A 55525-nucleotide genomic window follows, 5' to 3' on the forward strand; every position below is an offset into this window, starting at 1 on the left:
TCGGCCGAGGAATCGCTGGTCGAAACCTCGCAGCTCATGGCCAGCCTGGTCGAGCAGGACGTGATCGCCGGCGCCATCAACACCGCGCGGCTGGAGCCGCTCTTTCGCAGCGTCTACACGCGCGAGTTCTCGGCCCAGATCTACAACCTGCACAAGAGCCGGGTCGAGCTGCGCGTGTACGTCACCGACCGCACCGGCCGCGTGATGTTCGATTCGCTCGGCCGCCACCTGGGGAACGACTACTCGCAGTGGAGCGACGTGAAGCGCACGCTCGGCGGCCTGTACGGCGCGCGCACTTCGCGCGACGTCGACGGCGACCCGCGCACTTCCGTGATGTACGTCGGCGCACCCATCCGCTGGAACGACGAGATCGTCGGCGTGGTCAGCGTCGGCAAGCCGGTGCAGAGCTTCGGCCAGTTCGTCGAGGACGCGCGCGTGCGCACCATCTGGGTCGGCGTGGGTTCGGCGCTGGCGCTGCTGCTGCTCACGGTGATCGTCTCGGTCTGGCTGGTGCGGCCCTTCGGCCTGATTCGTGACTACTGGACCTGGGTGCGCGCGCAGCGCAGCCTGAGCCTGTCGCGCATGGCGCGGCGCGCGGTCGATGCCGTGCGCACCGGCTTCGGCGAAATGCGCGATGCGCTCACCGGGCGCAACTACGTGGCCGACTACGTGCAGACCTTCACGCACGAAGTGAAGAGCCCGCTGTCGGCGATCCGCGGCGCGGCCGAGCTGCTGCAGGAACCGCAGATGCCGCACGACCAACGCGAGCGTTTCCTGAAGAACATCGAACGCGAAACCCAGCGCATCCAGGAAATCGTCGACCGCATGATGGAGCTCACCGCGCTCGAGACGCGGCGCACGCTCGACCGCACCGAACCGGTGGCGCTGGGGCCGTTGATCGAAGACATCGCCGCCAGCGCGCAACCCGCTGCGTCGCGACGCAACATCCGCCTGATCGTGAACATCCGCGAGCCTGCGCGTGTCGAGGGCGATCCGTTTTTGCTGCGCCGCGCGATCAGCAATCTGCTCGACAACGCGCTCGACTTTTCACCGCCCGACAGCGAGGTGCTGCTGACGCTGGAAACCACCTCGCGGCTGGCGCGCATCAACGTGCGCGACCACGGCCCGGGCATTCCGGACTACGCGCAGGAAAAAGTCTTCGAGAAGTTCTATTCGCTCGCCCGGCCGCACAGCCAGAAGAAGAGCACGGGGCTGGGCCTGGCGTTCGTGAAGGAAATCGCGACCCTGCACCGGGGCCGCATCGACCTGGGCAACGCGACGCGTGGCGGCGCCGTGGCGACGCTCACGCTGCCGCTGCTGTCAACGCATCACTGACCCACGAGCGCGCGGTAGGCCTCGCGCGTCTCGGGACTCACGGCGTCGAGCAACTGCTCGTACGAAGTCTGGTGCCGCGCCAGCATGCGTGCCGAGGCCACGGCCTTCGATTTGCAGAACCAGTGGCAGGTGTGCTGCATCAGGAACAGCTCGGCCGACATCGTGAAGGCCTTCGATTTCGGTGAGCGGCCCGCCGCATTTTTCGCCACGCCCGCGATGCCGCGCGCATGAATGCGCAATGCCTCGCGCAGGTCGAAGCTGGCGGAAGGGAACAGCGTGGTGGCGAACGGCAGGGCCACGGGCAGCCGGCTCACGCGCGTGTCGGCTTCGGGTTCACGCGCCAGCTCGGCGGCGAAGGTTTCGAACTGGCCCGCGAGCTTTTCCTCGGTGGCGTCGAGCAGGTGCCAGATCTGCTGGCGGCGCTCGGCGTCGTCTTCGCCGAGGCAGCGCAGGTAGCCCTGGGTCAGGCTCTCCATCAGCTTCTCGATCTGGTAGCGGCCCAGATGGCGACCGAGCAGCGCGATGCGCTGGCGCTGTTCCTTGGACTTGAGGATGTAGAAGCCGGCGGCGATCAGGGCCACCAGGGTGAGGATTTCCATGGATGCGAGAAAAGGGGAGAAAAGAGAAGAGACAAAAAAGAAGCGGGGGCCGCGGCACCGAGTGTAGGCACCGCGCGTCCCCCGCGTCTTTGGGTGATCTCGCCGCTGGCTAGCGGAAGAAATCAAGAATGCGGTTGCGTTCCTCGGGCGGCGGCGGCGCACCGACCGGCGCGCCCGTCAGCACTTCCACCGGCTGGATCGGCTGCTCGGCGCTTTCCAGGCCCAGGCTCGCCACGTTGTGGCCCGGCGTGAAGTCGTCGAAGTACCACTCGCCGTCGATGCTCACCACGCCGGGCGGTTCGGCCGGCAGGGTCACGGGCACGCCGCGCAGCGCCGACTGCATGTAGCCGATCCAGATCGGCAGGCTCAGGCTGCCGCCGGTCTCGCCGCGCACGCCGAGTTGGCGCGGCGTGTCGTAGCCGACCCAGGCGATGCCCACGCGCGTGGGCTGGAAGCCCGCGAACCAGGTGTCGAAGGAGTCGTTGGTGGTGCCGGTCTTGCCGTACAGGTCGTCGCGCTTGAGCGCCTGGTAGGCCTTGAAGCCGGAGCCACCCTTGACCACGCTCTGCAGCAGCGATTCCATGATGAAGGCGTTGCGCGCGGGAATGGCGCGGCGGCTTTCGTCGAGCACCGGGGGCTCGGTTTCCATCAGCACCTTGTCCTTGAGGTCGGTCACGCGGGTCACGAGGTACGGGTTCACGCGGTAGCCGCCGTTGGCGAACACCGAGTAGCCCACCGCCATCTGCATCGGCGTGACCGAGCCGGCGCCCAGGCCCATCGGCAGGTTGGCCGGGTGCTTGTCCTTGTCGAAGCCGAACTTGGTGACCCAGTCTTGCGCGTAGGGCGCGCCGATCGACTGCAGCACGCGCAGCGTGACCAGGTTCTTCGACTTCATGAGCGCGTTGCGCAGCGGCATCGGGCCTTCGAAGCCGCCGTCGAAGTTCTTCGGGTCCCAGGGCTGGCCGCCGTTGGCGGCGGCGTCGAACACCAGCGGCGCGTCGTTCACCACGGTGGCGGGCGTGAAGCCCTTTTCGAGCGCGGCCGAGTAGATGAAGGGCTTGAAGCTCGAGCCCGGCTGGCGCCAGGCCTGCGAGACGTGGTTGAACTTGTTCTTGCCGAAGTCGAAGCCGCCGACCAGCGCCGTGATGGCGCCCGTGCGCGGGTCCATGGCGATGAAGGCGCCCTCCACTTCGGGCAGCTGCGTGATTTCCCAGGTGTTCTTGGGCGTCTTCGCGACGCGGATCACGGCGCCGCGACGGATCTTGATGTTCGGCGGTGCCTTCGCGGCCAGGCCGGACTGCGCGGGCTTCAGGCCCTCGCCCGAGATCTCGAAGGCTTCGCCGTTGGCGCGCACCGCCGTCACTTCTTTCGCGCTGGCTTCCAGCACCACGGCCGAGATCACGTCGCCGTTGTCGGGGTGCTCGGCCAGGGCTTCGTCCACCGCCTCGTCGATCTCCTTCTGGCCGCTGGCCGGCAGATCGACGAACTTCTCGGGGCCGCGGTACACCTGACGGCGCTCGTAATCCATGATGCCCTTGCGCAGCGACTTGTACGCCGCCGCCTGGTCGGCCGCCACGAGCGAGGTGTAGACCTTCATGCCGCTGGTGTAGATGCTGTCGCCGTACTGCGCGTACATCATTTGGCGCACGGTCTCGGCCACGTACTCGGCGTGCAGGCGGTTCGGGTCGGCGGCGTCGCGCAGGTGCAGTTCTTCCTTCTTGGCTTCGGCCGCCTGTTCGGCGGTGATGAAGCCGGTCTCGTGCATGCGGTCGATCACGTAGAGCTGGCGCGCCCGCGCGCGGCGCGGATTGGCCACCGGGTTGTTGGCGCCGGGCGCCTTCGGCAGGCCGGCCAGCATGGCGGCCTCGGCGATGGTCACCTGCTGCAGCGGCTTGCCGAAGTAGGCCTCGGAGGCGGCGGCGAAACCGTAGGCGCGGTTGCCCAGGTAGATCTGGTTCAGGTAGATCTCGAGGATCTGGTCCTTGCTGAGCTGCTGCTCGAGCCGGAAGGCCAGCACGATCTCCGAGGCCTTGCGGCTGAGCGTGCGCTCCGAGCTCAGGTAGACGTTGCGCGCCACCTGCATCGTGATGGTCGAGGCGCCCTGCTTGCGCCCGCCCTTGAAGCTGGCCACGGCCGCGCGCGCGAAGCCCTTGTAGTCCACGCCACCGTGGTCGTAGAAGCGCGCGTCTTCCACGGCCAGCACGGCGTCTTTCATGACCTTCGGAATGTTCGCGAAGGGCGTGAGGTTGCGGCGCTCCTCGCCGAACTCGCCGATCAGCGAACCTTCGGCCGTGTACACGCGCAGCGGCAGCTTGGGCCGGTAGTCGGCCAGCTCGGAAATGTCGGGCAGCTTCGGGTAGATGGCGACCACCCCCACGATGGCGGCGCCCAGCAGCGCGACGGCGCCGGCACCGGCCGCGATGGCGCTCCAGCCGGCGATGCGTTTCCACGGGAGCTGGCGCAGCGCACCGGCGGGTTGGGAAGGGCGAGGTTCTTGGGACATGGGATGGGGGCTAGCGAAGAGGTTGGAGCCGTGGCGCGCGCGGGCGTTCCGTCACCCGGGGATCGAGCGCGCCGCGCCGCACGCCTTCCAGCGCGCAGTGCATGGCATCGAAATACTTGTCGTGGTCGTAGGCGATGAGCAGCAGGTCCACCCCGGCGTCGAGTGCGCCCAGCGTGGCGTTGCAAAGACCTCGGTTGTAGGCCCCGCCCATCGTGAGGTCGTCGGTGACGAGCAGGCCCTGAAAGCCCCATTCGCCTCGAATCACCTGCCGCACGATTTTGCGTGAGAAAGAGACCGGCGCGTCCGCGTCGAGTTCCCGAAGGATGACATGGCCGAGCATGATCGCGGCATCCGAATGTTTCGACACGTCTTGAAACGGCTTCCAGTCGTGCGCGGCCAGCCGGGCCACGGGCGTGCGCAGTTCGGCACCCATGTGGTGCGTGTCCTCGGTCACGCCGGCCAGGCCGGGAAAGTGCTTGAGCGTGCCGCGCACGCCAGCCGATTCAAGGCCTTGCTCGTAAGCGAGCGCCACCTGCGCGGTGACGTCGGGGTCGCTGGAAATGGCGCGTTCCTCGATGCGGGTGTGCAGGTCCCAGCGGCCCGGGGCGCGGCCGGGACGCAGGTCGACCACCGGGCTGAAGTTCAGCGTGATGCCCAGCGCGGCGAGCGCCCCGCCCTGCTGCGCGCCGTAGGCACGGGCACGTTGCAACAGTTCGTGTGCGGGCACGTCGGCGTCCAGCAGACTGGCGAGTGCCGGCTGGCGGGGCACCATCGGCGACAGGCGCGAGACGCCGCCGCCTTCCTGGTCGGTCGCCACCACCAGCGGCGGCAGGCCGGCCGCCAACCGCAGCGCCTGCAGGCTGGCGATTTCCGCGCGCAGCGTGTCGGCGCTGCGGCCTTTCACATTGCGGCCGGTGACGAAGATGCCGCCGATCAGGCCCCGGCGGGCCAGCTCGCGCAGGTCGTTCGCATCGTCATAGCCCACGATGAAGCGCGCGCCGAGCGCCTGCGCCACCGGGCCCGAAGCGGCATTCACTTCCAGCCGGTGCTGGCGCGAGGCCAGCTCGTGGCCCAGTGCCGTCAGCACCGCGCCCACCGTCAGGGCCAGCGCCACCACACGGCGCGCGCCGCGCGCGCTGCGCCAGGCGATCGCGGCGGCGGCGCACAGCGCGGCGAGCAGCAGCGGCAGCTCCTCCTCGCGCAGAAAGCGCAGGTGCGGGTCCTTCAGGTGCCAGGCCCAGGCGCACAGCACGGCCAGCAGCAGCCAGCCGAGCACGCCGGGGATGGCGCGCAGCAGTCTCATGCGTCCACCGTGGCCGCCGGGGCGGGGTCGCTGCGGCGCGACAGCGCATACCAGTCGACCTTGCGCGTCACGAGCATCAGCGTGGCCAGCATGCCGAAGATCAACAGCGCGCCCAGCAGCAGCGCATTGCTTTCCGAGGCCAGCAGGCCGTAGAGCGCGCCGTACAGCAGCGCCACGAAGGCGGCGAACGACAGGCCGCGGCGCCAGCCTTCGAGCACCGCGCTGAAGTACACGGCCAGCAGCGCCACGCTGGCCGCGGCCGCGCCCGCGTAGGCCATCCAGAAGGCGAACCTCTCCGACAGCGCGAGCAGCAGCAAGAAGAACAGCGCGATCGACAGGCCCACCAGCCCGTACTGCACCGGGTGCAGGCGCAGCTTGCGGAACAGCTCGAACATGAAGGCCGCCATCAGCACCAGGCCGATGAAGAGCGCGCCGTACTTGCCGGCCCGCGTGCTCATCGAATACACGTTGACGGGCTGCGCGAGCGACACGTCGAAGGTCTGCAGCGGGCCCGAGGCATGGCGCGACATGGACGCTGAGGGCGCCGTCCGCACGACGGCCGCCGCGGCGTTCTGCGCGGCATCGCCTTCACCGGCCCACAGGCCGGCGCGCACCTGTTCGCGCGCCGTGGTCACGAGCGAGGACACGCGCCAGTGCGCGTCGAAGCCCTGCGGCGTCACCTCGCGCTGCGTGGCCAGGAAGCGACCGCCGAAGCTGGGGTGCGCCCACGGCGAACGCAGGTGCGCGGTGGTTTCCTCGGCGATCGGCACCATCGAGAGCGTGTCCTGGCCCACCAGCGAGAGCTTCATGTCGAAGGCCAGCGGCTTGCCCGTCTGCCAGGCGGCGAGCGCGGCGCCCGTGAGCGGCGCGTGGATGCCGTCGGCGTACGTGGCGTTGTCGGGCAGGCCGGGCACGCGCTGGCGAAAGCGCAGCGCCTCGCCGTTGACGGTGAGCGCGGGCGAGCCGTCGAGGCCGCGCAGGTCGCTCACGTGGAAGGCGACGAACGGCGGGCGGAACTCGATCGACGAGCCGCTTTCGCTGTGCGGCACGGCCTGCGGGTCGAAGCCCGCGAAGCCGCCGCCGAGCGCGGCCGTGAGCGTGTAGAACGGAATGCGGAAGATGCCGCGGTAGCGCTCCTGCGGCGCCATGTCGCCCTCGATGTGCAGCTTGTCGGGGAACACGGCGTGCACCATCTCCTTGCTCTGCGGGGCCTGCCCGATCACCTTGCCCTGCGCGTCGCGCAGCGGCTCCATCCAGCGCTCCACGTACGGCACCAGCAGCAGCGGGCCGACCATGGCCTGCGGCCCGGCATAAGACTCGGCGAGCTCGCGCGCGGCCTCCTGCTGGCTCTCGCCGCGGGCGCGGTTCAGGTCGTCGATGCGCGCCAGCGGAATGCACAGCACCAGCAGCAGGAAGAACAGGCCGGCCACCTTGACCAGCACCGAAGCCTGCAGGGCCTTCAACAGTTGAAGCATGAGTTTCTCCCCTCTTTTCCGGGTTTTTCGTGATGAGGCGCCGATGCTCTCCGGCCGATCCGAAGGCCGTATGAAGCCGCCGCGCGGCGCACTTCACACAGACTTCACACAGCGGCGCCTCCGGTTGTGGCGACTTCAACGCGCCTTCCAACTGCCTTCTCGCACGCTCACGACAGTGAGGGCCGTGCAAGTTCGCACGCAGAAGGACACCCGCCATGGACACCCCCACCACCCCACGCCCCGGCCGTTGGCTCTGGCTCGCCACCGTGAGCCTGGCGACCGTGGGTTTCATCGCCATGGGCGCCCGCCCGGTCCACGCGCAGGAAGCGCCCGCCGGTCCGCGCCTGAAGACCGAGAGCCCGTATTTCTTCGTCAAGAGCGACGACCCCTCGGTCGACCGCCTGCCGCTGAAGGGCACCGAGGTCTCGGTCAAGATTTCGGGCGTGATCGCCGACGTCACGGTCACGCAGACCTACCGCAACGAAGGCCAGCGCGCCATCGAGGCGAAGTACGTGTTCCCCGGTTCCACCAAGGCGGCCGTGAGCGGCCTCAACGTGCGCCTGGCCGACCGCCTGATCACGGCGCAGATCCGCGAGAAGCAGCAGGCGAAGATCGAATACGACACGGCCAAGAAGGAAGGCAAGACCGCCGCGCTGCTCGAGCAGCACCTGCCCAACGTGTTCCAGATGAACGTCGCCAACATCCTGCCGGGCGACGACGTGAAGGTGGAGCTGCGCTACACCGAGCTGCTGGTGCCGCAGTCGGGCAACTACCAGTTCGTGTTCCCGACCGTGGTCGGGCCGCGCTACAACAGCCCGCAGTCGGAGAACGCACAGGCGAAGTGGCCGGCGCAGCCCACACTGCGCGCCGGCGTGGCGCCCAGCACCAGTTTCAAGCTCACGGCAAGCATCGACACGCCGATGGGCCTGAAGGAAATCCGCTCCGCCACGCACACCATCGACGTGAAGAAGCGCGACGAAGACCAGCACGCCGACATCGCGCTCAGCGCCGACGGCCGCCCCGCCGACAACCGCGACTTCGTGCTCGACTACCGCCTGGCGGGTGAAAAGATCGAATCGGGCCTCATGCTCTACAAGGGCCAGGGAGAGAACGCAGAAAACTTCTTCCTCGCCATGGTCGAGCCGCCCAAGGCCGTGACCGCCAGCGCCATCTCGCCGCGCGACTACATCTTCGTGGTCGACATCTCGGGCTCGATGCACGGCTTTCCGCTGGACACCGCCAAGACCGTGCTCGAACGCCTGATCGGCGGCCTGCGCCCCAGCGACACCTTCAACGTGCTGCTGTTCTCGGGCAGCAACAAGATGCTGTCGCCGCAGTCGGTGCCGGCCACGCGCGCCAACATCGAGCAGGCGCTCGCCACGATCAAGAACTACAGCGGCAGCGGCAGCACCGAGCTGATCCCGGCGCTCAAGCGCGTGTACGCCGAGCCCAAGGCCGCGAACGTGTCGCGCACCGTGGTGGTGGTGACCGACGGCTACGTGACGGTCGAGCGCGAAGCCTTCGAGCTGGTGCGCAACAACCTGTCGAAGGCCAACGTGTTCGCCTTCGGCATCGGCTCGTCGGTAAACCGCAGCCTCATGGAAGGCATCGCACGCGCCGGCATGGGCGAGCCCTTCATCATCACCGACCCGGTGCAGGCACCCGAGCAGGCCGCGCGCTTTCGCCGCATGGTGGAGTCGCCCGTGCTGACGAACGTGAAGGCCACCTTCGGCGGCCTGGACGTGTACGACGTGGAGCCGCAGGCGCTGCCCGACGTGCTGGGCGAGCGCCCGGTGATCGTGTTCGGCAAGTGGCGCGGCGAGGCCAAGGGCCGCGTGATCATCGAAGGCCAAGCCGCCACCGGCCCCTACCGCGAGGAAGTGCGCATCACGCCGCAGACGCGCCAGGACACCGCCGCGCTGCGCACGCTGTGGGCACGCCACCGCATCCAGAGCCTGAGCGACCAGGAGGCGCTCGAAGGCAGCGCCGCCTTCAAGGACCGCATCACCGAGCTGGGCCTGAAGTACAGCCTGCTCACGCAATACACCAGCTTCATCGCGGTGGACAAGGTGGTGCGCAACGTCGCGCCGCAGAACAGCGTGGACGTGAACCAGCCGCTGCCGATGCCGCAGGGCGTGAGCGACCTGGCGCTGGGCGCCGAGGTGCCGAGCACGCCGGAGCCGGAAACGCTGGGCGCGATCGCCGTCGTGCTGTCGATGCTGGCCATGCTGCGCCGCCGCGCGCGCCGCAACGACCCGCGCCGCTTCACGGCTTGAACACAGGACGCACGACCATGTCTCTGGCAACCCTGGCCCACCACCATCCGCGCGTCGTGGACTGGGCCATCCGCATCGACCGCACGCCGGCCTTCGGCTGGCTCGCGCTGCAGTGCGCCGCGCTCGCGCCCACCTGGGCCTGGATGGCGCGACGCCTGCAGGACGGTTCCGACGATCCGCTGGGCCTCGTGGCGCTGGTCGCCCTGGCCGCGCTCGCCTGGCAGTGCCGGCGCGAGCTGCGCGCCTCGCCGCGCCTGGGCTGGCTGGCGCTGGCCGGCGTGGGCACCGTGCTCGCCACGCTGCTGCGCACGGGCGGGGGTGGCCTGCCCGCGCTGCCGCCGCTGGCCTCGGGCCTGGTGGCGGTGCTCTCGCTCGCGGCCGGGCTGCTTGCCTTCCTGCCGCGCGGCGTGGCGGCGCTGCCGGTGGCCGGGCTGTCGGTGCTGGCGCTGCCGCTGCTGTCGTCGCTGCAGTTCTACGCCGGCTACCCGCTGCGCGTGGTGACGGCCGAGGCCAGCCGCTGGCTGCTCGCGCCGGGTTTCGAGGTGGCGCGCGAAGGCGCGACGCTGATGGTCGACGGGCGCCTCGTCATCGTCGACGCGCCCTGCTCGGGCGTGCAGATGGTGTGGCTGGGCTACTTCACGGCCTGCGCGGTCGCGCTGTGGGCGCGGCGCAGCGACCGCGCCTTCCTGCGCCGCCTGCCGGCCGTCGGCCTGCTGGTGCTGGCCGGCAACATCGTGCGCAACAGCGTGCTGATCGCTTTTGAAGGCGCCGGCCATGCGCTCGCGCCGTGGGCACACAACGCGCTGGGGCTGGTGCTGCTGGCCGTGGTGTGCGGCGCCATCGCGCGCCTGATGGTGCCGGCACGCGTCGCGCCGCGCATCGAACTCGACCGCCCGCTGCCGGGCCTGATCACCGCCGAAGGAGGCCGCCGTGTCGATACCGTTCGTTGAGCGCTGGTTTGCCAACCATTTCATCAACCGCGTGGGCCACAAGAGCGCCTTCGCGCTGGCGATGCTGCTGTGCGTGCTCTGGTCGGCCGCGGCGGCGCTGCGCGCGCCGGTGGCCGAAGCCGACGCGGTGGGCGCCCACGAATGGCCCAGCCAGTGGGACGGCGTGCCGCTGCGCCCGCTGGCGCTGAGCGAGGTCGAGCAGCGCTTTGCCGATCGCTTCCCGGGCGCCATCGGCCGCATGACCGACGGCCAGCAGACGCTGGTGATGCGCGCCGTGAACCGGCCCACGCGCATGCTGCATCCGGCCGCCGACTGCTACCGCGCGCTGGGCTACCGCATCGAGCAGGCGCGGCTGGAACGCGACGCGCAGGCGCGGATGTGGCGCTGTTTTGTGGCGCAACGGCACGGTACGGCAAATTTCCGCGTCTGCGAGCGCATCGTCGACGCCCAAGGCACGGCTTTCACCGACACTTCGGCCTGGTACTGGGCGGCGGCCAGCGGCCAGTCGCACGGTCCGTGGCAAGCTGTCACCGTGGCAAGACCGATGTGATGAGAACGTGTTTGTGAAGAAGATCCTGCGATTCGTGCTTTTCGGGCTGCTGGCCCTCGTCCTGACCGCCCTGGTGGCCATCTTCCTGATCGCCAAGATCGCCCTTGCGCCGGCGGCGGGCGAATGGAGCACCACGGTGAAGGCCGGCCCGCTCGACTTCGAGGTCGGCGTGCCGACCGCGGTGCGCCTGGCCACCTCGTCGTGGGTCGCGCCGCGGCTGAACGGCCACGCGCTGGACACCCGCTTCGGCACCGTGCATTTCACCTGGGACGAGAAAAACGGCCAGCAGCAGATGCGCTGCGCGCCGTGCAGCGCCGACGTGCCTGCGCTCGGCACGCAGCCCATCAAGGTCGAGCGGCTGGTGGCCACCGTGCGGCGCGACGGCAACACGCTGGCCGGCACCTTCGAGGCCACGCCCCAGGCGGCCGACAGCAACGCCCTGCTCCAGGGCACCTGGACCGGCCGCCTCGCGCCGAAGAACCTGCAGCTCGACGTTCGCGTGCAGGACGCGCCCATCGCCCGCTGGTACGCCGTGCTCGTGCCGGCGCTGCCTGAGCTGCAGCGCGCCCGCATCGGCGGCACGCTGGCGCTGCAGGCGCAGCTGCTGCTGCCCGACGCCACCTTCGCGGTGCAGCCGGCCATCAGCCAGTTCACGGTCGAAGGGCTGGGCACCGAGGCCATGCTGGGCGCGCGCACCAGCTGCGGCCCGTCGGCCAAGCTGGCCAACGACAGCTGGCTGGCGCGCGCCGTCATCGCGGCGGAAGACCAGCGCTTCTTCAGCCACGCCGGCTACGACCTGACCGAAATCCTCGCCTCGATCGACCACAACCAGAAGCCCGGCCAGACCCGGCGCGGGGGCAGCACGCTCACGCAGCAGCTGGCCAAGCTGCTGGTCACCGGCAGCGACCGCACGGCCGAGCGCAAGCTGCGCGAGCTGCTGTACGCGGTCGAGATGGAGCAGACGCTGGGCAAGGCCCGCATCCTGCAGCTGTACCTCGACAACGCCCCGTGGGGCGGCAACCTCTGCGGCGGCGAGGCCGCGGCGCGGCGCTACTTCAAGCGCAGCGCGCGCACGCTCGAACCGGCGCAGGCCGTCTGGCTCGCGGCCATGCTGCACAAGCCGCAGGCCGTGCTGGAGCAATGGCGGCGCGACGGTCACATCGATGCCGACCGCACCAAGTGGGTGGCCGAGAGCGTGCGCGGCATCAGCCGCAACCAGCGCGAGGCGCTGCTCAAGAGCGTGGCCGCGGCCAAGTACGCGCCGCCGGAGGCCGTGCAATGAGCATTGGCCCTCACGACATCGAGGCCATCGAACGCGCCACCGTGGCGGCGGTGGCCCCCGAGGCCTGCGAGGAACTCGACGGCTGGCTGCTGCCCTTCGACCGCGGCACCGTCAAGCGCGCCCGCTCGGCCGTGCCGCTGCACCGCGACCCGGTCGAGCCCGCCACGCTCGACCGCATCGAAGACCGCTGCGACAGCCGCCAGGTCGCGCCCGCGCTGCGGCTGGCCGACGCCGCCTGCTTCGACACCCTGCGCGCCGAACTCGCGCGCCGGCACTACATGGCCGACAGCCCGACCTGCGTGCAGACCGGCTCGGCGCGGCGCATGCGCGACCTCGTCGCGGCGGACGCGCGGCTGGCCGACGTCGACGCGACGCCCGATCCGGACTGGGCCGCGCTGTTCCTGGGCGAGGGCTTCGACCCGGTCGACGGCGTGCACCGCGTGCGTTCGCTGTCGCGCGCCACGGGCTCGCTTTTTGCCAGCGTGCGCGAAAACGGCGCCACCGTGGCGGCCGGCGCCATGGCCTTCGGCCACGGCTGGGCCAGCGTGCATGGCATGCGCACCGAACAGTCGCAGCGCGGGCGCGGCCTGGCCGGGCGCGTGCTGGCGGGCCTGGCGCAGGCGGCGCTGGCGCGCGGCGTCGAGCGGGTGTTCCTGCAGGTCGACGCGCAGAACCAGCCGGCGCTGGCGCTGTACCGCCGCGCGGGCTTCGAGACGCGCTGGCGGTACTGCTACTGGCAGCGCCAGCAGTGGCCGCGCTGAGCTGAACGGCTCCGGGCGGCGGGCATCCCCACCGGTGGCGCGGTCGGGGCTTTGGTGCCACCATGGGCGGCATGACGAACGTTCATGCCCACCACCACCCCACCGATCCCGTCGCCACCCCGCGCGGCATCGACCACATCGTGGCCGGTGTTTCCACCAGTGACGGCGACGGCGTCAAACTCACCCGCGTGCTGCAGCAGCCGCTGCAGAAGCGGCTCGACCCCTACCTGATGCTCGATGCCTTCGGCAGCGACAACCCGGGCGACTACATCGGCGGCTTTCCGAACCACCCGCACCGGGGCTTCGAGACGGTCACCTACATGATCGCCGGGCGCATGCGCCACCGCGACAGCGCGGGCCACGAAGGCCTGCTCGAGAACGGCGGCGTGCAATGGATGACGGCCGGCCGCGGCCTCGTGCACAGCGAGCTGCCCGAGCAGGAAGAAGGTCTGATGGAAGGCTTTCAACTCTGGCTCAACCTGCCCGCCAGGGACAAGATGCGCGAGCCCTGGTACCGCGACATCCGCAGCAGCGAGATCCCCGAGTTCACCACCGCCAGCGGCGCCCACGTGCGCGTGATCGCCGGCACCAGCCACGGCGTCGTGGGCGCGGAGCAGCGCGCGCACACCCAACCGCTGTACCTGGACATCACGCTGCCGCCCGGCGCCGAGTTCGCGCAGCCGCTGCCGCCCGACCACAACGCGCTGGTCTACGTGTTCCGCGAATCGCTGTGGATCGCGGGCAGCGAGGTGCCGACGCGGCGCATGGCCATCCTGGCGAACGACCCCGGCAGCGACGGCACGGTGCTGCGCGCCGGCGCCAGCAACCACAGCCCGGCGCGCGCGCTGCTCATCGCGGGCCGTCCGCTGAACGAGCCCATCGCGCAGTACGGGCCCTTCGTGATGAACACGCCCGAGCAGATCAAGCAGGCGGTGCACGACTTCCAGAACGGGAAACTCGGCTGAGCCTGTAGTCGCCCGCCTACCGAAAGACGGCGCGACGTTCGGTTCGCGCCGGCCGGTGCGCGGCCTAGATTGCGGTCATGCCTCCCACGATACGCAAGGGACAGGCGCCGCCCATGCTGCAGCGCGCCGAGTTCCACGACCGCTTCATGCAGAGCTTCCACGACCCGGCGTTCCGGGCCGAGACCGAGGCGCTGCGGCGCCTGGAAGACATCGCCTGGCAAGCCTACGACGAAGGCCGCAAGGCGCCCGTGACGCGCCGCGCCGGGCCCGGCTATGCCGACCCCGACTACGAGCTCTCGGTCGACTGGCTCGACGCCCGCGCGCGCATCGACGCGGCGCAGGACGCCTGGGGCCGGCCCGAGACGCGCTCGCGCGTGCTGCTCGTCAACGGCTCGCCGCGCAACGACGGCACCTGCCCCGGCGAAATCTCCAAGACCTGGCGCCTCACGCAGTGCGCGCGCGAGGTGCTCGAAGGCGGCGGCATCGAGGTCGACGTGCTCGACCTGAGCCGGCTCACGTCGGACTACGGCCGCCACATCCACCCGTGCAAGGGCTGCGTCTCCACCGCGATGCCGCTGTGCCACTGGCCCTGCAGCTGCTACCCCAACCACGCGCTGCGCCAGACCGGCGACTGGATGAACGAGATCTACGAACGCTGGGTGGCCGCGCACGGCGTGATCGTGCTCACGCCCACGCACTGGTACCAGGCCGCGAGCCCGCTGAAGCTCATGATCGACCGCCTCGTGTGCGCCGACGGCGGCAACCCCGACCCCACCAGCACGCACGGCAAGAAGCCCGACGAGGCCAAGGCCCTGGAGCTCGAGGGCTGGGGCTACCCCAAGCACCTGGAAGGCCGCGTCTACGGCGTGGTGGTGCACGGCGACGTGGCCGGCCCCGAGGGCCTGCGCCGCAATCTCACGGACTGGCTCGACTGGATGGGCCTGGTCGATGCCGGCGCCCAGGCGCGCTTGGACCGCTACATCGGCTACTACGCGCCCTACGCCACCAGCCACGAGGCGCTGGACGCCGATGCCGACGTGCAGGAAGAGGTGCGCAATGTCGCGCGCGCCGTGGTGCTGGCGGTGGCCGCGCTGCGCGCCGGCAAGCTGCAGGTGCCCGACCGCGGGTTGAAGGCGCCCCGGCCCAAATAAGTCACGCTGCAGGCGGCACGACCGCGCTGCGGTTCATGCTTCTTTACGCAGGCTCACGTTCGGCTCACGGACGCGTTACAGAGGCGCTCCACACTTCGTCTCACCCGCTGCCCTTTGGTGGCGGACTTCTTCGAAAGGAAGCGACTCTCATGATCTCTCTTCGCCAACGCATCGTCTGGGCCAGCCTGCTGGGTTCGGCCGCCCTCGCCTCTTCGGGTGCCTTCGCTCAGGCGCCGGCCGCCACCGCGCCGTCGACCGCTGCACCCACGGCCGCCACGGCCCCCGCCGATGCCACCGCCGCACCCAAGGCGCAGCACAAGCGCATGGACCCGGCCCAGCGCATGGAGCGCATGAAGGAGCACCGTGCCAAGCGCCTGGCCGCGCTGAAGGACAAGCTCAAGCTCACCAGCGCCCAGGAAGGCGCGTGGAGCAGCTTCACCGAGGCCAGCCAGCCGCCGGCCGGTGCTGCCCGCCCGCAGCGCATGGACCGCGCCGAGTTCGCCAAGCTGACCACGCCGCAGCGCCTGGAGCACATGCAGGCCCGCCAGGCCGAGCGCAGCGCCCGGTTCGCCAAGCGCGCCGAAGCGACCAAGACCTTCTACGCCGCGCTGACGCCCGAGCAGCAGAAGACCTTCGATGCCGAGACCGCGAAGTTCGCGGGCCACGGCCATCGCTTCCATCGCGGTGGGCATGAAGGCCACCACGGTGCAGCCCCTGCCAAGAGCTGAGGTTGACCAGGTGGCCGGCTGAAGGGAGCCGGCCTCCAGGAAAGGGCAAGAAAAAGCCCGCGATGCTTCACGCATCGCGGGCTTTTTCGTGGGCGCGCGGTGTTACTGCGGCGTGCCCGTCTTCTCGGTCGGGTTGGTCGGCACCGCCGGACGCTCGCCCGGCTGGCCGAAGCGCGGCTTCACGTGCTGCGTCTCGGCGCGCACCTCCGCGCGCGAGCGCTCGCCGGTGGGCGATGGCATCGCGTTGGGCTGGTGGTTCACGGTGGTGCTGGCTTCGCCCTTGGGTACCACGCTGTTGGCGTTGTTGCGGTTCTGCGCGCGGGCCTCGGCCTTCACGGCTTCGCGCGAGACGGGCATCGAGCTGTCGCCCGCCATCGGTTCGACGGGCGCCGGTTTCTGGGCCTGGGCGAGGCCCGCGCCCAGCAGGGCGGCGAGCAGCGCGGTGGGGATCGTCAGGCGTTGCAGGGTGGTCATCATGGAAAGCTCCTTTGCAGATGAAAAATGGCACAAAGCGCGAGCGCGTTGGCATCGGCTTTGAAACCACCGTAGGAGCCTCGTTTCGGGCGCTGTGTGGGGGTGCGGCAGGCCTGCCTGTAGGAGCCCGCCGCCCTTGCGTGAAAGGCACGCGAAGAAGGTGGCGCGTTCCTACAGTCGGCGCGGGCGCGGGCACGTACAACGGGAACACCGATGTCCTCCCCCATCACTTCCCCGCTGCCCGAGGCCGCTGTCGCCGCCGCACCGGCCTCGCTCAAGGTCATGACCGTGAACACCCACAAGGGCTTCACGGCGCTGAACCGCCGCTTCATCCTTCCGGAGCTGCGCGACGCGGTGCGCACGGTGGGCGCCGACGTGGTGTTCCTGCAGGAGGTGATGGGCACGCACGCGCGCCATTCGCGCACCGTGAACAACTGGCCCGAGGCGCCGCACTACGAATTCCTGGCCGACACCATGTGGCCGCAGTTCGCCTACGGGCGCAACGCGGTGTATCCGAAGGGGCACCACGGCAACGCCGTGTTGTCGAAGTTTCCGATCGTGCATTTCCGCAACCACGACGTGTCGGTGAGCGGCCCCGAGAAGCGCGGCCTGCTGCACTGCGTGCTGCGCCTGCCCGGACGCACGGTCGACGTGCATGCGATCTGCGCGCACCTGGGGCTGGCCGAGGCGCACCGCCAGCAGCAGCTGGAGCTGCTGTGCCACATCGTGCGCGACGAGGTGCCGGCCGACGCGCCGCTGATCGTGGCGGGCGACTTCAACGACTGGCGCGCCCGCGCGCACGACGTGCTGGCCGAAGGCGCGTCGCTGCGCGAGGTGTTCGTGCATGCCCACGGCCGCGCCGCGCGCACCTTTCCGGCGCGCCTGCCGCTGCTGCCGCTGGACCGCATCTACGTGCGCAACGCGGGCGCGCACGCGCCCGTGGTGCTGCCGCGCCGGCCCTGGTCGCATCTGTCGGACCATGCCCCGCTGGTGGCGGACATCGACCTGTGAGCAGCGAGGCCCCCATGCGCGACACCCCCGAGCGTGCCGGCCACTGGACCGGCGGCAACCACATCGACCTGCTGGAGAACGGCGAGGAATTCTTTCCGCGCGTGTTCGAAGCGATTGGCGCGGCGCGGCGCGAAGTGATCATCGAGACCTTCATCCTGTTCGAGGACAAGGTGGGCCTGGCGCTGCACGCGGCCATGCGCGCGGCGGCGCAGCGCGGCGTGAAGGTCGACCTGATGATCGACGGCTTCGGCTCGCCCGACCTCTCGCACGCGTACCTCGAGAGCCTGGCCACGGCCGGCGTCAAGGTGCGCGTGTTCGACCCGGGCCAGCGCTTCCTGGGCCAGCGGCTCAACGTGTTCCGCCGCATGCACCGCAAGATCGTGGTGGTCGACGGCGAGCGCGCCTTCGTGGGCGGCATCAACTACTCCGAGGACCACCTGCTCGACTTCGGTCCCAAGGCCAAGCAGGACTACGCGGTCGAGCTGGCGGGGCCGATCGTGGCCGAGATCCATCAGTTCGTGCTGCGCGCGATTGCAGTCGGCGGCAAGGGCGTGGGCTGGTTCCGGCGAAGGCTGAAGCAGGCACCGCCCGCGTCGCAGCTGCAGGCCGCGGCGGGCGAGGCCGACGCGATCTTCGTCACGCGCGACAACCGCCGCCACACCAACGACATCGAGCGCCACTACCGCGCCGCGATCCGCGCCGCGCGCGAGCGCATCGTGATCGCCAACGCGTACTTCTTTCCGGGCTACCGGCTCATCAAGGAGCTGCGGCGCGCGGCGCGCCGGGGCGTCGATGTGCGCCTCATCCTGCAGGGTGAGCCTGACATGCCCATCGTGAAGACGGCCGCCGGCATGCTGTACCACCACCTGCTGCACGCGGGCGTTCGCATCTACGAGTACTGCGACCGCCCGCTGCACGGCAAGGTCGCGCTCATGGACGACCGCTGGAGCACTGTGGGCTCGAGCAACCTCGACCCGCTGAGCCTCTCGCTCAACCTCGAGGCCAACGTGGTCGTGCGCGACACCGCGTTCAACAAGGTGCTGTGGGAGCGCATGGACCATCTCATGCAGCACAGCTGCAAGCAGATCGGCACGCACGACCTGGCCAGCGAATGGAGCGGCTGGCGGCTGGTGCGCAGCTTCTTCGTCTTTCACTTCTTGCGCTGGTACCCGTCGTGGCTGAACCGCCTGCCGCGCCATGCGCCGCGCCTGACGCCGGCCGAGGCGACCGATCTCATGGCGCAGCAGAAGAAGCGCGGCGACGAGGGCACGGCGCGCACGGAGACGGCATGAGCGCATCCCTCGCCCTCACGCACCGGCCCTGGTGGCCGTGGGCGCGGCGCGTGGCGATCTGGGCCTTCTTCGGCGCCATCGCCTGGCTGCTGTTGAAGCAGGCACGCACCATCGACTGGGCCGAAGTGTTCGCCGCACTGCGCGCATTGCCGGGCACCACGCTGCTCGCGGCCGGCGCGCTGGCCGCCGCCAGCTTCGGGCTCTACAGCACCTACGACCTGCTCGGGCGCCACCTCACGAAGCACCGGCTCGGCGCGGGCACGGTGGTCGGCGTGACCTTCATCAGCTACGCCTTCAACCTCAACTTCGGCTCGCTGGTGGGCGGCGTGGCCTTTCGCTACCGGCTGTACTCGCGCCTGGGGCTGGGCAACGAGACCATCACGCGCGTGCTGGGCTTCAGCATGCTGACCAACTGGCTCGGCTACCTCGTGGTGGCCGGCGCCGCGTTCTGCTTCTGGCCGATGGCGCTGCCGCCCGACTGGAAGATCGACGGCGGCGGCCTGCGCATGCTGGGCGCGGTGCTGCTCATGGTGTCGCTGGCCTACCTGGCGCTGTGCGCGTTCTCCGATGGCCACGTCTGGCGCGTGCGCGGCCATGCGCTGCGCACGCCGAGCTTGCCGATGGCCTTGCTGCAGCTGGCGATGTCGTGCGTCAACTGGTCGCTCATCGGCGGCGTGATCTGGGTGCTGCTGCAGGGCGAGGTCGGGTATCCGCAGGTGCTCGCGGTGCTGCTGGTCGCGGCCGTGGCGGGCGTGGTCACGCACGTGCCGGCGGGGCTCGGCGTGCTGGAGGCCGTGTTCGTGGCGCTGCTGGCGCACGAGGTGCCCAGCACCCGGCTGCTGGGCGCGCTGCTGGCCTACCGCGCGCTGTACTACCTGCTGCCGCTGGCCGTGGCGCTCGTGGCTTACCTCGTTACCGAGGCGCGTGCACGGCGCTTGCGCGCAGATGCCGGCAACAACCACAACAAACGTTAAATATTGCCCGCAGAAAGCAATCGATCGGTGAAATGACGGTCAGAAATTGTTGCACTGCAACAATTTTCACTTTGCAGGCCTATAGTGGCCCTCTGTTCCCCTACGTGCCCTCTTCCCATGTCGTCCTTCAGTACCACCGCCCGCGTGGCCAGCCCGCTGATGCAATGGGTCGACTTGGCCCTCAAGACCCACGAGACCCTGCTGTCGTCCGGCACGGTGATCCGCATGCGCACCGAGCGCATCGCCAAAGCCGGGCTCACGCCCAGCGCCGCCGACCTTGCGGAATTCCAGTTGATGGGCCACGAAAAGCTCGCCGCGGCGAGTGAATCGGGCCTGGCGATGGCCCGGCAGTGGCACAGCAGCCAGGCCTCGCTGGCCCAGCGTGCATGGCAGCAATGGCTGCAGGGCGCCACGGCGCTCTTCTCGCTGGCCGGCAGCTTCACGCCGGCGCAGGCGGCCACGCACGGCGATGCGCTCGTGCAGGCCACGGCGCGCGGCGCCAGCACGATGGGTCAGTTCACGGGCGTGGCGGCGCGCATTGCGCGCGAAGGCCTCAAGCCGATCCACACCGCCGCCACGTCGAACGCACGGCGGTTGCTGGCCGAACTGCAGGCCTGAAGCCGCTGCGTTTCAGGATTGCGCCGGGACCAGCGTCACCAGCGTGATTTCCGACGGCGCGCCGAAACGCTTCGGCGGCCCCCAGTAGCCGGTGCCCCGGCTCACGTAGATCCACATGTCGTGCAGCCGGTGCAGGCCGGCCGTGAACGGCTGCTGCATCGGCACGAACAGGTTCCACGGGAAGAACTGGCCGCCGTGCGTGTGGCCCGACAGCTGCAGCTGGTAGCCGGCCGCGGCCGCCACCGGCGCGCTGCGCGGCTGGTGCGCCAGCAGCACGCGTGTGTGCACCAGCGGCGGCGCGTCGTACAGCGCCAGGTGCGGGTCGCTCGCGTGCGCGGCGTCGAAGTGGCCGGCGGTGAAGTCGGTCACGCCGGCCAGCACCAGCGCGCTTTCGAACAGCTCTTCGTCGGTCTGCGCGCCGCGCACGTTGCGCGTCTGCAGCACCACGTGCTCGTTCAGCAGCACCTTCAGGCCGAGGCGGCGCAGCTCGTCGATCCAGGCGTGCGCGCCCGCGTAGTACTCGTGGTTGCCCGTGACCACGAAGGTGCCGTGGCGCGCGCGCAGCCCCGCCAGCGGCGCGATGTGATCGCGCAGCTCGGGCACGCTGCCGTCGACCAGGTCGCCGGTGATCGCGATGGCGTCGGCGCCGAGCCGGTTCACCGCGTCGACGATGCGCTGGATGTAGCCGTTGCGGATCGTCGGGCCCACGTGGATGTCGCTGAGCTGGGCGATCGTGAAGCCGGCCAGCGCCGCGGGCAGGCCGCGAATGGGCACGTCGACCTGCTTCACGCCGGCCGTGCGGCGAGCGTTGACGAAGCCGACGAGCGACACGCCCGTGGCCAGCGCCAGCACCGCCAGCGCGCTCCAGGGCCCGACCTTGTCCCAGGGCACTTGCAGGCCGCCGAGCGCGCTCGCCAGCCAGGCCAGCAGCAGGCCGAGGTCGCGCACCAGCGTGAGCATGAACAGCGAGGAGAACCAGCCCATGCTGATCAGGCCGATCCAGTGCAGCGTCTCGCCCGCAGGCTTCGCCTTGCGGTCGGCGCGGTGGCTGCGCGACACGAAGGGCAGCGGCATCGTGACCGCCGACACCGCCAGCAGCACGAGCGCCAGCGGCCACGCAGGCGTGAGCGACGCCAGCGCGGGCAGCAGGCGCAGCGCGATGTAGACGTGCAGCAGCGCGGTCAGGACGCTCAGGGGACGGATCGGCATGAGGACTGGGGGGACGCGGGCATCGCCCGGGACACGTCATCTGCAAGGCGCATGCCGCGCATTCAAGGCGTCGAAAGCTGCCTGGGTCGCTATTTTTTCTATAGCGCAGGGCAACCGGATAGCGGGCGTTATGGCGCTACGGGCGCGACGCTTCGGTGTCCGCTGCGGCGCGGTGCCGCCTCGCTTACCGCACCGTGCGCGTGCCGGCCGACGCCATGTCGGTGCCCGCCGGCCATTCGAAGAGCGCCTTGGCCGGCGCACCGGGCGACACCAGCAGCGTCTGCTTGAGCGTCTGGCCGCCGATGCGAGCCTCCACTTCATAGCGACCGGGCTCGAGCCGCGCCACCATGAACGGGCCGCCCGAGACCACGTTGTCGAGCAGCGCGGTGCCGTGGCTGTCGCGCACGGTGACGTGCACGCCGGCCGCGAAATCGGCGCGGCGGCCGTCCTTGATCGCGAATTCGAAGCTCGCGGGCCAGCGCGGCGACACGGTTTCCATCAGCTGCGCCTCGTCCTGGCCGATGCCGCCGCTCATGTACTCGACGCCGTGCGCCATGTGGATCGGCGGGTTCATCGCGGCCTGGGCCGGCTGCGCCGAGAGCGCGCCGCCGAGCAGCACCAGCAAGGTGGCGCCAGCCGCCGCGGCCACGGGCCGGGCGTGCGAGAACAGAAACAGGGGGTTGGTGGTGAGAGACATCGGAGCCTTCCTTTCCGGGCGGTGGTGGCGACACGCCACGCAGGAAGGCACTGTGCCGGGCACGACTTAAGGAAGACTTAACTGCGCGCGGGCCGCAGCGGCCCGCGTCGGGTCAGCGCGCGGCGGTTTGTGCCAGCGCCTGGGGCAGCGGCGGTGCGACCGAGGCCATGTCGAAGTTCGACGGCCAGACGAACGAGGCGCGCGCCGGGATACCGGCGATCACGACCAGTTGCTGCGTGAGCGTGAGCCCGCCCAGCGTCACGTCGACGTCATAGGCGCCCGGTTCGAGCCGCGCGAGCATGTAGGGCGCCTGCGTCTGCACTTCCATCACCGTCTGGCCCGTGTACTTCTGGCGCACCTGGATCGACGCCTTGGCCGGGAAGCCGGCCTGTTGCGCGCCCTTGCCGTCGTTCACGCGCAAGTCGATGGCGGCGGCCCAGCGCGGCGCCACCATTTCCATGAAGGCGGCTTCGCCCTTGGCGGCACCGCCGCACATGTATTCGATGCCCTGCGCGACCTGGATCGGTGGGTTCGAGAACGCATGGGCCGGCGACACGGCCACGAGGAAGGCCGCGGCGACCGATGCGGCGCCCAGAACCAGTGCAGCCACGGGCTGTTGGAAACGCTTGGGGTTCATTGCTCTGTGTGTCCTCGATCTTGCGTGACAGGAAATCCGTCAGGAATTTTGCTTAGCAAGAGTCGGGCTAGATATAGCGTTTACGAGGAAGCTTCTGCGTTGCGCAGGTGAATGCTATTGTTTTCATAGCTGGTGACGCCCGTGTGACGGGCGCCAGTCCCGCTTTTCGGGAGTCTTTCATCGGAAACCCTGAGACGGGGCTCGCGGACGCGCCGAGAACGAGCGCTTTCCGATCCGGCGCCAGCCTCACAGCCTGTGCTGAATTGGCAACACAAGACGGAATTGGTGCGCAATTGACTGGGCATTCCCTAGCTATTGGCGGGCGCGCAAAGAAATTAGGCTCGGCGCTTCCTTTCAAAGCGCGCAAACCAAATGCTTCATTCAAATCGCCGATTCGTTTTTTTGCTGATGGCTTTGGGACTGGCCGCCCAGGCAAGCGCTCAGCAACCCGCGCCGATCCGCATCGGCGTCATCGGCCCTTTCACCGGGCCGTCGGCCGATTTCGGCCTGCCCATGCTCAACGGCGTGAAGATGGCCGTCGACGAAATCAATGCCGTGGGCGGGTATCTGGGCCGCTCGCTCGAACTGGTGATCAAGGACGACCAGGCCAATCCGGACACTGGCCGCTCGCAATCCCAGGCCCTCGTCAATGAAAAAGTGGTCGCCACCATCGGCTTCTGCAATACCGGCGTGGCGATGAATTCATTGGCCGTTTTCAATGACGCGAAATTGCCGTTGATCGTGCCCTGTGCCACCGGCTCGCCATTGACGTCGACCTATCCGCCGGCCACGAGTTATGTATTTCGCACCTCGCCCAAGGACAGCATCCAGGCGCCCTTCGTGGTCGATGACTTGTTGGCGCGCGGCTGGAAACGGGTCGCCGTGTTGCACGACAGCACCGGCTACGGCGAGGCGGGCGCCAAGGATGTCGAGAAGGCGCTGGCGGCCAAGCACCTCAAGCCCGTGTATGTGGGCCGCTTTCCGCTCGGCGTGAAAGACCTGACGAAAGAGTTGTCGGAGGCCAAGGCGGCCGGCGCGGACGTCATCTTCAGCTACACCGTGGGCCCCGAGAACGCCGTCATCGCGCGCAGCCGGCAGGCCATCGGCTGGAAGGTGCCGCAGGTCGGCGCCTGGACGCTGTCCTTCCCATCCTTCATCGAGGGCGCCCGGGAGGCTTCCGAAGGCGCGCTGATGGCGCAGAGCTTCATCGCCGAGCCGAGCAACGAGCGCCGCTCGTCGTTTCTCTCCAACTACGCGCGGAAATTCAACACCAAGCGCATCCCGGTGCCGATGGCCGCCGCCCAGGCCTACGACGCGACCTACCTGCTGGCGCACGCGATGTTCAACGTGCCCAGCGGCAAGCTCGAAGGCCCGTTCATCAAGGCCGCGCTCGAGCAGCCCAAGCGGCCCTACTACGGCGTGGTCACGACCTACGACAAGTCGTTCTCGGAAAACGACAAGGATGCGCTGTCGCCCAACATGCTGGTGATGGGCGTGGTGCGCAACGGGCAGATCAGCTTCGCGTACCCGGAGGATGCGAAGCGCAACCTGTTCGTGCAGCGCAAGCAGTAGGAGGAGGAAAAAAAAGGGGCGCTTGCAGGCGCCCCCTTGGTGAACAGCGCGACACCGCCGGTGCCGCGCCATCGATCGATCAGACGTCGATGTTCGCCGCGCGCAGCGCGTTCTGCTCGATGAACTCGCGGCGCGGTTCCACCTCGTCGCCCATCAGCATCGTGAACACGCGGTCGGCCTCGATCGCGTCGTCGATCTGCACGCGCAGCAGGCGGCGCACGGTCGGATCCATGGTGGTTTCCCACAGCTGTTCGGGGTTCATCTCGCCCAGGCCCTTGTAGCGCTGGCGCGAGGTGGCGCGTTCGGCTTCGCCGATCAGCCACTTCATGGCCTGGCGGAAGTCGTCGACCTTTTCTTCCTTGGCGCGTTCGCCTTCGCCGCGCTTGACCAGCGCGCCTTCGGCGCTCAGCAGGCCGCGGAAGGTGTTGGCGGCCTGCGCCAGCGCGTCGTAGTCGGCGCCGTGCACGAAGTCCTGCGAGATCACGCTGGACTTGATGTTGCCGTGGTGGCGGCGGCTGATGCGCAGCAGCGGCTTGTCGGTGCGAGCGTCGAACTCGCTGCTCACCTCGGCCGGCACGCCGGTCGTGTTGAGTTCGCGCAGCTTGGCCTGCAGCGCCACGGCCGAGGCCTCGGCGGCGGCCGGCGTGTCGAGGTCGAGCGCCACGCCGTCGGCGATGGCGCGCAGGGCTTCGGCGTCCATGAAGTTGCGCAGGCGCGCAATCACGGCCTCGGCCACCTGGTGCTTGCGCGCCAGCTCGGCCAGGGTGTCGCCCGACAGCGTGGTCGAGGCGGCGCCGCCGGTCTCGATGCTCGCGTCTTTCAGTGCGACCTTGAGCAGGAAGGCGTCGAGCGCGGGGCCGTCCTTCAGGTACTGCTCTTCCTTGCCGACCTTCACCTTGTACAGCGGCGGCTGCGCGATGTAGATGTGGCCGCGCTCGACCAGCTCGGGCATCTGCCGGTAGAAGAAGGTGAGCAGTAGCGTGCGAATGTGCGCGCCGTCCACGTCGGCGTCGGTCATGATGATGATGCGGTGGTAGCGCAGCTTGGCGACGTTGAAGTCGTCCGCGCCGCCGCCCGCCGTGGTCGCGCCGGCACGGCCGATGCCGGTACCGAGCGCGGTGATCATCGTCAGGATTTCGTTGCTGGTGAGCAGCTTCTCGTAACGCGCTTTCTCGACGTTCAGGATCTTGCCGCGCAGCGGCAGGATGGCCTGGAACTTCCGGTCGCGGCCCTGCTTGGCGGAGCCGCCGGCGGAGTCACCCTCCACCAGGTAGACCTCGCACAGGGCGGGGTCCTTTTCCTGGCAGTCGGCCAGCTTGCCGGGCAGGCCCATGCCGTCGAGCACGCCCTTGCGGCGCGTCATTTCGCGGGCCTTGCGCGCGGCTTCGCGGGCACGGGCGGCCTCGACGATCTTGCCGCAGATGATCTTGGCGTCGTTCGGGCGCTCCTGCAGGTAGTCGGTGAGCAGGCGTCCGACGATGTCTTCCACCGGCGCGCGCACTTCGCTGGACACCAGCTTGTCCTTGGTCTGGCTGGAGAACTTGGGCTCGGGCACCTTCACGCTCAGCACGCAGCACAGGCCTTCGCGCATGTCGTCGCCGGTGACTTCGACCTTCGCCTTTTTCGCGAATTCGTTTTCTTCGATGTACTTGTTGATGACGCGGGTCATCGCGGCGCGCAGGCCGGTGAGGTGGGTGCCGCCGTCACGCTGCGGGATGTTGTTGGTGAAACAGAGGACCTGCTCGTTGTAGCCGCTGTTCCACTGCATCGCCACTTCGACGCCGATGTGCGTACCGGGGATGCCGCCGTAGGTGTCGGCCGGCTTCTCGCCCGCCGCGTAGAACGAGTTCGGGTGCAGGACGGTCTTGCCCTTGTTGATGAACTCCACGAAGCCGCGCACGCCGCCGGCGCCGGAGAAGTCGTCTTCCTTGCCGGTGCGTTCGTCGAGCAGGCGGATGCGCACGCCGTTGTTCAGGAAGCTCAGCTCGCGCAGGCGCTTGCTCAGGATTTCGTAGTGGAAATCGTTGTTTTCCTTGAAGATTTCCGTGTCGGGCAGGAAGTGCACTTCGGTGCCGCGCTTGTCGGTGTCGCCGATGACCTTCATGGGCGAGACCTCGAAGCCGTTCACGGTCTCGAGCAGGCGGTTCTGCACGAAGCCGCGGCTGAATTCGAGTTCGTGGATCTTGCCTTCGCGGCGCACGATCAGGCGCAGCTTCACGCTCAGCGCGTTCACGCACGAGACGCCCACGCCGTGCAGGCCGCCCGAGACCTTGTAGCTGTTCTGGTTGAACTTGCCGCCGGCGTGCAGTTCGGTGAGCGCGATTTCAGCGGCCGAGCGCTTGGGCTCGTGCTTGTCGTCCATCTTCACGCCGGTGGGAATGCCGCGGCCGTTGTCGGTGACGGAGATCGAATTGTCGGAGTGGATCGTGACGACGATGTCGTCGCAATGGCCCGCGAGCGCTTCGTCGATGGAGTTGTCCACCACTTCGAACACCAGGTGGTGCAGGCCCGTGCCGTCGGAGGTGTCGCCGATGTACATGCCCGGGCGCTTGCGCACGGCTTCCAGACCTTCGAGGATCGTGATCGCACCTTCGCCGTAGCTGGAGTCGGCGGGGACGCCTTCGGGCGCCACGATCTGGATTTCGGGGGTATAGACCGGCTCGGTGTGCGGCACGTCGGGCTTGTTCTCTTCTGCACTCATTCGGATATTCCTCTGTCTCTCACGGGTTTCCCGTGATTTTTCGGGCTCTCAAAAGCTCAATTCGCCGCCTCTTGAAAGCGCAAACCCGCGGGGGGCCGCGGGTCGTGTGCGCAAGGCGCTGTGTTTTCCAGGGTCTAGATGCGCATCGGCATCACGACGTACTTGAAAGATGCGTTCTCGGGGATGGTTAACAAGGCCGAGCTGTTGGAGTCGGCCAGGTCCAGCTTGACCATGTCCTGGTCCATGTTCGACAGCGCGTCGATCAGGTAGGTGACGTTGAAGCCGATCTCGATGCTGTCGCCGCCGTAGTCGATGTCGAGCTCGTCCTGGGCTTCTTCCTGCTCGGCGTTGTTCGACGCGATGCGCAGCGTGCCCGGCTCGATGTTCAGGCGCACGCCCTTGAACTTCTCGCTGGTCAGGATGGCGGTGCGCTGCAGGCTGGCCAGCAGCGGCGCGCGGCCGAGCGTGACGGTGTTCTTGTGGTTCTTCGGAATCACGCGGTTGTAGTCGGGGAACTTGCCCTCGACCAGTTTGGTGACGAACTCCATGCCGCCGAAGCTGAACTTGGCCTGGTTGTTCGCGAACTGCATCTCGATGGCGCCTTCGGCGTCGGACAGCAGGCGCTGCATTTCGAGCACGGTCTTGCGCGGCAGGATCACTTCCTGGCGGGGCACTTCGACGTCGAGCATGGCCGAGGAGAACGCCAGGCGGTGGCCGTCGGTGGCCACCAGGCTCAGCTGCTTGCCTTCGGCCACGAACAGGATGCCGTTCAGGTAGTAGCGGATGTCGTGCACGGCCATCGCGAACGAGACCTGCGAGAGCAGGTCTTTCAGCGTCTTTTGCGGCACGCTGAACACGGGGCCGAAATTGGCGGCTTCCTGCACCAGCGGGAAGTCTTCGGCGGGCAGCGACTGCAGCGTGAAGCGGCTCTTGCCGCCCTTGAGCACGAGCTTGCTGGCGCTCGATTCGAGGCTCACGGTCTGGTCGGCCGGCATGGTGCGCAGGATGTCGATCAGCTTGCGCGCGCCGATGGTGGTCGTGAAGTTGCCTTCGTCGCCACCGAGCTCGGCGGTGGTGCGGATCTGGATCTCGAGGTCGCTGGTGGTCAGCTGCAGCTGGCCGCCGGTCTTGCGGATCAGCACATTGGCCAGGATCGGCAGGGTATGACGCCGCTCCACGATGCCGGCCACCGACTGCAGCGCGGCAAGAACTTTGTCTTGGGTTGCCTTCAAAACGATCATGTCTTCTTCCTCTTCTCTTATCTCTTTGAATCAGCTTTCAGGACGCCATTCTCCGCTGTCGCGAGGGGCGTTCTTGATGACATTCGGCTTCAGCCTTTGAGGGTCTGTTCGAGGACGTGCAGCTGCTGGTTGAGTTCGGTGAGCTGCTGGCGCTCGCCCGAAATCTTTCGCACTGCGTGGAGCACCGTCGTGTGGTCGCGACCGCCGAACAGCTCGCCGATTTCCGGCAGGCTCTTCTGCGTGAGCTCCTTGGCCAGGTACATCGCGATCTGCCGCGGCCGTGCAATGCTGGCCGGGCGTTTCTTGCTGTACATGTCGGCGACCTTGATCTTGTAGTAGTCGGCCACCGTCTTCTGGATATTTTCGACCGAGATCTGCCGATTCTGGATCGACAGCAGGTCGCGCAGCGCCTCGCGCGCCAGGGCGATCGAGATCTCCTTCTGGTTGAAGCGCGAGTACGCCAGGATCTTGCGCAGCGCGCCTTCGAGTTCGCGCACGTTGGAGCGCACGTTCTTGGCCACGAAGAAGGCGACTTCCTCGGGCATTTCGGTGCCTTCGACGCGGGCCTTGTTGATCAGAATGGCCACGCGCATCTCGAGCTCGGGCGGCTCGATCGCCACCGTGAGGCCCGAATCGAAGCGCGACACCAGCCGCTCGTGGATGTCGGCCAGCCCCTTGGGATAGGTGTCGCTGGTCATCACGATGTGCGACTTCTTGGCCAGCAGGGCCTCGAAGGCGTTGAAGAACTCTTCCTGCGTGCGGTCCTTGTTGGCGAAGAACTGCACGTCGTCGATCAGCAGCAGATCGAGCGAGTGGTAGCGTTCCTTGAACTCATCGAAAGTCTTGCGCTGATAGGCCTTGACCACATCCGACACGAACTGCTCGGCGTGGATGTAGAGAACTTTGGAATCGGGCCGGTCGGCCAGGAGCCGGTTACCCACAGCGTGCATCAGGTGGGTCTTGCCCAGGCCGACGCCGCCGTAGATGAAAAGCGGGTTGTACAGGTGGCCCGGCATGCCGGCCACGTGCATGGCCGCGGCGCGCGCCATGCGGTTGGCCGTGCCCTCGACCAGGGTGTCGAAAGTGAGCCCCGAATTGAGACGGTTCTTGAAGCCGGCGGCGGCCGGCTCCTCGCCCGGGCCGGCCACGTCGCGCGGCACATCCGTTTCGGCCATGATGGCCATGGGTGCAACACGGACGGGGGTTTCTCTCGGAGCGAGCGCTAACTCGATGGTGACCGGCTGGCCGTACATCTTCTCGGCCATGGCCGCGATCTTGCCCGCGTACTGGGCACGGATCCAGTCGAGCTTGAAGCGGTTGGCGACGAACACCGTCATGCGCGAAAGGTCGTCGGCGACCTGCGCGGTGAGGGGCTTGATCCAGGTATTGAACTGCTGCTCGGACAGCTCCTGCGCGAGCTGGTCGACGCAGGCCTGCCACAGGCTTTCGCCGATGCCGTCAGTCGACATGGGCGCTTGAAAAAGTGATGGAACCCTCGGGCATTTCTTGTATAGGTATTGTGGATATTCTCTGCTGGAAGGCGCCGGGCATTCTAACTTGTCAAAACCTTATCCACATGCTGCGCTGCACATGGAAAGGCCCGCAAATCCAGTCGAAGATTGTTCCGGCGGCCAATGTTTGCGATAATTGCGGGTTTCCCTGAAAAGCCTTCACAGCGTCTTTCGGGGGCCATCCGAAACTCGCTCCCCCAGCGCTCGCCGGGTTTTTGCATGCCTTCATGCGGAAACCGGCGCAAACAGGGAATCAGGAAACCATCATGAAACGCACTTACCAAGCATCCAAAGTCCGCCGCGCCCGTACCCACGGCTTTCTGGTCCGCATGAAGACCCGTGGCGGCCGCGCCGTGATCAACGCACGCCGCGCCAAGGGCCGCAAGCGCCTGGCCGTCTGACGGCACCCCACCTGCCGTTGTCAGCCGCCGACACGTCCGCGCAGGCTCCTGCAGCCTCTGCGCCTGGCCCCGCCAGCAGCGACGTCCGCGGCCCGGCTTCCTTGCAGCGGCTCAAGACCCGCGCGCAATTCCAGGCCGTCCTCGCAGGTGCCACCGTGGCGCGCACTGCCCATTTCGCATTGCACCGCTGTGCGCTCGATGTTTCCCCATCGGGCGCCGCTTCGCTGTTTCCGTCCGATGAGGTCTGGCTGGGCGCCATGGTGCCCAAGCGCTGGGCACGCCGCGCGGTGACGCGCAACGCCATCAAGCGCCAGATCTACGCCGTGAGCGCCGCGCCCGGCGTCGTGTTGCCGCGTGCCGCGCACGTGGTGCGTCTGCGCGCCGGTTTCGATCGCAAGGCGTTCGTGAGCGCTTCCTCGGACAAGCTCAAGGCCGCCGTGCGCGCCGAGCTCCAGCAACTGCTGGCGCGCGCCGGGCGCCCGCCGGCACCGGCCGCCCCCTCCCCTGCACGCGCTCCCGCATGAAACGCCTGCTGATCGGCCTCGTGAAGGGCTACCGCCTGTTGCTGAGCCCCTGGCTCGGGCAGTCGTGCCGCTTCACGCCGACCTGCTCGGTGTATTCGATCGAGGCGCTGGAAGTGCACGGCGCGCTCAAGGGCAGCTACCTGACGCTGCACCGCATCGCGCGCTGCCAGCCCTGGTGCCAGGGCGGCCACGATCCGGTTCCACCGAAATCACAGCGTCGCACTGACAAGTCAGGATCGCTGTTTTCGTCTCTTCTCTCCTCCGACAAGAAGTCTTCGTCATGAACGATATCCGCCGCACGATCCTGTGGGTGATTTTTGGTTTCTCGCTCGTGCTGCTGTGGGACCAATGGCAGGTCTTCAACGGCAACAAGCCGACCTTCCTGCCGTCGACCAAGCCCGCCGCCACGGCGCCGGCCACGGGCAGCGCTGCCAACAACGGCGTGCCGACCGCGGCTGCCGCAGCCGGCGGCACCGCGGGCGCCGTGCCCACGCAGGCGGCCCCGGCCGCGCCGCGCGAGCAGGTCGTGGTGACCTCCGACCTGTTCAAGGCGACGATCGACAGCGAAGGCGCCACGGTCAACCACCTCGAACTGCTCAAGTACGACGAAGCCGACCGCACCAAGCGCGTCGTGCTGTTCGAAAACGGCTCGCCTGCCACGCGCTACGTGGCGCAGACCGGCCTGCTGAACCCCGTCGCCGGCGACGCTTTCCCCAACCACCTGACGGCCATGACGCCCAAGGCCGGTCCGCGCACGATGGCCGACGGCCAGAACACGCTCGAAGTGAGCTTCGAAAGTGCCCCTGTCGGTGGCCTGAAGTACATCAAGACCTACGTGTTCAAGCGTGACGACTACGTCATCGGCGTGCGCCACGAAGTGGTCAACGTGAGCGACCAGCCGCGCGACGCGCAGCTGTACATGCAGCTGCTGCGCCACGGCACCGTGGCCGCCGGCACCATGTTCGGCACCAACACCTTCACCGGCCCGGCCGCGTACACCAACGAGAAGAAGTTCCACAAGCTCGACTTCAAGGACATCGCCAAGGGCAAGGTCGAGCCGCCGCCGCCGGCCAACGACGGCTGGATCGCGATGGTGCAGCACTACTTCGCGTCGGCCTGGCTGCTCAAGGGCGACCCGGCCAGCGAACAGCTGCGCCGCGAATTCCGCGTGAAGGACCTGGGCGACAACCTCTTCACCGTCGCCATGGTGGCCACGCTGCCGAAGATCGCCCCGGGCGCCACGCAGGTCGTGAACAGCGCGCTGTTCGCCGGCCCCGAAGAAGAAAAGAAGCTCGAAGCCATCGCCCCCGGCCTGGACCTGGTGAAGGACTACGGCATCTTCGCGATCATCTCCAAGCCGCTGTACTGGCTGCTCACGCAGCTGCACGGCATCCTGGGCAACTGGGGCTGGGCGATCGTGGCGCTCGTGGTGCTGCTGAAGGCGGCCTTCTACTGGCTCAACGCCAAGGCCTACGCCAGCATGGCCAAGATGAAGGCCATCAATCCGAAGATCATGGAAATGCGCGAGCGGCTGAAGGACAAGCCGCAAGAAATGCAGCAGGAAATGATGCGGATCTACAAGACCGAAAAGGTCAATCCGATGGGCGGCTGCTTCCCCATCGTGATCCAGATCCCGGTGTTCATCGCGCTGTACTGGGTGTTGCTGTCGTCGGTCGAAATGCGCCACGCACCGTGGATCGGCTGGATCACCGACCTGTCGGCACCCGATCCCTGGTACATCCTGCCGATCGTCATGACGGCCACCTCACTGTTCCAGACCTGGCTCAACCCGACGCCGCCCGATCCGATGCAGGCCAAGCTGATGTGGATCATGCCGCTCGCGTTCAGCGTGATGTTCATCTTCTTCCCGGCCGGCCTGGTGCTGTACTGGATCACGAACAACGTGCTGTCGATCGCGCAGCAGTGGTTCATCAACAAGCGACTGGGCGTGCTCGGCAAGTAAGCCGGCCGGCCTCCGCCACCTGCAAAGGGCCGCATCCGCGGCCCTTTGCTTTTTGCTGAAAGAATCGCGCTGTCATGACCCTCGCCCGCACCACCGATCCCATCGTCGCCATCGCCACCGCCCCGGGGCGCGGGGCGGTCGGCATCGTTCGCGTGTCGGGCGCCCGGCTGGCGCCGCTGGTCCAGGCGCTGTGCGCCCGCGCCCTCAAGCCGCGCGAAGCCACCTACCTGCCCTTTCGCGATGCGCAGGGCGAGCCGGTCGACCACGGCCTGGCGATCCATTTCCCGACGCCGCATTCCTACACCGGCGAAGACGTGCTCGAACTGCAGGCGCACGGCGGCCCGGTCGTGCTGCAGCTCTTGTTGTCGCGCTGCCTGGAAGCCGCGGCCGAAATCGATCTGGCCACCGGCCGCCCGCGCCTGCCGGGCCTGCGCGTGGCCGAGCCGGGCGAGTTCAGCCAGCGCGCCTTTCTCAACGGCAAGATCGACCTGGCGCAGGCCGAGGCCATCGCCGACCTGATCGACGCGAGCACCGAGGCGGCCGCGCGCAGCGCCGGGCGCTCGCTGTCGGGCGCCTTCTCGCGCGAGATCCACACGCTGCGCGACGCGCTGATCCACCTGCGCATGCTGGTCGAGGCCACGCTCGACTTCCCCGAAGAAGAGATCGACTTCCTCCAGAAAGCCGACGCGACCGGCCAGCTGCAACGGCTGCATGCGCAGCTGGCCGCCGTGCAACAGCGCGCCAAGCAAGGAGCGTTGCTGCGCGAAGGCATCAAGGTGGTGATCGCGGGCCAGCCCAACGCGGGCAAGAGTTCGCTGCTCAACGCGCTGGCCGGCGCCGAGCTGGCCATCGTGAGCGCCATCGCGGGCACCACGCGCGACGTGGTCTCGCAGACCATCCAGATCCACGGCGTGCCGTTGCATGTGGCCGACACCGCGGGCCTGCGCGACAGCACCGACGAGGTCGAGCAGATCGGCGTGGCGCGCGCCTGGGGGCAGATCGAAAGCGCCGACGCCGTGCTGTTCCTGCACGACCTGACGCGCGCCGGCCAGCCCGACTACGCCGCCGCCGACGCCGAGATCCTGGCCGGCCTGCGGCGCAAGCTGCCGGCGAGCGTGCCGGTGCTCGATGTGTGGAACAAGCAGGACGCGGCGGCTTCGGCCGCGCCGCCGTCCGAAGGCATTGCGCTGTCGGCCAAGACCGGCGCGGGCATCGAGGCGCTGCGCGACCAGCTGCTGGCGATGGCCGGCTGGCAGGCCGTGCCCGAGGGCGTCTACCTGGCGCGCGCGCGCCACGTGCAGGCGCTGGCCCGGGTCGAGACGCACCTCGCGCTGGCGGCGGCCCACCTGGCGGCGCAGGCCCAGTTGCTCGACCTGCTGGCCGAGGAGCTGCGGCTGGCGCAGAACGCGCTCAACGAGATCACCGGCGAGTTCGGCGCGGACGACCTGCTGGGGGTCATCTTTTCGCGCTTCTGTATCGGGAAATAGCGACACATGCGTGCGCTTCGCCGGGGAAAGCGTAAACAGTTGTAGCCGAACCTCGGGGCCTTCGCGGATACTTCGGATCACTTGCGGGGGTCGAGAAAAACATGTCCATCCAGAACCTGAGCCGCGCCATCGCGGAGAACCTGAGCGCCGACGCGTTCGCGCTGACCTTGAGCGTCGCGCAGTGGGACACGCTCGCGGGTTATCTGCAGCCCATCGAGACCGGTGTCGGCGACGTGCTGATCTCCCAAGGCACGCACGACCGCTCGGTGTTCTTCGTCGAAAGCGGCGCCATCAGCGTGCACCGCGTCAGCAGCAAGGAACAGATGCGCCTGGCCGTGCTGTCGCCGGGCTCGGTGGTGGGCGAAGGCTCGTTCTTCTCGCGCGAGCCGCATGCGGCCAACGTGGTGGTCACCGGCGCGGGGCGCGTGTGGCGCCTCACGGCCGTGCGGTTCTCCGAGATGTCGAACCGCCAGCCCAACATGGCGCTGGACATCGCGATGGCGCTCGGCGCCGTGATTGCCAAGCGCATGGCGCACCGCTCCAAGCGGGTGGCCGTCACCTGAGTTGAGCGGAGCCTTCCCGCTCGCCGCGCGCTGCCAGCCGCCGCACAACAACAAGAACAAGTCTTCGTTTCCGATCCCGAGAATTGCTGGTGAGCCATGGCCTTGATCTGCCCGGTCTGTGACGCGGACAACCGCGAGGGTGCCAATTTCTGCAGGAACTGCGGCGGCCGGCTGTCGGCCGCCGACCGCGTGCCGCCCCCGGCGCCCAGCCCTGCCGACCGCGAATGGGCCACCACCGCACCGGCCCAGCTGCGCGCGCCGACCATTCCCGCGCCGCTGTTCGACCCCGCCGAGTCGAAGCGCGCGTCGTCGCCGGCGTCCAACGGCTGGAGTCCCGAGCCGCCGCCCCCGCCGCCGCCCGCGGATGAAAAAACCGTGATCGTGGCATCGGGGCGTGGGGGCGCCGCATCGTCTTTGCCTCCTTCCCCCCGAGCCGATCGGCCAAAGACGCGGATCAAGGTCAAGCGCATCAAGCCGCCCGAACCGGTGCTGCGCCCGCGTGGCATCGGGTTGTGGCTGGGGCTGCTCGCGGTCGCGCTGCTGCTGGTGGTCGCGGGCTGGCTGGGCTACGGGACCGGCAGCAAGGCGCCCGAGCCGGCCGTGGCACCGCCTCCTGTCGTAGCGCCGGCTCCCGTCGCGACGCCGCCGGCGGTCGAAGCACCACCGGCCGCGACCGAACCTGCGCCGCCCGTGGCCGAAGCGCCACCCGCGGAAGCGGTCGCCGAGCCCGCGGAAGCCGCCCCCAAGTCGACGCCCGTCGCGAAGCCGCGCAAGCCGGCGACACCTCCCCCACCGACGCCCCAGGCCCCGCCCGCCGCGGCGCCCGTGGCAGCTGCACCGGCACCCGCGCCCGCAACACCGGCTCCTCCCGCCGACCCGCAGGCCCAATGCGGCGACCGCAACTTCATCGCCAAGGCGCAATGCATGGCGGCCCAGTGCGTGAAGCCCGAGTACAGGTCGCACGCACAGTGCGAAGCGGTGCGCCGTCAGCAGCGCATCGAAGAAGAAAAGCGCAACCCGTCGCTCTTGAACTGAGCCCGCGCCGGCGGCCTCAGCCCTTTTGCAGCCGCTCGATGGCAATCGCCAGCGCGGCGGGCTTGCCCGACAGCACGAGGGTGTCGCCGTCCGACAGCAGCGTGTCGTCGGCCGGCACGCGCGCCTGGCCGTCCTGGCGGCGCAGGCTGGCCACCCGCACGCCCAGCGTCGGCAGCGCAATCCGTCCGAGCGTCTGGCCGATGGCGCGTGCGCCCGGCGTGAGCGTGAAGCTGTTCAGGCGCTCGTGGTCGATCTCGTCGGCGTTGTCGTCGTCGGCGCCGTGGAAGTAGCCGCGCAGCAGGTTGTAGCGTGCGTCGCGCTGGTCCTGCACCACGCGGATCACGCGCCGCATCGGCACGCCGACCAGCGCCAACGCATGGCTCGCGAGCATCAGCGACCCCTCGATGGCCTCAGGCACCACCTCGGTCGCGCCGGCGGCCTGCAGCTTCTCGAGGTCGTGGTCGTCCTGGGTGCGCACGATCACCGGCACGTGCGGCGCATGGGCGCGGGTGTTGGCCAGCACCTTCATCGCGCCCCCCACGTCGAGGTACGTGACGACCACCGCGCTGGCGCGCGCCAGGCCCGCCGCCATCAGCGCCTGCAGCCGCGCCGCGTCGCCGAACACCACCGAATCGCCGGCCGCTGCGGCCTGCCGCACACGGTCGGGGTCCAGGTCGAGCGCCATGTAGGGAATGCCTTCGCGCTCCAGGATGCGCGCCAGGTTCTGGCCGCAGCGCCCGTAGCCGCAGATGATCACGTGCTGCGCGGTGTTGATGGTCTTGCGCGCGATGGTCGTCATCTGCAGCGACTGCTGCAGCCAGTCGCTGGCCACCAGCTTGCGCACGATGGCGTTGCTGTACATGACGATGAAGGGCGTGGCCAGCATCGACAGCACCATCGACGCCAGCACCGGGTTGGCCAGCCACGGCGGCAACAGGTTGCGGTCCTGCGCGAGCGCCAGCAGCACGAAGCCGAACTCGCCGGCCTGCGCCAGGTACAGGCCGGTGCGCAGCGATACGCCCGAGGTGGCGCCCAGCACCCGCGCCAGCACCGTCACCAGCCCCAGCTTGAACAGCAGCGGCACCAGCAGCAGCACCGCCACCAGCAGCCAGCGCTCGACCACGATGTGCCAGTCGAGCGACATGCCGACGGTGATGAAGAACAGCCCCAGCAGCACGTCGTGGAAGGGGCGGATGTCGGTCTCGACCTGGTGCTTGTATTCGGTTTCCGACACCAGCATGCCGGCGATGAAGGCACCCAGCGCCAGGCTCAGGCCGGCCAGCTCGGTGAGCCAGGCCAGGCCCAGCGTGATCAGCAGCACGTTCAGGATGAACAGCTCCTCGCTGCGCCGACGCGCCACCAGCGTGAGCCACCAGCGCATGATGCGCGGCCCGCCGTACAGCAGCACGCCGATGAGGAAGGTGGCCTTCACCAGCGCGAAGCCCAGCGCCTTGGCCAGCGCCTCGGGCGGCGCGCCCAGCGCGGGAATCAGCACCAGCAGCGGCACCACGGCCAGATCCTGGAACAGCAGCACGCCCATCACGCGCTTGCCGTGTTCGCTCTCCAGCTCGAGCCGCTCGGCCATCAGCTTGACCACGATGGCGGTGCTGCTCATGGTGAGCGCGCTCGACAGCGCCAGCGTGGTCTGCCACCCCAGCTGCCACCCCAGCTGCCAGGCCGGCGGCAGCTGCGTGGCGATCAGCAGCGCGCCGGCCGTGGCCAGCGCCATGGTCAGCAGCACCTGCGCCATGCCCAGCCCGAACACGTGCTTGCGCATGGCGCGCAGCTTGGGCAGGCTGAACTCGAGCCCGATCACGAACATCAGGAACACCACGCCGAACTCGCCCAGGTGGCGGATGCCTTCGGAGTTCTGCGCCAGCGCCAGCGCATGCGGGCCGATGAGCACGCCGGCCGTCAGGTAGCCGAGCATCGGCGGCAGCTTGAGCGACCGGCAGGCCACCACGCCGATCACCGCGGCCAACAGATACAACAGCGTGAGATCGAACGAAGACATAGGCGCCGATGCTAGAGCAATGTCCGTGCCCCGGGCTTCCCCGGGCCATGTGATCGCCGACCGCGCCCGCCTCGTAAAATCCGGCGATGAGCTCCCGCCCCGCCCCGACCCACGTGGTCGACCCCGACGCCATCCTGGCCCGGGCACGCGTCACATTCGACATCGAAGCCGAAGCCGTCCTCGGCCTGAAGGCCCGCGTCGGCCCGAGTTTCGTCGAGGCCGTGCGCAAGATCCTGGAAGTGCGCGGCCGCGTGGTCGTGATGGGCATGGGCAAGAGCGGCCATGTCGGCCGCAAGATCGCCGCCACCCTCGCCTCCACCGGCACGCCCGCGATGTTCGTGCACCCGGCCGAGGCCAGCCACGGCGACCTCGGCATGATCAAGGCGGTCGACCTCGTGCTGGCCATCTCCAACAGCGGCGAGGTCGACGAGCTCACCGTGCTGCTGCCGGTGGTCAAGCGCCAGGGCGTGCCCCTGATCGCGATGACCGGCCGCCCCGATTCCACCCTGGCGCGCCATGCCGACATCGTGATCGACGCCGGCGTCGCCAAGGAAGCCTGTCCGCTGAACCTCGCGCCCACCGCGAGCACCACCGCGCAGATCGCCATGGGCGACGCGCTGGCCGTGGCCCTGCTCGACGCGCGCGGCTTCGGCTCCGAGGATTTCGCGCGCTCGCACCCCGGCGGTGCGCTGGGGCGCAAGCTGCTCACCCACGTGAGCGACGTCATGCGCTCGGGCGACGAAGTGCCGTGTGTGCCGCCGACGGCCACCGTCAGCGAGCTGATGCGCGCGATGAGCATCAAGGGCTTCGGCGCCGCCGCGGTGGTCGAGCCCGACGGCCGGGCGCTGGGCATCTTCACCGACGGCGACCTGCGCCGCCTGATCGAGGCCGGCGCCGACCTGCGCACGCCCAAGGCGGCCGACATCATGCACCGCGACCCGCGCACCATCCGCGTCGACGCGCTGGCGGTGGAGGCGGCCGAACTCATGGAGCAATGCGGTATCACCCGCCTGTTCGTGATCGACGGCGCGGGGGTGATCGTCGGCGCGGTGAACACCAACGACCTGATGCGCGCGAAGGTCATCTGATGCCGCTTGATTTCCAGGCCGAGACCCTGCTGGCCGCGCAAGATGTGCGCATCGTCTTCTTCGACATCGACGGCGTGCTGACCGACGGCGGCGTGTACTTCACCGAGCACGGCGAGACGCTCAAGCGCTTCAGCATCCTCGACGGCTACGGCCTCAAGCTGCTGCGCAAGGCCGGCATCACGCCGGCCGTGATCACCGGGCGCGACTCCAAGCCGCTGCGCGTGCGGCTCGAGGCGCTGGGCATCGAGCACGTGCGCTACGGCACCGAAGACAAGCTGCCCGCCGCCGAAGCCATGCTGAAGCAGCTGGGCTTCACCTGGGCGCAGGCCGCCGCCATCGGCGACGACTGGCCCGACCTGCCCGTGCTGACCCGCGTCGGCTTCGCGGCGGCACCGGCCAACGCGCACGCCGAGGTGCGCGCGGTGGCGCGCTACGTCACCACCGCACGCGGCGGCGAAGGCGCGGCGCGCGAATTCTGCGACCTGCTGTTGACGGCCTGCGGCCAGTACCGCCCGCTGCTCGACGCTGCCCTGGGCCCCCGACCATGAGCCCGCAGCTGCGACGCGCCTGGAACCTGACGCGCGATGTGCTCGACCGCACCACCATCTACCTGCCGATCATCCTGATGGCGGGCGTGGCGCTGGGCACCTACTGGCTGGTGCGCAATGCGCCCAAGCTGCTGGAGCCCACCGTCAAGGCGGCGCCCACGCACGAGCCCGACTACTTCATGCGGGACTTCGTCATCAAGAACTTCCTGCCCAACGGCGACCTGCGCAGCGAGCTGCACGGCACCGAGGGGCGGCACTACCCGGACACCGACACCATCGAGGTCGACCAGGTGCGCATGCGCTCGGTGTCGCCCGAGGGGCTGGTCACGCGCTCGTCGGCGAACCGGGGCCTGTCGAATTCCGACGGCAGCGAGATCCAGCTGTTCGGCAACGCGATCGTGATCCGCGAACCCGCGGTGAGCGCGAGCGGCAAGGCCACGCCGCGGCTGGAGTTTCGCGGCGAGTTCCTGCATGCGTTCCTCGACACCGAGAAGGTGCAGTCGAACAAGCCGGTCACGCTCATCCGCGGCAGCGACCAGTTCACGGGCGATACGCTCGACTACGACAACCTGAGCGGCGTGGCCAACCTCACGGGCCGCGTGCGCGGCGTGCTGGTGCCGTCGGCCGCCGCAGGCAAGCCGCGCTGAGCGGCTGCCACACAAGAACAAGTTCCCGGGAGACGATCCACGCATGACCACCGCCGCACCGCTCGTCTTCATCACCGGCGCCTCCAGCGGCATCGGCCAGGCCCTGGCCGCGTGCTTCTACGACGCGGGCTACCGGTTGGCGCTGGTCGCGCGGCGCACGGGCGAGATCGACACCTGGGCGACGGGCCGCCAGCTGGACGCGGGCCGCTACCAGGTCTACGGCGCCGACGTGGCGGACACCGACAGCATCGTGGCCGCCGGCACCGACTGCATCGCGCGCCAGGGCGTGCCCGACGTGGTGATCGCCAACGCAGGCATCAGCATCGGCATCGACACGGCCGAGCGTTCGGACCTCGACGTGCTGGCGCGCACCTTCGCCGTCAACAACGTGGGGCTGGCCGCCACCTTCCATCCCTTCGTGCAGGCCATGGTGCAGCGCGGCAGCGGGCGGCTCGTGGGCATCGGCAGCGTCGCCGCCATCCGCGGGCTGCCGGGGCACGGCGCCTACTGCGCGAGCAAGGCCGGCGTGGTCGCGTACTGCGAGAGCCTGCGCGGGGAACTGCACAACAGCGGGGTGAAGGTCGTCACGCTCTGCCCGGGCTACATCGACACGCCGCTGACGCAGGGCAACCGCTACGGCATGCCCTTTCTCATGCAGCCCGAGGACTTCGCGGCCCAGGCGCTGCGCGCCATCGAGGCCGGCACGAGCTACCGCGTGATTCCGTGGCAGATGGGCGTGGTCGCCAAGGTCATGCGCCTGCTGCCCAATGCCGTGCTCGACCGCGCGGTGCAGGGCCGGGAGCGCAAGAAGCGCAGCGGCGAAGCCTGAGCTTCATTGCCGATTGCACGGTGGGCACAGCGCGCAGGCAAAGAAAAAGGCTCCCGAGGGAGCCTTTTGTGTTTGTGTGCCGTGAGGCATGCGAAGGAGTGAACGGGGTTCAGTACCCACCGTTGCCGCCGCCGCCGTAGCCGCCACCGCCGCTGCGACCACCGCCGCCGCCACGGGGACCTGCGCCGTAGGGGCTGCGGAAACCGCCATCGCCACCACCGCCGCCGCCACCCGAACGACCACCACCGCCGCCGTAGCCGCCGCCGGAGCGGCCACCGCCGCCACCACCGTAGCCGCCACCACCGCCGCCGCCGCCGTAGCCACCGCCACCACCGCCGCCATAACCACCACCGCCGCCGCCGTAGCCGCCGCCACCGCTGCGGGGGGGACGTGCTTCCATGGGACGTGCTTCGTTGACGACCACGCTGCGGCCGCCCAGGGGTTGGCCGTTCATGCCGTTGATGGCGGCTTGTGCTTCCGCGTCACTGCCCATCTCGACGAAGCCGAAGCCCTTCGAGCGACCCGTGTCGCGCTCCATCATGACCTTGGCGCTGGTCACTGCGCCGAACTGGCCGAAGGCCTGCTCGAGATCACCGTCGCGCACCGAGTAAGGCAGGTTGCCGACGTAGAGTTTGTTGCCCATCAAGGGACTCCTATAAACACATCAAGAAAAGCGATGGAGTCCCGAAAGCATCACTCAAACGAGAGCCGCCGAGCCGCGCGAAACTGACCGATCACCGAATTGCTCCCGCCCAAAATCAAGAGGGATGCTCGTGCATTATGGGTGAAATATCAAAAAAGCAAGCAGGAATTTGCGTCTTGAGGTAGCACCTTTCGAAACTAATGGAAGTTAGCGCACGCCTACCTGTTTGGGCCGGGGGAATTGACGATGCGGCTACAATTCGCGGGTCATTGGGGAGTAGCCGCCTTCCGCACACGAGAAGGGCCCGCGTCAACAGACTTGTCCTTGCCCCACGAGGACATGGCGCGTGCAGTGAACACACCTGGCGAGACCTTTGACCGCACAACTTCGGGAATATGGCCGAAGGTGTTGTGCGGTCAATTGCGTCCTTCGGCCCAAGGAACCCCACATCCATCATGGAAGCTTTTCTCGTTGCAACGGGCGTGGTCGCGCTCGCCGAAATGGGCGACAAGACCCAACTCCTGGCCCTTCTGCTGGCCGCGCGCTTCAGGAAACCCTGGCCGATCGTGCTCGGCATTTTTGTCGCCACGGTCATCAACCACGCGCTGGCCGGCGCGGTCGGCAACTACATCACGCGCTGGCTCGGCCCCGAGGTGCTGCGCTGGATCCTGGGCGGCTCGTTCATCGCGATGGCCGTCTGGATGCTGATTCCCGACAAGCTCGATGAAGACGACGCCCCCGGCGTCTCGAAGTTCGGCGTCTTCGGCACCACCGTGATCGCCTTCTTCCTGGCCGAGATGGGCGACAAGACCCAGATCGCCACCGTCATGCTGGCCGCCCGCTTCACGCAGGACTACGCCTGGGTCGTCGTCGGCACCACGCTTGGCATGATGCTGGCCAATGCGCCGGTGGTGTGGCTGGGCGACAAGATCGTGCGGCGTGTGCCGATCAAGCTCGTGCACGGCATCTCGGCGGCGATCTTCCTGGTGCTAGGTGTCGTGATGATCGTCGGCTGGTAGCAGGAAAAAGTCACGGGGCTATACTTGCCCTGCGCCGATTTGCTTCAGCTTGCGGGCGCTTTATAAATTCTGCTAAAGACGGCTGCCGAACCCGGCTCGTTTTTGGCGAGGCCGGGTTTTTTCATTCATGTCGTCGTCACCTTTGGTCGTCACCCCGCAGTCGATGCAGTTCGCAGGCCCGCTGGCCCTGCGCAGCGGCGCCTCGATCAGCGGCTACACGCTCGCCTACGAAACCTACGGCACCCTCAACGCCGAACGCAGCAATGCGGTGCTGGTGTGCCATGCGCTCAACGCCTCGCACCACGTCGCGGGCGTGTACGAGGGCCAGGCCCGCTCCGAGGGCTGGTGGGACAACATGGTGGGCCCGGGCAAGCCGCTGGACACCGACCGCTTCTTCGTGATCGGCGTCAACAACCTCGGCTCCTGCTTCGGCTCGACCGGTCCGATGCACGTCAACCCCGCCAACGGCCGCGTCTACGGCGCCGATTTCCCGGTGGTCACGGTCGAAGACTGGGTCGACGCCCAGGCGGCGCTGCTCGATGCGCTCGGCATCCGCACGCTCGCGGCCGTGATGGGCGGCAGCCTCGGCGGCATGCAGGCGCTGTCGTGGACGCTGCAGTACCCCGACCGCGTGCGGCACGCCGTGGTGGTGGCCAGCGCGCCCAACCTCACGGCCGAGAACATCGCCTTCAACGAGGTGGCGCGCCGCGCCATCGTGACCGACCCCGACTTCCACGGCGGCCACTTCTACGAATACGGTGTGGTGCCCAAGCGCGGCCTGCGCATCGCCCGCATGATCGGCCACATCACCTACCTGAGCGACGACGTGATGAACGCCAAGTTCGGGCGCATCCTGCGCAGCGCCGTCGAGGGCGAGGTGGCGGGGCTCGACTACCGCTATTCCACGCAGGACATCGAGTTCCAGATCGAAAGCTACCTGCGCTACCAGGGCGACAAGTTCAGCGAGTACTTCGACGCCAACACCTACCTGCTGATCACCCGCGCGCTCGACTACTTCGACCCCGCGCGCCACCACGGCGGCCAGCTCAGCACGGCGCTGGCGCAGGCCACGGCCAAGTTCCTGCTCGTGAGCTTCAAGACCGACTGGCGCTTCTCGCCCGCGCGCAGCCGCGAGATCGTGAAGGCGCTGCTCGACAACCGCCGCAACGTGAGCTACGCCGAGATCGACGCACCGCACGGCCACGACGCCTTCCTGCTCGACGACGTGCGCTACATGGGCGTGGTGCGCTCCTACTTCGAACGCGTCGCCAAGGAGTTCCAATGAGCGACATCGAACACCAACGACTGATTGCCCAGCTTGTGCCTCAGGGCTCGCGCGTGCTCGACCTGGGCTGCGGCGACGGCGCCCTGCTCGACCTGCTGCAGCGCGAGCGCGGCTGCACCGGCTACGGCGTGGAGATCGCCGACGGCAACGTGCTGCAGTGCATCCGCCGCGGCGTCGACGTGATCCAGCTCAACCTCGACGAAGGCCTGGCGATGTTCGACGACGCCACCTTCGACGTGGTGCTGCAGATCGACACGCTGCAGCACCTGCGCAATGCCGAGGTCATGCTGCGCGAGACCGCGCGCGTGGGCCGCTTCGGCATCGTCGCCTTTCCCAATTTCGCGCACTGGCCCAACCGCCTGAGCGTGGCGCGCGGGCGCATGCCCGTGACGCGCCGCCTGCCCTACCAGTGGTACGACACGCCCAACATCCGCGTCGGCACCTACAAGGACTTCGAGGTGCTGGCCGGCAAGAACAACCTGCGCGTGCTCGACGCCTTCGGCCTGCAGAACGGCCGCGACGTGCGCTGGCTGCCCAACGCGCGCGCCAGCACGGCGGTGTTCAAGTTCGAGCGGGGCGGCTGAGCACGCCGCCCCTGCACCGCACGGACATCGGGTCGGAATGAGCTTCACGCTCGCGCAGCCGGTTCACAGCGACCTGCTCATCAAGAAAAGCCGCTTCATCGGCTGCGTGCAACCGGTGCCCGACCGCGCGGCCGCGCTGGCGGTGGTCGCCTCGCTGCGCGCGGAACACCCGGGTGCAGCGCACGTGTGCTGGGCCTTGATGGCCGGCGGCCAGTCGGCCGCGAACGACGACGGCGAGCCCGGCGGCACGGCCGGACGTCCCATGCTCGAGGTGCTGCGCCACCAGCAGGTGGAAGGCGCGCTCGCGACTGTGGTGCGCTACTTCGGCGGGGTGAAGCTCGGCGCCGGCGGCCTCGTGCGCGCCTACACCGACGCCGTGGCCCAGGCCCTGCTCGGCGCCACGTTGGTGCCGCTCGTGCGCCAGCGCCATCTGCAGTGCGCCGTGCCTTATGCGCTCGAGGGGCTGGTGCGGCGCGAGCTGGCCGCCATCGGCGCGGTGCTCGAAGACGTGCAGCACGGCGACGACGTGCGCTTTGCCTTCGCGCTGCCCGCACCCGAGGCCGATGCCTTCATCGCGCGCCTCGACGATGCTGCGCAAGGGCGCGTCGTCTGGCCGACGGCGTGAGCCGCTTCGCCGGCGCCTTGCCTGAAGCCGGCTCCGCCGCCAGCGCGAGCACGCCACGCGAGGCCAGCGCGATCGGCTCCGCCAGGTCGTCGTCGACACCGCGCCGCGTCATCTCGGCCGTGACGATGCCGGTGGGCACGGCCAGCACGCCCCAGCCCAGCAGCATCATCACGGAGGCGATCGCGCGACCCAGGTCGGTCTTGGGCACGAGGTCGCCGAAGCCGACCGTGGCCATGGTCGAGATCGCCCAGTAGATCGCCACCGGAATGCTGGTGAAGCCGTGCGTCGGGCCCTCGACCACGTACATCAGCGTGCCCATCACCAGCACCACCAGCATCACGAAGCCCACGAACACCGTGATCTTGCGGCGGCTCGATGCCACCGCCGACACCAGCGCGCGGTACTCCACCGAATAGCGCGACAACTTGAAGATGCGGAACACGCGCAGCAGCCGCAGGATGCGCACGTCGATCAGGTACGCCAGCTCGGGCGCGAAGGCCACGAGAAAGGTCGGCAGCAGCGCCAGCAGGTCGATCACGCCGTAGAAGCTCAGCGCGTAGCGCAGCGGCTTGTTCACGCAGCACAGCCGCGCGATGTACTCCAGCGTGAAGAGAATCGTGAACACCCATTCGAGGGCATTGAACAGAGGGCGCCACTGGTCGCGGATCGACTGCACGCTGTCCAGGATGACGACCAGCACGCTCATCACGATCACCGCAATCAGCGTCAGGTCGAACCACAGGCCGGCGGGCGTGTCGGCCTCGAAGATCACGGTGAACAGCGTGCGCCGCCAGCCGCGCGCGGGCTTGTCGAACCGCGAGTCGGTGGCGGCGGGCGTGGACAGGGCTTCGATGTTCGGGCGGATCAGGCGGGTCATGCGGGGCATTGTCGGGGTCCCCGGACGACTTATTCAGTTACGCTTATTGCGCAATGAAGTGCCGCATGCCGTGAGTGCGTTCTTACGATAGTCCCCTTTCTTGAGGAGCTCCCCATTGGCCACACAGTCCCCCTTTTTCGGCAAGCGTGATCGTGACACCGACTCGCTGACGTCCCGTCCCGCACCGCTGGTTGGTTCGGGCACCAATCTCTCGGGCACTCCCGTCAATCCCTCCTCGTTGACCGCACAGGCCGGCCTGGCCCCGGCGGCCGCTCCTGCTGCCAAGGAAGGCGGCAGCAAGCTCACCGTCGGCCCGAACATCAAGCTCAAGGGCGTCGAGATCACCGATTGCGACACGCTCGTGGTCGAAGGCCTGGTCGAGGCGACGATGGATTCGCGCCTGATGCAGATCGCCGAACAGGGCGAGTTCAAGGGCTCGGCCGAGATCGACATCGCCGAGATCCGCGGCGTGTTCGACGGCAACCTCACCGTGCGCGAGAAGCTCGTCATCCACTCGACCGGCAAGGTCACCGGCAAGATCCGCTACGGCAAGATCGTGATCGAAGAAGGCGGCCAGCTGTCCGGCGAGATCAGCTTCGGCGCCAAGCCGTCGCTGCAGGCCGCCGCCTGAGGCACCTGACGCGCCCGGTCTGACGACCGTCGATCAGGGCGCTTTCTTTTTCGGTGGGGCCTTTTTGGCCGCCGGCTTCGGCTTGTCCGCGGCGGCGGCCATTGCTGCGTCTGCAGCCGGCGGCGCCCACCCCAGGCGCTGCAGCAAGGCACCGGCCGCGGCCGGTGCCCTTTCCTTGGCGCCGTTGATGAAGTACACGAACACGTCGCGCGCCTTCGGCGTCGTGGTCCAGCCTTGCGCGCGCGCGGCCCAGGTGTCCAGCGCCTTGGGCGCGTAGCCGGTCGCGAGCGATGCGTCGGCCATCATGAGCCGCGCATAGGCGACGTCGCCTTCGGGCTCCTCGAACGATGGAAACTTGTCGGCGTCGGTGAACACGGTCGACACCTTGTGCTTCTTCGCGAGCGCCTTGTAGGCGGGCACGATGAAGCTCTCGTGGCGCACGTCCATCACGTGGCGCAGCACGCGGCTGCCCTCCTTCTTGGGCAGCAGCTCCAGGAAGGCCTCGAAGTCTTCCGCATCGAACTGCTTGGTCGGCATGAACTGCCAGACGATCGGCCCGAGCTTGTCGCCCAGCTCGGCCACGCCGCTGTCGATGAAGCGCTGGATCGACTCGCCCGCAGTCGCCAGCACCTTGCGGTTGGTGGTGAAGCGAGAGGCCTTCATCGAGAACACAAAGTCGTCGGGCGTGTCGTCGCGCCACTTGCGGAAGGTCTCGGGCTTGAAGGTGCTGTAGTAGGTGCCGTTGATCTCGATGGCGCTGACCTGCCGGCTGGCGTAGTTCAACTCCTTCGCGTGAGCGAGCCCCTTGGGGTAGAAGTTGTCGCGCCAGGGCTCGTAGGTCCAGCCGCCGATCCCCACCTTGATCCGCGTCGATGTTGCCTTGCTCACATTGCGCTCCGGGTTTTGAGATCGCCCGCACTCTACGCGCGCTCGCCGCGAGGCGCAAAATGCGTTTTTTCGTCCCCGCGGAGAACCCCCCGATGAACGCCCCCCTGCACCGTGAAATGCCCGCCGGCACGCTCGACGCGACGCGCGCCCTCTCTGATGTCACCGCCCAATGGGACGGCGACATCGTCAAGCAACTCACCGACTACATCGCCATTCCCGCCAAGTCGCCCGGCTTCGACAAGGACTGGTCGGCCAACGGCTACCTGGAGACCGTGCTGCGCAACGCCGCGGCCTGGGTCGAGGCGCAGAAGGTCGAGGGCCTGAAGCTGGAAATCGTGCGCCTCGAAGGCCGCACGCCGGTGCTGTTCTTCGAAGTGCCGGCCACCGGCACCAACATGGCCGAGACCGTGCTGATGTACGGCCACCTCGACAAGCAACCCGAATTCACCGGCTGGCGCAACGACCTCGGCCCGTGGACGCCCAAGTACGAGAACGGGCTGCTCTACGGCCGCGGCGGCGCCGACGACGGCTACGCCGTGTACGCCAGCGTGGCCGCGCTGCAGGCGCTCAAGGCCCAGGGCGTGGCGCACCCGCGCATCGTCGGCCTCATCGAGACCTGCGAGGAAAGCGGCTCCTACGACCTGCTGCCCTACGTCGACGCGCTGCGTCCGCGCCTGGGCGAGGTCGAGCTGGTGATCTGCCTGGACTCGGGTGCCGGCAACTACGACCAGCTGTGGCTCACGACTTCGCTGCGCGGCATGGCCAGCGGCACGCTCAAGGTCGAGGTGCTGACCGAAGGCATCCACTCGGGCGACGCCTCGGGCCTGGTGCCTTCGAGCTTCCGCATCATGCGGCAGGTGCTCGACCGCCTCGAGGACAGCGCCACCGGCCGCCTGCTGCCCGCGAGCTTCCATTGCGAAGTGCCGGCCGACCGCCTGGCGCAGGCCAAGGCCACGGCCGCCATCCTCGGCGACGAGGTCTACAAGCGCTTCCCGTGGGCGCACTACGACTGCGGCGGCTCGACCATGTTCGCGCTGCCGACCACCACGGACCCGGTCGAGGCCTTGCTCAACCGCACCTGGAAGCCCACGCTGTCGGTCACCGGCGCCGAAGGCTTTCCGGCCCTGAAGGACGCGGGCAACGTGCTGCGCCCCTACACCGCCTTCAAGCTCTCGCTGCGCCTGCCGCCGCTGGTCGATGCGGCCGAGACGGTGCAAAAGCTCAAGGCTCTGCTCGAAGACAACGCGCCCTACCAGGCGCGCGTCACCTTCGAAAGCGGCGGCGGCGCCACCGGCTGGAACGCGCCCACCATCACGCCGTGGTTCGAGGACGCGCTCAACAAGGCTTCGCGCGCGCACTTTGGCGCGTCGTGCGGCTACATCGGCCAGGGCGGCACGATCCCGCTGATGAACATGCTGAGCGCCGGCTTCCCGACGGCGCAGATGATGGTCTGCGGCGTGCTGGGCCCGAAGAGCAACGCGCACGGCCCCAACGAGTTCCTGCACGTGCCCTACGCCAAGAAGCTGACGGCCGCCGTGGCCGAGGTCATCGCCGCCCTGCCCGTCGCGCACCGCGCCGCGGCTGCGGAGCCGGTGGCGGCTTGAGCGCCGCGCCGGGCCGTCCCAAGCAAGCTCGCTCCCGCCTGGCGGGAAGGCGCGCAGCGCCAAGGGTGCACCCATGAGCGACGCGCTGCCCTTGCCACACCGCGTGTCGCTGTCCACGCCGGATGGCGAGACGCTGGCGCTGCGGCGGCTGCCCGCCGCCGGCAGGCCCCGCGCCGTCGTGGTCGTGGTGCACGGGCTGGGCGAGCACGCGGGGCGCTACCACGGCCTGGCCAAGCAGTTGCACGGCTGGGGCTTCGCGGTCTGGGCGCACGACCACCACGGGCACGGCGAATCCACCGGTGCGCGCGGCGGCCTGCCCAGCGAACTGCGGCTGGTCGACGACTTGGCGCTGGTGATCGACGATGCGCGCCGCGAGAACCCCGGCGTGCCGCTGGTGCTGTTGGGCCACAGCCTGGGCGGCCTGGTCGCCGCGAGCCTGGTGGCGCGCGGCGTGCGGCCGGTCGATGCGCTGGTGCTGTCGTCGCCGGGGCTCGATCCGGGGCTGAACGGTTTCCAGAAGATGCTGCTGGCGGTGCTGCCGCGCATCGCACCCAACCTGCGCGTGGGCAACGGGCTCGACGACAACTACCTCTCGCACGACCCGGTGGTGGTGCAGGCCTACCGCGACGACCCGCTCACGCACGACCGCATCGGCAGCCGGCTGGCGCGCTTCCTCGCGTACGAAGGCGCCACGGTGCAGCAGCACGCGGCGCGCTGGCCGGTGCCCACGCTGCTGATCTACGCGGGCGACGACCGGCTCGTGCGGCCGGCCGCCAGCCGCGCCTTCGCGGCGGCCGCTGCGCCCAGCGGCAACGTCGAGGCGAAGTGCTTCGACGCGCTGTACCACGAGCTCTTCAACGAGCTCGATGCGGAGCCCGTGTTCGACACGCTGCAGCGCTGGCTCGACCGGCGCTTTCCAGCGGCGGCTGTCCCCGCGCGCGTGGCCTGAGGCTCAGGCCTTGGCCACCGGCGCGCGCCGGCGTTGCGTCTGCGCGAGCCAGAGCAGCGCGGCGCCGGTCAGGGCCACCGGCACCAGCGAGCCGTAGTTCAACAGCTGCCAGCCCTGCGTGGTCACGAGCACACCCGAGGCGAACGAGGTCAGCGCCAGCGTCGCGAACACGCAGAAGTTGAGCGCGCCCTGGGCGCGGTCGCGCTCCTCGGCCGTGTAGGCCGTGAGCGACAGCGTCGTGCTGCCGGTGAACAGGAAATTCCAGCCCACGCCCAACAGGAACAGCGCCACCAGGAAGTGGTGCAGGTCCACGCCCGACAGCGCCACCACGATGCAGCCGAGGTTGAGCGCCAGCCCCACCCCCATCACCGGCAGCGCGCCGAAACGGCGGATCAGGTGGCCGGTGAAGAAGCCCGGCGCGAACATGCCGATCACGTGCCATTCGAGCACCAGCGCCGCGTCGGAAAACGGCAGGCTGCAGATCTGCATCGCGATGGGCGTGGCGGCCATCAGCAGGTTCATCACGCCGTAGCTCAGGGCGCCCGCGGCGGCCGACACGATGAACACGGGCTGGCGCATGATCTCGCCCAGCGGCCTGCCGCCGCCGGCTTCCTTGCGGGTCGGTGAAGGCGGGAATTCGATGAAATGCATCACCGCCATCGAGAGCAGCGCCACCGCCGCCAGCGCGATGTAGGCGCCGGCGAAGGGCACGGAGAGCGCTTCGCGCGTGAAGGTCGCCAGGTTCGGCCCCGCTACCGCGCCGATCAGGCCGCCAGCCATCACCATCGACACGGCCTTCTCGCGCCAGGCCGGCAGTGCCAGTTCGGCCGCTGCGAAACGGTAGAGCCCGGCGTTGGCGTTGTAGTAGCCGGCGACCAGGGTCGCGAAGCACAGCAGCCAGAAGTTCTTCGAGAACGCCGCGTAGGCGCACAGCAGCGCCGAGCCGATCGCCACCGCCAGCCCGATCTGGAACGAACCGCGGCGCCCGAAGCGCTGCTGTGTGCGCGCCACCAGCCCCGTGCTCAACGCACCGCCCACCACGTAGCCCATGACGGGCAGCGTGGCCATCCAGCCCTGCGGCGCGATGCCCAGGCCGACGAGGCCGTTGATGGCGATGAAGGTGACGTTGTTGGTCAGGAGCAGGCCCTGGCAGATGGCCAGGAGCCACAGATTGCGATTCATGGGGCGCGGTTCTACGCGATTGGGCGACGAAGGCAAGGCGCCGGCCAAAAAAAAGCGCCCTCGCGGGCGCCGGAATTCTGAGAATGAAATTCGCCGGGTGGCAGGTCAGGTCGGCTTGTTGCCTTGAAGCAGTCCGCTGAGCGAGCCCAGCAGGTCGTCCTGGTTGCCGAGGCCTTGCTCGGGCACCTTGCCCTGCGGCGTGAGCTGGTTGATGAGGGCCGGCAGCATGGTCGCCAGCATCGGCAGCAGCATTTGTGCGTTGATGCCGAGTTTGGAAGCGATGGCGGCGATCGTGTCGCCGCCCAGCGCGTTCTGCAGCTGATCGCCCGACACCGGCTTGTTTTCACCGTTGCCGATCCAGGAGCCGATCACGTCGCCCATGCCCGCCTGCTCGAATTTCGAGACCATGCCGCCGAGGCCGCCCTGCCCGCCGTTGTTGGCAAGCAGGCCGCCCAGGGCGCCGGCGAGGCTTCCGAGATCTCCCAATCCCCCGAGGCCACCGCCTTGCGGTTGCTGCTGCTGTGCAGCGCCTCCTAGCACCTGACCGAGTACCGAATCGAGCAACCCCATGACCATTCCTTGGTGTGTGACAGAAACGCTCACATTTTCCAATGTGGCGACCCGCTTGCCGAAAGTGGCGCGGCCACTTTCGAACTGGCAACGTGACAAATTACTTGCTGCGTGCTGCGCGTTTCTGCAGGAGCGCGGGACTGACGCCCTGCACACCGACCAGGCCGAGCACGGTGACGAGCGAATTCTGCGCGCCTTTCCATGCATCTGTCACGTCAATCGACTCGCCCAACGAGTGGAATCCGCCCGACTTGCCGCCGCCGCCGATGATGATGGCCGGGATGCCCAGCGAAATGGGAACGTTCGCATCCGTGCTGCCGCCGCGCAGCAGCGTCTTGTGGCCGAAAGCACTGTTGGCGCGCGTGGCGGCCTCGACGATCACCGAGTCGGGCGGCGTGCGGCCGCCCGGGCGGTCGCCGATGAGCTTGGTGCTCACGCTCAGGCTGCTCACGTTCCAGCGCTTGTTCTCTTCCGCCACGGCCTCGTCGAGCGTGGCGAGGATCTTCTTCTCGGTCTCGAGCAGCGAGGCCATGTCGTCCGAGCGGATGTCGATGGCCATGCGCGCATCGGGCGCGATGGTGTTCACCGAGGTGCCGCCGCCGACGGTGCCGACGGTGAAGGTGGTCTTGGGGAAGCTGGGCGTGCGCACCTCGGCGATCTTGGCGATGGCGCGGCCCATGCCGTGGATCGCGCTGGGCACCTGTCCGAAGGCGCCGAAGCTGTGGCCGCCCGGGCCCTTGAAGGTGACTTCGTAGCGGTGGCTCGCGGTGCCGAGCACCAGCACGTGGCCGTCGGGCGAGGGCTCGAGGCCGACCATGCCGTCGATGTCCAGGTGGTCGCGGAAGATGGCCTTCATGCCGCGCAGGTTGCCCAGCTCTTCCTCGCCGACGTTGGCAACGATCATCAGGTCGCCCACGGTCTGGATCTTGTTGTCGTTGAGCACCTTGAGCCACGACAGCAGCACCGACAGGCCGCGCGTGTCGTCACCGATGCCGGGCGCGAAGAGCTTGCCGTCGCGCTCCTTCACCTTGACGTCGGTGCCCGCCGGAAAGACCGTGTCGAGGTGCGCGGAGATCAGCAGCTTGGGGCCGTTGCCCGTGCCCTTGCGCAGGCCGACCACGTTGCCTTCGGCGTCGATCTTCGCGTCAGGCAGGCCGAGCGCCTTCAGTCGCGCCAGGAAGGCTTCGGCGCGCTTCTGTTCCTTGAAGGGCGGCGCTTCGATCTCCGTCAGCGTCTTCAGCTCCTCGACCGTGCGTTCGTGGTCGGCCTTGACCGATTCCAGCAGCTTGCGGATCGCGGGCGACGCCATGAGCTGGGTGTAGGCCTGGTCGACCGCGGGGCTGACTTGCGCCGGTGTGGGCGCGACGGCCTGGCTTTGGGCATGAACGGCGGGCATGGCGCACAGCGCGGCCAGGACGAGGGGGGCGAGACGAAACGCGCGGGATGAACGAGGCATGGGGGGAGCGGTCCTTCCGGGAGGCGGATTGAACAAGAAAAAACGAAGCGGCCATTGTTCCGCAGGCGCCCGGTGTGCGCCTCGCGGAAAACACCCCCGAACCGCTCAGGCGCCGACGAGCGACACCAGCGCCGCGAGTGCCGCGGTTTCTGCGCGCAGCACCCGCGCGCCGAGCGTGGCCGGTGCGAAGCCGCGCGCGATGGCGTCCTGCTCCTCGCTGGCGCTGAGGCCGCCTTCGGGGCCGCTCAGCACGAGCGCGGGCTGCGTGCTCGGGATGTCCGTGGCCACGGCGGTGACGGCGCGCGTGGCCTCGGCTAGGCTCAGCACGAGTCGCGTCGTTGTCGTATCCGTGGCGGTAGCGCCGCCGAGCCAGCCCGCGAAGGACTGCACCGGATGGATCACTGGCACGCGGTTGCGCCCGCATTGCTCGCAGGCCGCAACGGCGATGGCTTCCCAGTGCGCCCGTTTCTTTTCGGCGCGCTCGCCCGACAAGCGGAGTACGCCGTGCGCCGTGGCCAGCGGCTGGATGCTGGTCACGCCGAGCTCGGTGGCCTTCTCGACCAGCCAGTCCATGCGCTCGTTGGCCGGCATGCCGACCGCCAGGTGCACGGCGCGGGCCGCTTCGCGCTCGACGGGCGTGTGGTCGCCGACCGTCACAGCGACCTCGCTGCGGCCCATGCGCTCGACCGTCGCGGCGTACTCGCCGCCCGCGCCATCGAACAGGGTGAGCGTGTCGCCGGGCTGCATGCGCAGCACCTGCACATGGCGCGCGGCGCCCGGCGGCAGCGCCAGGCTGGCGCCGACGGTCAGCGGCACGGAGCAGTGAAAACGGGGCATGCGATGAGATCAGGAACTGACGGCGCCCGTGGTGCGGGCGCTACAGCGATTTTCTTTTTCGGCTTTTTTCAGTTTCTCTTCAGACTCGGCCGTAGGCGAAGCCGGTCACGGCCGTGGTGCCCTCGACCTCGTCGATCACGCGCAGCAGCGGCTTCAGCTCGATGTAGCGGCTTGCGGTGGCGCGGATGTAAGCGATGAAGCGAGGTGTGTCGGCCAGGTAGCGCGGCTTGCCGTCGCGCAGCGTGAGGCGCGCGAAGATGCCGGCCACCTTGAGGTGGCGCTGCAGACCCATCCATTCGACCGCGCGATAGAAGGCGCCGAAGTCCTCGTCGACCGGCAGCCCGGCCTTGCGCGCGGCGGTCCAGTAGCGGATGGTGATGTCGAGCACGAACTCCTCGTCCCAGCTGAGGAAGGCGTCGCGCATCAGGCTGGCGATGTCGTAGGTGATCGGGCCGTAGACGGCGTCCTGGAAGTCGAGCACGCCCAGCGGCTGGCCGGCATCGTCGCCCACCATCAGGTTGCGCGGCATGAAGTCGCGGTGCACGTACACGCTCGGCGACGCGAGGTTGTTCTCGACGATCAGCGCGAAGGCGCGGTCCAGCCGCTCCTTCAGCTGGCCTTCCACGGCCACGCCGCGGTGCTTGCCGATGTACCACTCGGGGAAGAGCGCCAGTTCGCGCTCGAGCAGGGCCCGGTCATAGGGCGGCAGCACGCCGGGCTTGGAGGCGAGCTGCCAGCGGATCAGCGCGTCGATGGCCAGGTCGTAGAGCGGCCGGTTGGCGTCCGGGCGGGCCGGGTCGATCACGTCGAGCATGGTCTGGCGGCCCAGGTCATCGAGCAGCAGGAAGCCGTGGTCGCGGTCCCATTCGAGCACCTGTGGCGCCGTCACGCCGGCTTCGGCCATCAGTTGCGCCACCTGCACGAAGGGGGCGCTGTTTTCCTTGTCGGGGGGCGCATCCATCACGATGCGCGTGCCGCCGTCGGTGGTGTCGAGGCGGAAGTAGCGGCGAAAGCTCGCGTCGGCCGAGGCCAGCCGGACGGTGTCCGGGCGCAGTTGCCGGGTGTCGGCAATGCCGGCCAGCCAGCCCCGGAACGCTTCGGCCCGCTGCGGATCTGTCCAGAGAATGGCCTGGGCGGGGTGTGGGGTCGTGGACGCCGGGGTCGAAGGTGCTGTCATGGATAATCAATTCTACAAATCCGCCTGGCGCGGCACCCCTGCTCGAGGTCGATCCGACAGGGCGGGGTGGCTGCCGGACCCCGCAACCCGCCGGCTTGCCGCGCCGTCCCGACGATTTTTCGTTCCGAATCGATGCCTACGACCCCACGCGCTGCCTTGCGACGTTCGAGCCCGCCGCTGCCACTGGCCGTGCTGTCGCTGGCGCTGCTGCACGCGCATGGCGCCTTTGCCCAGCAAGCCGGTGTGCTTGAGGGACCGCTCACGCTGAAGCGCACGCCGCTGCT

General features: G+C 68.6%; 53 protein-coding genes and 1 riboswitch (2 of these 54 cut by a window edge). Of the genes, 33 read left to right on the forward strand and 20 right to left on the reverse strand.

Going from position 1 to position 55525, the window contains the following annotated elements; all coding sequences use genetic code 11:
• Positions 1-1335: the 3' portion of a two-component system sensor histidine kinase CreC gene (gene creC, locus VHAB30_RS25830; RefSeq protein ID WP_062473809.1), read on the forward strand. Its footprint begins 108 nt before the window's first position; the window shows 1335 of its 1443 coding nt (coding positions 109-1443); its start codon lies beyond the left edge, outside the window; its stop codon occupies positions 1333-1335.
• Here creC and VHAB30_RS25835 read toward each other — a convergent pair.
• From VHAB30_RS25835 to creD, 4 genes are all read right to left on the reverse strand, one after another.
• Positions 1329-1934: a hypothetical protein gene (locus tag VHAB30_RS25835; protein WP_062473812.1), complete on the reverse strand. Its 606-nt coding sequence runs from the start codon at positions 1932-1934 to the stop codon at positions 1329-1331. The two genes, creC and VHAB30_RS25835, sit on opposite strands and share 7 nt — an antisense overlap.
• Before the next feature lie 109 nt (positions 1935-2043).
• Positions 2044-4437, reverse strand: a complete 2394-nt coding sequence (locus VHAB30_RS25840) for a penicillin-binding protein 1A (protein WP_095743027.1) — start codon at positions 4435-4437, stop codon at positions 2044-2046.
• A 10-nt stretch (positions 4438-4447) separates the two neighbouring features.
• Positions 4448-5740 (reverse strand): glycoside hydrolase family 3 N-terminal domain-containing protein, encoded by a 1293-nt coding sequence (locus tag VHAB30_RS25845; RefSeq protein ID WP_159279075.1) that lies wholly within the window; start codon positions 5738-5740, stop codon positions 4448-4450.
• On the reverse strand, positions 5737-7215 hold the full coding sequence (creD, locus tag VHAB30_RS25850) for a cell envelope integrity protein CreD (RefSeq protein ID WP_159279076.1): 1479 nt from the start codon (positions 7213-7215) through the stop codon (positions 5737-5739). The genes VHAB30_RS25845 and creD overlap by 4 nt, the downstream gene beginning before the upstream one ends.
• 215 nt (positions 7216-7430) lie before the next feature.
• Between creD and VHAB30_RS25855 the strand changes: the two genes are divergently transcribed.
• From VHAB30_RS25855 to VHAB30_RS25890, 8 genes are all read left to right on the forward strand, one after another.
• Positions 7431-9491, forward strand: coding sequence for a VIT and vWA domain-containing protein (locus tag VHAB30_RS25855; protein WP_159279077.1), 2061 nt, complete (start codon positions 7431-7433; stop codon positions 9489-9491).
• A 17-nt stretch (positions 9492-9508) separates the two neighbouring features.
• Complete coding sequence (xrtQ, locus tag VHAB30_RS25860) at positions 9509-10441, forward strand: exosortase Q (RefSeq protein ID WP_159279078.1); 933 nt, start codon at positions 9509-9511, stop codon at positions 10439-10441.
• Positions 10422-10991, forward strand: coding sequence for a hypothetical protein (locus VHAB30_RS25865; RefSeq protein ID WP_159279079.1), 570 nt, complete (start codon positions 10422-10424; stop codon positions 10989-10991). The genes xrtQ and VHAB30_RS25865 overlap by 20 nt, the downstream gene beginning before the upstream one ends.
• A 13-nt stretch (positions 10992-11004) precedes the next feature.
• The gene (locus VHAB30_RS25870; RefSeq protein WP_159279080.1) at positions 11005-12273 is read left to right on the forward strand and encodes a biosynthetic peptidoglycan transglycosylase; all 1269 of its coding nucleotides are present in this window, start codon (positions 11005-11007) and stop codon (positions 12271-12273) included.
• Entirely contained in the window at positions 12270-13034 is a 765-nt protein-coding gene (locus VHAB30_RS25875; RefSeq protein WP_159279081.1) for a GNAT family N-acetyltransferase, read from the forward strand. The genes VHAB30_RS25870 and VHAB30_RS25875 overlap by 4 nt, the downstream gene beginning before the upstream one ends.
• A gap of 71 nt (positions 13035-13105) precedes the next feature.
• Entirely contained in the window at positions 13106-13999 is an 894-nt protein-coding gene (locus VHAB30_RS25880) for a pirin family protein (protein ID WP_159279082.1), read from the forward strand.
• 77 nt (positions 14000-14076) lie between these two features.
• Entirely contained in the window at positions 14077-15150 is a 1074-nt protein-coding gene (locus tag VHAB30_RS25885) for a flavodoxin family protein (protein WP_095948407.1), read from the forward strand.
• A 149-nt stretch (positions 15151-15299) separates the two neighbouring features.
• Entirely contained in the window at positions 15300-15878 is a 579-nt protein-coding gene (locus VHAB30_RS25890) for a Spy/CpxP family protein refolding chaperone (RefSeq protein WP_095743018.1), read from the forward strand.
• A 102-nt stretch (positions 15879-15980) separates the two neighbouring features.
• Here VHAB30_RS25890 and VHAB30_RS25895 read toward each other — a convergent pair whose 3' ends face one another.
• Positions 15981-16352: a hypothetical protein gene (locus VHAB30_RS25895; RefSeq protein WP_062480447.1), complete on the reverse strand. Its 372-nt coding sequence runs from the start codon at positions 16350-16352 to the stop codon at positions 15981-15983.
• 213 nt (positions 16353-16565) lie between these two features.
• Between VHAB30_RS25895 and VHAB30_RS25900 the strand changes: the two genes are divergently transcribed.
• From VHAB30_RS25900 to VHAB30_RS25915, 4 genes are all read left to right on the forward strand, one after another.
• Positions 16566-17363, forward strand: a complete 798-nt coding sequence (locus VHAB30_RS25900) for an endonuclease/exonuclease/phosphatase family protein (RefSeq protein WP_062480435.1) — start codon at positions 16566-16568, stop codon at positions 17361-17363.
• A 14-nt stretch (positions 17364-17377) separates the two neighbouring features.
• The gene (gene clsB / locus VHAB30_RS25905; protein WP_159279083.1) at positions 17378-18655 is read left to right on the forward strand and encodes a cardiolipin synthase ClsB; all 1278 of its coding nucleotides are present in this window, start codon (positions 17378-17380) and stop codon (positions 18653-18655) included.
• Entirely contained in the window at positions 18652-19629 is a 978-nt protein-coding gene (locus tag VHAB30_RS25910; RefSeq protein ID WP_159279084.1) for a lysylphosphatidylglycerol synthase domain-containing protein, read from the forward strand. Before clsB ends, VHAB30_RS25910 begins: the two co-directional genes overlap by 4 nt.
• A gap of 117 nt (positions 19630-19746) precedes the next feature.
• Positions 19747-20247 (forward strand): polyhydroxyalkanoate granule-associated phasin, encoded by a 501-nt coding sequence (locus tag VHAB30_RS25915; RefSeq protein WP_159279085.1) that lies wholly within the window; start codon positions 19747-19749, stop codon positions 20245-20247.
• Positions 20248-20259: 12 nt separating this feature from the next.
• On the opposite strand, the gene VHAB30_RS25920 is transcribed toward VHAB30_RS25915, so the two are convergent.
• The 3 genes from VHAB30_RS25920 to VHAB30_RS25930 form a co-directional block, all read right to left on the reverse strand.
• Positions 20260-21456, reverse strand: coding sequence for a metallophosphoesterase (locus VHAB30_RS25920; protein WP_174250287.1), 1197 nt, complete (start codon positions 21454-21456; stop codon positions 20260-20262).
• 184 nt (positions 21457-21640) lie between these two features.
• Entirely contained in the window at positions 21641-22153 is a 513-nt protein-coding gene (locus VHAB30_RS25925; RefSeq protein WP_159279086.1) for a hypothetical protein, read from the reverse strand.
• Between the two features lie 112 nt (positions 22154-22265).
• Entirely contained in the window at positions 22266-22790 is a 525-nt protein-coding gene (locus tag VHAB30_RS25930; protein ID WP_159279087.1) for a hypothetical protein, read from the reverse strand.
• A gap of 408 nt (positions 22791-23198) precedes the next feature.
• Between VHAB30_RS25930 and VHAB30_RS25935 the strand changes: the two genes are divergently transcribed.
• Complete coding sequence (locus VHAB30_RS25935) at positions 23199-24362, forward strand: ABC transporter substrate-binding protein (protein ID WP_159279088.1); 1164 nt, start codon at positions 23199-23201, stop codon at positions 24360-24362.
• A 79-nt stretch (positions 24363-24441) separates the two neighbouring features.
• Here the strand turns inward: VHAB30_RS25935 and gyrB are convergent, their stop codons facing one another.
• The 3 genes from gyrB to dnaA all read right to left on the reverse strand — a co-directional run bounded on the left by gyrB (position 24442) and on the right by dnaA (position 29773).
• Positions 24442-27063 (reverse strand): DNA topoisomerase (ATP-hydrolyzing) subunit B, encoded by a 2622-nt coding sequence (gyrB, locus tag VHAB30_RS25940; protein WP_159279089.1) that lies wholly within the window; start codon positions 27061-27063, stop codon positions 24442-24444.
• Between the two features lie 134 nt (positions 27064-27197).
• On the reverse strand, positions 27198-28304 hold the full coding sequence (gene dnaN / locus VHAB30_RS25945; RefSeq protein ID WP_056574900.1) for a DNA polymerase III subunit beta: 1107 nt from the start codon (positions 28302-28304) through the stop codon (positions 27198-27200).
• Positions 28305-28393: 89 nt separating this feature from the next.
• Positions 28394-29773, reverse strand: a complete 1380-nt coding sequence (gene dnaA, locus VHAB30_RS25950) for a chromosomal replication initiator protein DnaA (RefSeq protein WP_062480418.1) — start codon at positions 29771-29773, stop codon at positions 28394-28396.
• 308 nt (positions 29774-30081) lie between these two features.
• Here dnaA and rpmH point away from each other — a divergent pair, with 308 nt between their 5' ends.
• The 7 genes from rpmH to VHAB30_RS25985 all read left to right on the forward strand — a co-directional run bounded on the left by rpmH (position 30082) and on the right by VHAB30_RS25985 (position 35788).
• Positions 30082-30216, forward strand: a complete 135-nt coding sequence (gene rpmH / locus VHAB30_RS25955) for a 50S ribosomal protein L34 (RefSeq protein ID WP_007834827.1) — start codon at positions 30082-30084, stop codon at positions 30214-30216.
• A 101-nt stretch (positions 30217-30317) separates the two neighbouring features.
• A complete protein-coding gene (locus VHAB30_RS25960; RefSeq protein WP_159279090.1) occupies positions 30318-30740 on the forward strand; it encodes a ribonuclease P protein component in 423 nt (140 codons plus the stop codon).
• Positions 30737-31024: a membrane protein insertion efficiency factor YidD gene (gene yidD, locus VHAB30_RS25965; protein ID WP_056574909.1), complete on the forward strand. Its 288-nt coding sequence runs from the start codon at positions 30737-30739 to the stop codon at positions 31022-31024. Before VHAB30_RS25960 ends, yidD begins: the two co-directional genes overlap by 4 nt.
• Complete coding sequence (gene yidC, locus VHAB30_RS25970) at positions 31021-32703, forward strand: membrane protein insertase YidC (protein WP_095948401.1); 1683 nt, start codon at positions 31021-31023, stop codon at positions 32701-32703. The genes yidD and yidC overlap by 4 nt, the downstream gene beginning before the upstream one ends.
• 74 nt (positions 32704-32777) lie before the next feature.
• Positions 32778-34190, forward strand: coding sequence for a tRNA uridine-5-carboxymethylaminomethyl(34) synthesis GTPase MnmE (gene mnmE / locus VHAB30_RS25975; protein WP_159279091.1), 1413 nt, complete (start codon positions 32778-32780; stop codon positions 34188-34190).
• A gap of 101 nt (positions 34191-34291) precedes the next feature.
• Positions 34292-34753, forward strand: coding sequence for a Crp/Fnr family transcriptional regulator (locus VHAB30_RS25980; protein WP_062482896.1), 462 nt, complete (start codon positions 34292-34294; stop codon positions 34751-34753).
• Between the two features lie 96 nt (positions 34754-34849).
• A complete protein-coding gene (locus VHAB30_RS25985; protein WP_159279092.1) occupies positions 34850-35788 on the forward strand; it encodes a zinc ribbon domain-containing protein in 939 nt (312 codons plus the stop codon).
• 16 nt (positions 35789-35804) lie between these two features.
• Here VHAB30_RS25985 and VHAB30_RS25990 read toward each other — a convergent pair whose 3' ends face one another.
• Positions 35805-37802 (reverse strand): monovalent cation:proton antiporter family protein, encoded by a 1998-nt coding sequence (locus VHAB30_RS25990; protein ID WP_159279093.1) that lies wholly within the window; start codon positions 37800-37802, stop codon positions 35805-35807.
• 86 nt (positions 37803-37888) lie between these two features.
• Between VHAB30_RS25990 and VHAB30_RS25995 the strand changes: the two genes are divergently transcribed.
• From VHAB30_RS25995 to VHAB30_RS26010, 4 genes are read left to right on the forward strand one after another with little or no spacing between them, the layout of a single operon-like run.
• Positions 37889-38890, forward strand: coding sequence for a KpsF/GutQ family sugar-phosphate isomerase (locus VHAB30_RS25995; RefSeq protein WP_062473617.1), 1002 nt, complete (start codon positions 37889-37891; stop codon positions 38888-38890).
• On the forward strand, positions 38890-39438 hold the full coding sequence (locus VHAB30_RS26000) for a KdsC family phosphatase (protein ID WP_062473615.1): 549 nt from the start codon (positions 38890-38892) through the stop codon (positions 39436-39438). The genes VHAB30_RS25995 and VHAB30_RS26000 overlap by 1 nt, the downstream gene beginning before the upstream one ends.
• A complete protein-coding gene (lptC, locus tag VHAB30_RS26005; RefSeq protein ID WP_070063362.1) occupies positions 39435-40085 on the forward strand; it encodes an LPS export ABC transporter periplasmic protein LptC in 651 nt (216 codons plus the stop codon). Before VHAB30_RS26000 ends, lptC begins: the two co-directional genes overlap by 4 nt.
• A gap of 43 nt (positions 40086-40128) precedes the next feature.
• Entirely contained in the window at positions 40129-40914 is a 786-nt protein-coding gene (locus VHAB30_RS26010) for an SDR family oxidoreductase (RefSeq protein ID WP_070063361.1), read from the forward strand.
• Between the two features lie 109 nt (positions 40915-41023).
• On the opposite strand, the gene VHAB30_RS26015 is transcribed toward VHAB30_RS26010, so the two are convergent.
• Positions 41024-41557 (reverse strand): RNA recognition motif domain-containing protein, encoded by a 534-nt coding sequence (locus VHAB30_RS26015; RefSeq protein ID WP_159279094.1) that lies wholly within the window; start codon positions 41555-41557, stop codon positions 41024-41026.
• A 259-nt stretch (positions 41558-41816) separates the two neighbouring features.
• Positions 41817-42003, forward strand: a riboswitch (yybP-ykoY riboswitch).
• Between the two features lie 9 nt (positions 42004-42012).
• On the opposite strand from VHAB30_RS26015, the gene VHAB30_RS26020 reads away from it, so the two are divergent.
• The 4 genes from VHAB30_RS26020 (at position 42013) to VHAB30_RS26035 (ending at position 45070) form a co-directional block, all read left to right on the forward strand.
• The gene (locus VHAB30_RS26020) at positions 42013-42576 is read left to right on the forward strand and encodes a TMEM165/GDT1 family protein (protein WP_095747370.1); all 564 of its coding nucleotides are present in this window, start codon (positions 42013-42015) and stop codon (positions 42574-42576) included.
• A 127-nt stretch (positions 42577-42703) separates the two neighbouring features.
• A complete protein-coding gene (metX, locus tag VHAB30_RS26025) occupies positions 42704-43861 on the forward strand; it encodes a homoserine O-succinyltransferase MetX (RefSeq protein WP_070063358.1) in 1158 nt (385 codons plus the stop codon).
• Positions 43858-44445, forward strand: a complete 588-nt coding sequence (metW, locus tag VHAB30_RS26030; RefSeq protein WP_159279095.1) for a methionine biosynthesis protein MetW — start codon at positions 43858-43860, stop codon at positions 44443-44445. Before metX ends, metW begins: the two co-directional genes overlap by 4 nt.
• Positions 44446-44482: 37 nt before the next feature.
• Positions 44483-45070, forward strand: coding sequence for an IMPACT family protein (locus VHAB30_RS26035; protein WP_095747369.1), 588 nt, complete (start codon positions 44483-44485; stop codon positions 45068-45070).
• Here the strand turns inward: VHAB30_RS26035 and VHAB30_RS26040 are convergent.
• The gene (locus VHAB30_RS26040) at positions 45015-45947 is read right to left on the reverse strand and encodes an ion transporter (RefSeq protein ID WP_159279256.1); all 933 of its coding nucleotides are present in this window, start codon (positions 45945-45947) and stop codon (positions 45015-45017) included. The two genes, VHAB30_RS26035 and VHAB30_RS26040, sit on opposite strands and share 56 nt — an antisense overlap.
• A gap of 115 nt (positions 45948-46062) precedes the next feature.
• Here VHAB30_RS26040 and VHAB30_RS26045 point away from each other — a divergent pair, with 115 nt between their 5' ends.
• Positions 46063-46578 carry a bactofilin family protein gene (locus VHAB30_RS26045; RefSeq protein WP_062473600.1) on the forward strand — a complete coding sequence of 172 codons (516 nt, stop codon included), beginning with the start codon at positions 46063-46065 and terminating at the stop codon, positions 46576-46578.
• Between the two features lie 33 nt (positions 46579-46611).
• On the opposite strand, the gene VHAB30_RS26050 is transcribed toward VHAB30_RS26045, so the two are convergent.
• A complete protein-coding gene (locus VHAB30_RS26050) occupies positions 46612-47466 on the reverse strand; it encodes a DUF72 domain-containing protein (protein ID WP_235926922.1) in 855 nt (284 codons plus the stop codon).
• 92 nt (positions 47467-47558) lie between these two features.
• Here VHAB30_RS26050 and VHAB30_RS26055 point away from each other — a divergent pair, with 92 nt between their 5' ends.
• Positions 47559-49070, forward strand: a complete 1512-nt coding sequence (locus VHAB30_RS26055; protein WP_159279096.1) for a M20 family metallopeptidase — start codon at positions 47559-47561, stop codon at positions 49068-49070.
• A gap of 73 nt (positions 49071-49143) precedes the next feature.
• Positions 49144-50019 carry an alpha/beta hydrolase gene (locus VHAB30_RS26060; RefSeq protein ID WP_159279097.1) on the forward strand — a complete coding sequence of 292 codons (876 nt, stop codon included), beginning with the start codon at positions 49144-49146 and terminating at the stop codon, positions 50017-50019.
• 3 nt (positions 50020-50022) lie between these two features.
• Here VHAB30_RS26060 and VHAB30_RS26065 read toward each other — a convergent pair whose 3' ends face one another.
• The 5 genes from VHAB30_RS26065 to VHAB30_RS26085 form a co-directional block, all read right to left on the reverse strand.
• Entirely contained in the window at positions 50023-51201 is a 1179-nt protein-coding gene (locus VHAB30_RS26065) for an MFS transporter (protein WP_159279098.1), read from the reverse strand.
• A gap of 105 nt (positions 51202-51306) precedes the next feature.
• A complete protein-coding gene (locus VHAB30_RS26070; RefSeq protein WP_095948391.1) occupies positions 51307-51771 on the reverse strand; it encodes a YidB family protein in 465 nt (154 codons plus the stop codon).
• Between the two features lie 100 nt (positions 51772-51871).
• Positions 51872-53227 carry a M20/M25/M40 family metallo-hydrolase gene (locus VHAB30_RS26075; protein ID WP_159279099.1) on the reverse strand — a complete coding sequence of 452 codons (1356 nt, stop codon included), beginning with the start codon at positions 53225-53227 and terminating at the stop codon, positions 51872-51874.
• 105 nt (positions 53228-53332) lie between these two features.
• Positions 53333-54064 (reverse strand): 16S rRNA (uracil(1498)-N(3))-methyltransferase, encoded by a 732-nt coding sequence (locus tag VHAB30_RS26080; protein WP_159279100.1) that lies wholly within the window; start codon positions 54062-54064, stop codon positions 53333-53335.
• 79 nt (positions 54065-54143) lie between these two features.
• A complete protein-coding gene (locus tag VHAB30_RS26085; protein WP_159274212.1) occupies positions 54144-55241 on the reverse strand; it encodes an aminoglycoside phosphotransferase family protein in 1098 nt (365 codons plus the stop codon).
• Between the two features lie 132 nt (positions 55242-55373).
• Here VHAB30_RS26085 and VHAB30_RS26090 point away from each other — a divergent pair, with 132 nt between their 5' ends.
• Positions 55374-55525: the beginning of an LPS-assembly protein LptD gene (locus tag VHAB30_RS26090; protein ID WP_159279101.1), read on the forward strand. It continues 2440 nt past the right edge of the window; 152 of the gene's 2592 nt are visible here — the first part of the coding sequence; the start codon lies at positions 55374-55376; its stop codon lies beyond the right edge, outside the window.

Source organism: Variovorax boronicumulans (genome assembly GCF_009811375.1).
GTDB classification, from domain to species: Bacteria; Pseudomonadota; Gammaproteobacteria; order Burkholderiales; family Burkholderiaceae_C; genus Variovorax; species Variovorax boronicumulans.

Coding starts and splice junctions, on each gene's coding strand:
- VHAB30_RS26035 (WP_095747369.1), top strand. CDS start 44,483: ATGAGCTTCACGCTCGCGCAGCCGGTTCACAGCGACCTGCTCATCAAG.
- VHAB30_RS26010 (WP_070063361.1), top strand. CDS start 40,129: ATGACCACCGCCGCACCGCTCGTCTTCATCACCGGCGCCTCCAGCGGC.
- VHAB30_RS26020 (WP_095747370.1), top strand. CDS start 42,013: ATGGAAGCTTTTCTCGTTGCAACGGGCGTGGTCGCGCTCGCCGAAATG.
- VHAB30_RS26040 (WP_159279256.1), bottom strand. CDS start 45,947: ATGACCCGCCTGATCCGCCCGAACATCGAAGCCCTGTCCACGCCCGCC.
- VHAB30_RS25980 (WP_062482896.1), top strand. CDS start 34,292: ATGTCCATCCAGAACCTGAGCCGCGCCATCGCGGAGAACCTGAGCGCC.
- dnaN (WP_056574900.1), bottom strand. CDS start 28,304: ATGATCGTTTTGAAGGCAACCCAAGACAAAGTTCTTGCCGCGCTGCAG.
- VHAB30_RS25890 (WP_095743018.1), top strand. CDS start 15,300: ATGATCTCTCTTCGCCAACGCATCGTCTGGGCCAGCCTGCTGGGTTCG.
- VHAB30_RS26080 (WP_159279100.1), bottom strand. CDS start 54,064: ATGCCCCGTTTTCACTGCTCCGTGCCGCTGACCGTCGGCGCCAGCCTG.
- VHAB30_RS25990 (WP_159279093.1), bottom strand. CDS start 37,802: ATGTCTTCGTTCGATCTCACGCTGTTGTATCTGTTGGCCGCGGTGATC.
- VHAB30_RS25910 (WP_159279084.1), top strand. CDS start 18,652: ATGAGCGCATCCCTCGCCCTCACGCACCGGCCCTGGTGGCCGTGGGCG.
- VHAB30_RS25935 (WP_159279088.1), top strand. CDS start 23,199: ATGGCTTTGGGACTGGCCGCCCAGGCAAGCGCTCAGCAACCCGCGCCG.
- VHAB30_RS25855 (WP_159279077.1), top strand. CDS start 7,431: ATGGACACCCCCACCACCCCACGCCCCGGCCGTTGGCTCTGGCTCGCC.
- VHAB30_RS25985 (WP_159279092.1), top strand. CDS start 34,850: ATGGCCTTGATCTGCCCGGTCTGTGACGCGGACAACCGCGAGGGTGCC.
- VHAB30_RS25895 (WP_062480447.1), bottom strand. CDS start 16,352: ATGACCACCCTGCAACGCCTGACGATCCCCACCGCGCTGCTCGCCGCC.
- VHAB30_RS26000 (WP_062473615.1), top strand. CDS start 38,890: ATGCCGCTTGATTTCCAGGCCGAGACCCTGCTGGCCGCGCAAGATGTG.
- mnmE (WP_159279091.1), top strand. CDS start 32,778: ATGACCCTCGCCCGCACCACCGATCCCATCGTCGCCATCGCCACCGCC.
- lptC (WP_070063362.1), top strand. CDS start 39,435: ATGAGCCCGCAGCTGCGACGCGCCTGGAACCTGACGCGCGATGTGCTC.
- VHAB30_RS25995 (WP_062473617.1), top strand. CDS start 37,889: ATGAGCTCCCGCCCCGCCCCGACCCACGTGGTCGACCCCGACGCCATC.
- VHAB30_RS25920 (WP_174250287.1), bottom strand. CDS start 21,456: ATGCCGATCCGTCCCCTGAGCGTCCTGACCGCGCTGCTGCACGTCTAC.
- VHAB30_RS26065 (WP_159279098.1), bottom strand. CDS start 51,201: ATGAATCGCAATCTGTGGCTCCTGGCCATCTGCCAGGGCCTGCTCCTG.
- VHAB30_RS26055 (WP_159279096.1), top strand. CDS start 47,559: ATGAACGCCCCCCTGCACCGTGAAATGCCCGCCGGCACGCTCGACGCG.
- metW (WP_159279095.1), top strand. CDS start 43,858: ATGAGCGACATCGAACACCAACGACTGATTGCCCAGCTTGTGCCTCAG.
- VHAB30_RS25840 (WP_095743027.1), bottom strand. CDS start 4,437: ATGTCCCAAGAACCTCGCCCTTCCCAACCCGCCGGTGCGCTGCGCCAG.
- creD (WP_159279076.1), bottom strand. CDS start 7,215: ATGCTTCAACTGTTGAAGGCCCTGCAGGCTTCGGTGCTGGTCAAGGTG.
- clsB (WP_159279083.1), top strand. CDS start 17,378: ATGCGCGACACCCCCGAGCGTGCCGGCCACTGGACCGGCGGCAACCAC.
- rpmH (WP_007834827.1), top strand. CDS start 30,082: ATGAAACGCACTTACCAAGCATCCAAAGTCCGCCGCGCCCGTACCCAC.
- VHAB30_RS26060 (WP_159279097.1), top strand. CDS start 49,144: ATGAGCGACGCGCTGCCCTTGCCACACCGCGTGTCGCTGTCCACGCCG.
- yidC (WP_095948401.1), top strand. CDS start 31,021: ATGAACGATATCCGCCGCACGATCCTGTGGGTGATTTTTGGTTTCTCG.
- metX (WP_070063358.1), top strand. CDS start 42,704: ATGTCGTCGTCACCTTTGGTCGTCACCCCGCAGTCGATGCAGTTCGCA.
- VHAB30_RS26070 (WP_095948391.1), bottom strand. CDS start 51,771: ATGGGGTTGCTCGATTCGGTACTCGGTCAGGTGCTAGGAGGCGCTGCA.
- VHAB30_RS25880 (WP_159279082.1), top strand. CDS start 13,106: ATGACGAACGTTCATGCCCACCACCACCCCACCGATCCCGTCGCCACC.
- VHAB30_RS25845 (WP_159279075.1), bottom strand. CDS start 5,740: ATGAGACTGCTGCGCGCCATCCCCGGCGTGCTCGGCTGGCTGCTGCTG.
- VHAB30_RS25915 (WP_159279085.1), top strand. CDS start 19,747: ATGTCGTCCTTCAGTACCACCGCCCGCGTGGCCAGCCCGCTGATGCAA.
- VHAB30_RS25835 (WP_062473812.1), bottom strand. CDS start 1,934: ATGGAAATCCTCACCCTGGTGGCCCTGATCGCCGCCGGCTTCTACATC.
- VHAB30_RS25925 (WP_159279086.1), bottom strand. CDS start 22,153: ATGTCTCTCACCACCAACCCCCTGTTTCTGTTCTCGCACGCCCGGCCC.
- VHAB30_RS25930 (WP_159279087.1), bottom strand. CDS start 22,790: ATGAACCCCAAGCGTTTCCAACAGCCCGTGGCTGCACTGGTTCTGGGC.
- VHAB30_RS26075 (WP_159279099.1), bottom strand. CDS start 53,227: ATGCCTCGTTCATCCCGCGCGTTTCGTCTCGCCCCCCTCGTCCTGGCC.
- VHAB30_RS26085 (WP_159274212.1), bottom strand. CDS start 55,241: ATGACAGCACCTTCGACCCCGGCGTCCACGACCCCACACCCCGCCCAG.
- VHAB30_RS25885 (WP_095948407.1), top strand. CDS start 14,077: ATGCCTCCCACGATACGCAAGGGACAGGCGCCGCCCATGCTGCAGCGC.
- VHAB30_RS25875 (WP_159279081.1), top strand. CDS start 12,270: ATGAGCATTGGCCCTCACGACATCGAGGCCATCGAACGCGCCACCGTG.
- xrtQ (WP_159279078.1), top strand. CDS start 9,509: ATGTCTCTGGCAACCCTGGCCCACCACCATCCGCGCGTCGTGGACTGG.
- dnaA (WP_062480418.1), bottom strand. CDS start 29,773: ATGTCGACTGACGGCATCGGCGAAAGCCTGTGGCAGGCCTGCGTCGAC.
- yidD (WP_056574909.1), top strand. CDS start 30,737: ATGAAACGCCTGCTGATCGGCCTCGTGAAGGGCTACCGCCTGTTGCTG.
- gyrB (WP_159279089.1), bottom strand. CDS start 27,063: ATGAGTGCAGAAGAGAACAAGCCCGACGTGCCGCACACCGAGCCGGTC.
- VHAB30_RS25900 (WP_062480435.1), top strand. CDS start 16,566: ATGTCCTCCCCCATCACTTCCCCGCTGCCCGAGGCCGCTGTCGCCGCC.
- VHAB30_RS26015 (WP_159279094.1), bottom strand. CDS start 41,557: ATGGGCAACAAACTCTACGTCGGCAACCTGCCTTACTCGGTGCGCGAC.